Consider the following 57,671-nt stretch of genomic DNA (forward strand, 5'->3'; position numbering starts at 1 on the left):
GCACGGGACGACGCCGCGCAGCCTCCAGCGGCTCTTCGAGCGCTACCTCGGCGTCGGGCCGAAGTGGGTCCTCGCCCGGTACCGGATGCACGACGTCGTCTCGGCGCTCGACGCCGGGGACGACGGCTCGATCACGGACCTCGCGCACCGCTACGGCTGGTACGACCAGGCCCACTTCACGAGGGAGTTCACCGCGCTCGTGGGGGTTCCGCCGGCCCGCTACCGCGACCGTGGGCGAAGCCGCTCGGGCGGGCCGGAGCAGGCTCACACCCGCACCCCCGCGGGTATGGAGTAGGGGTGCCGTGTCGACGTCCGGCCGCTCAGGCCCTCGGGGCGAGCACGGGGGCGAGCCGGTCGAGGACCGAGGCGTCCTCGATGGTGCCGGGCACGGTGGGGGTCCTCCCGTCGGCCATCTCGCGCATCGTCTTGCGCAGGATCTTCCCGGAGCGCGTCTTGGGCAGGGCCGGCACGACGTCCACCTGCTTGAGGCTGGCCACCGCCCCGACCTCGTCACGGACCCGCTGGACGAGCTCGGCCCGGATGCGCTCGCCGTCCGCCTCCTCGTCGACCCCGCCCTTGAGGACGACGAGCCCGCGCGGGACCTGGCCCTTGACGTCGTCCGCGACTCCGATCACGGCGCACTCCGCGACCGCCGGATGCCCGGCGAGCGCCGCCTCGATCGAGCCGGTCGAGAGCCGGTGCCCGGCGACGTTGAGGACGTCGTCGGTGCGGCCCATGACGAACACGTAGCCGTCCTCGTCGACCATCCCGCCGTCCCCGGTGAGGTAGTAGCCGTCGTACACCGACAGGTACTCCGAGACGTAGCGGTCGTCGTCCCCCCACAGCGTGGGCAGGGTGCCCGGCGGCAGTGGCAGCTCGATGGCGATGGCTCCCTCGGTGCCGGGCGGTACCTGCCGTGCGTTCTCGTCGAGGACCTGGACGTCGTAGCCGGGGCACGGCACGGACGGCGACCCGGGCTTGATCGGCATCGGCTCCAGGCCGCGCAGGTTCGCCGCGACGGGCCACCCGGTCTCGGTCTGCCACCAGTTGTCGACGACGGGCACGCCGAGCATCCGCGTCGCCCACTCGTAGGTGTCGGGGTCGAGCCGCTCGCCCGCGAGGAAGACGGTCTCGAGCGAGGACAGGTCGTACCCGGCCATGAGCTCGCCGGCGGAGTCCTCGCGCTTGATGGCGCGGTAGGCGGTCGGTGCCGTGAACATCGCCTTGGCTCCATAGGCGGAGACCACCCGCCAGAACGCGCCCGCGTCCGGGGTGCCGACCGGCTTGCCCTCGTAGAGCACCGTCGTCGCGCCGGTGAGCAACGGGGCGTACACGATGTACGAGTGGCCGACGACCCATCCCACGTCGGACGCCGTGAACCAGACGTCGCCCGGGCCGACGCCGTAGACGTTCGTCATCGACCAGCGCAGCGCCACGGCATGCCCGCCGTTGTCGCGGACGATGCCCTTGGGGCGGCCGGTCGTGCCGGAGGTGTAGAGGACGTAGAGCGGGTCCGTGGCCTCGATGTCGACGCAGTCGGCCGGCTGGGCCCCCTCGACGCACTCGTCCCAGGTCATCTCCTCCCACGGGGTGGAGCGCTCGCCCACCTCGGCCGGCGACTGCTCGCGCTGGAGGACGACGACCGTCTCGGGTGTGTGCTCGCTGCGGTCGAGGGCTCCGTGCAGCATCGGCATGTAGTCGACGACCCGGGTCGGCTCGATGCCGCACGACGCCGCGAGCACGACCTTCGGCCGGGCGTCCTCGATCCGGGCCGCGAGCTCGGCGGGGGCGAACCCACCGAACACGACCGAGTGGATCGCCCCGAGCCGGGCGCAGGCGAGCATCGCGACGACGGCCTCCGGGACCATCGGCATGTAGACGACGACGCGGTCGCCCTTCTCGACGCCCAGATCCGCGAGCGCCCCCGCAAAGGTGGCGACCCGGTCGAGGAGCTGGGCGTAGGTGAACGTCTCGCGCGTGTCGGTGACGGGGGAGTCGTAGTGCAGCGCCGGCTGGTCGCCACGGCCGTCGCGCACGTGCCGGTCGAGGGCGTTGAAGCAGGTGTTGAGCCTGCCTCCGCGGAACCACCGGTAGAAGGGTGGGTCGCTGTCGTCGAGGACGGTGGCCGGCTCGGTCGTCCACTCGACCGCCCGTGCCGCCTCGCCCCAGAACGCCGTGGGGTCGGCGAGCGACTGCTCGTGTGCTGCTGCGTAGGCGCCGTTGCTCATGGGCCCATCGTGACGGGGCACGGCCGTCCGGACCAGGGAGCGGGCGGGGACGTCCGTCAGCGGGCGGACGACGCGGCGGCCGGACGTCACGGAGGACGACCGGCCGCCACGTCGTGGGGCCCGGGCTCTCAGCCGGCGCGGACCACCCCGTGCCGGCCCGGCGTCGGCGACGGCCGGTCGGAACCCTTCGGGGCGGAGTCGCCGGTCGGGGCGTCGCCCTCGCCGCCGGCTGCCGCGAGCCGGGCACCAGGGGTCGGGAACGACGGGTAGTACTCCATCGTGCCGGCGGCGTCCATCACGATCGGGGTCGTCCCGGACAGGTTGTGCACCCGGATGTCGTTCTGGCTCCAGACATCGGTCATCGTCATGTTCGAGACGACCTGGCCCGGGTACGGGTTGAGGTTGCTCACGTTCGGTCGTGCCGATCCGTCGTTCCGCCAGAGGGTGATGACGGTGCGGTTCTTGGGCTGCGCCACGGTCGTGTTCGACACGACGGCCGTCGTGTTGTACCCGGCGATCGGTGACGGCACCTTGACGGCGCGGGACTGGTTGTGCCCGAGGTCCGAGAACAGGCCCTGGCCGATGCGGGAGTCGACGAAGCGCGTCGGCGTCTCGAGGCTCCGGTAGCGCCAGCCGTAGTCCTCGTCCGAGTCACGGAAGTAGACGCCCACGACGTCGACGACGATGTGCGCGGTTCCGAGCGAGGCGTTGTAGATGCCGATCCGGGGGATGGGGACCTCCGGGTAGTCGCATTCGGCCCGGCAGCGACCGGCCTTGATGATCGACATGTTCGGCACCGTCTTGCCGGCGTCGAAGTTCAGGGTCGAGGTCTTCGACAGCTCGGACCTGTCGGAGCCGTCGAACGCCGTCAGGTGGCCGGACCGGCTGGGCTGGGTCACCGTGACGTTGACCGCGTAGGCCATGACGCGTGGGTCGAACTCGGGGCCGAAGCTCACGGTGGTCCAGAGCCAGGACTTCGGGCCGAGGGGCTCCTTGCCCCAGTCCGCCGTCCGGGTGTCGACGACGCGGGTGGGCTCGATCGAGTTGAACCCGGCCAGCTCGGTGGTCTCGGACCGTGCCGTGCTGGTCGGCGAGTGGTAGTACCCGACGACGTCGGCCGCGACGTGGGTGGAGCCCGCCCTGTTGTAGATGCGCACCTTGCCGGTCGAGGACACCGGGATGGTCACGAGGTTCGCGCCCACCCAGCCCGCGTTGAAGTTCACCGACGACGCGGTGGGGCGCGAGCGGTTCGTCGGGTAGACCGTGAGGTAGCCGCGCTTCGTCGGCTTGATCGCGGTGATGTTGAGAACGACGGCGGAGACCCCTGCCGACGGGACGCCGCCGCGGCCGACGACCTTGACGTCCTTGAACGCGCGCTGGCCGATGGGCGTCGTCGTCGAGACCCCGACCTTGCGGCGGGTGTCGAGCAGCCGCGCCGCGGGCAGCGGGGTGTAGGTGCCGCCGGCCCGCACGGTGGCGACGAGGGTGAGGCTGACGACGCGGTCGCCGCTGTCGCTCGGGAGCGTCAGCCAGGCGGTCGTCCCGCCGGCGGTCCGCGGGTGGGCGGCGATGTCTACCGTGCAGGACCCGCCGGCCGGGACGGTCTTCGACGAGCAGGTGTCGTTCCTGGTGACCCACACCCCGTCGCCCGGCACGGCGAGAGCGCCGAAGGTCGTCTCCTCCTCCGCCGACACGGTGACCGTGCGGTAGTCCGTGGTCTCGCCGAGGGCCACGTCACCGAACCGCTCGTAGTCCACCGTGGAGTCGTAGCGGAGCTCGCCGACGTTGGCGGGCTCACCCTCCTCGCAGCTCAGCGAGTAGGTGGCGGCGAGGGAGTCGATGACGCCCTCCCCGTCGCGGCTGACCTCGTGGATGGTCACGGTGCCTCCGCCTCCGCCACAGGTGCTGCCGTCCCCCTGGACGTCGAGGCCCACGGTGCCGGCCCCGGACGACCGGGCGACCGAGAACGTGCCGGGCGTGAGGTCGCCGTCGGCCGGGCCGCTGATGGTCGCGGTCCACGGGTCGAGGACCGCCGAGAACGTCACGGAGTCCTTCGCCGGGGTGACGGTGAGGTTCGAGCTCCCGACGGACGAGTAGCCCCCGGCGTCGAGCAGGGAAGAGCCCTCGACCCCTTCTGTGGTGAAGGCGGAGAAGGCCTCCCGGGGCGAGACGCCGGCCCCGGCGGCGGGAACGGTGAGCAGTGGTGCGACGAGCGCGGCGAGGGAGAGTGCTCCCGTGATGATGCGGCGTGACATCGGTGTGTCGAACCCCCAGATGAGCGGATGGTGGAGCCGGGCGAACGGAGCATACGGTGGTGCGGCCGCCGTGCTCACGGGCTTCGGGAATGTTGCGAGAACTCGCAACCCGGAGGGCGTCGAGGGGCCCGATGACGCGGTGCTCCGACGCCGCGCTGCCAGAATCCCGGCATGGAGGTTCCCCAGCACTGGGTCCGGGTCGACGGGCACAGCCCGCACCTGGGCCGTCGCGGCGGCCGGGTCTCGGTGTGGGGCTGGTCCTCGGAGTCCGACGCCGGGGCCGAGGAGGTGGGCCGTCGACGGCTCGCGGAGACCCTGGAGCGCATCGAGCGTGAGGGCGGGCTGCCCCCGGGGCATGGCTACTACCCGAGGACGCCGCTGCGGGAGCCGCTCCTCGAGGAGGTGGCCGGAGCGGACGGTCGTCGCCTCGGAGTCGTCACCCGGAACCGGATGGGATGCGAGGTGCTGTGCACCGACGTCCTCTTCGTCGCGGACGTCGACGTCCCCGAGCTCGCCGACGAGCCGCGGCCGGAACGTGGTGCCGAGCGGCGGTCGTCCGGTGGGGTGGGGCGGTTCATCCGCCGGGTCGTCCTCGGGCGGCCCGACCCGACGCCGATGGCGCCGGGTGCACAGGACGCCTCCGGCCTCGACGCACCGGCCGAGCCGGTCTCGTCGGTCGCGGCCGGGTACGCGGCGTACCCGTCGCTTCCGGGTGAGGGGGCGCGGGTCACCGCGACCGGCCCGTCGACGCCCTCGGTCGCCGAGAGCCTCGCGTGCGAGCCCGCGTGGGAGTTCGCCCGGCTACACCCCGACCTCGGGGTGCGGGTGTACCGCACGGCGGCGGGGCTGCGGGTGCTCGTCACGGGCGCGGACGCGGGGCCGGCGTCGGACACCGCCCGAGCGCTGCTCACCGAGCTGCGCTCGGACCCGCTGTACGTCGAGCTCTGCTCGACCCACGACAGCTACCGGGCGCGTCTGACCCCCAAGCCGTTCCGCGTCGGCGTGCCGGCCCTGGGCGTGCGGTGGCCGTGCCCGGACGACGCCGCCGAGCGCGGCTGGCTGCGGTGGGTCGACCGGTACGACGAGGCGTCGGCGGGGGCGTCGGTGTGCCGCCTGCTCAGCGCGTCCGGGCCGGTGCCCTCCGCCGACGAGCAGGCGCTCGTCGAGCTGCACGACGAGCGCACGGGGGTCGGCAGCCGGCTCCCGCTGGCCTGACGCGAGGCGCATCCGGACGAGGATGCGCGACACGCGGACCAGCGGCGCCGCGCATCCGCGTGTCGCGCACCCTCGTCCGGCGGCGCAGACGACGAAGGCCCCCTCGCACGCTCGGGGGCCTTGTCGGATGGCGGAGGATGCGGGATTTGAACCCGCGAGGGGTTTCATCCCCAACACGATTTCCAATCGTGCGCACTAGGCCACTATGCGAATCCTCCGCCGAGGAGGGTACCCGAGCCCGCGGGCCGCGCCGAAATCGTGGGGGCGGGGGCGAGGTGCTGCCGTGGTCCGCGATCGGCCGGGGGCGGGGTGATTTCCGCGCCCGGGCGCTCACCCGTACCATCGTCTGCGGCACCCCGCGTGGTGGTACCCCGCTGAACTCCCCCAGGGCAGGAATGCAGCAAGGGCAGGTGGGCTCTTCCAGGTACGCGGGGTGTCCTCGTGTCCGGGGTCAGGAGGTGACCGGAGCCTCCGCGCGCTCCTCCGGCGCGCACACGCCGCCGCAGCCGCCGGCTCCGCATCCGCAGCCGGATGGGGACGCCTCGGCCGCCGGCTGCTCGGCGGCTCCGGAGCCGCAGGCGTCGCCACAGCACCCACCGCCGCAGCCACCCCCGGTGGGGAGCTCCTCGTCGGTGCCCTGGAGGTCCCAGACCTGACGGATGACCTGGAGCAGCGTCTCGACCGGCTGGGCGCCGGTGACGCCGTACTTCTGGTCGAGAACGAACATCGGGACCGACGTGATGCCGATCTGCGAGGCCAGCGCCTCGTCGGTGCGGACGTCGATGCCGAAGTCGTCGGACGTCAGCAGCTCGTGGACGGCGCTCTCCTCGAGACCGGCCTCGACGGCGAGCCGGACGAGGGTGTCGTGGTCGCCGATCGCGGCGCCCTCGGAGTACCAGGCCCGCAGCACGCGGTCGGTGACGTCGGCCTCGCGGTCGAGCGAGCGCGCGTAGTGGAGCAGCCGGTGCGCGTCGTAGGAGTTGCCGCCGACGAGCTGCTCCCACTGGAAGTCGAGCCCGACGGCCGCGGCGTCGCGCGCCATCTGCTCGTGCTGGGCGCGCATGTTCTCCTCGGTCGTGCCGTACTTGGCGGCGAGACGTTCGAGGTGCGGGGTGTGGTCGACGGCCTCGGCTCCGCGGTCGAGCTGGAAGGAGCGCCAGACCACGCCGATCTCGTCGCGGTGCTCGAACTGCTCGAGGGCGAGCTCGAGGTGACGCCGCCCGAGGTGGCAGAACGGGCAGAGGATGTCGGACCACACGTCGATACGCATCCGTCGAGGGTACGTGAGCCCGGGGGCGCTCGGTCCGCGCGCCGCGAGCCCGTCGGGAACCGGGTCACGGAGTGGACGTCCACAGCGCCGGAACGGACGTTCCCGGGTGTCGTCCACGGCGGCTAGGTTGGACCGGTGAGCACCGCCCTGTACCGCCGCTACCGGCCCGAGACCTTCTCGGACGTCATCGGCCAGGAGCACGTGACCGAGCCGCTCATGCAGGCCCTGCGCACCGGACGGGTCGGCCACGCCTACCTCTTCTCCGGGCCGCGCGGCTGTGGCAAGACCACGAGCGCTCGCATCCTCGCCCGCTGCCTCAACTGCGAGCAGGGTCCGACCCCCGAGCCCTGCGGGGCGTGCGACTCGTGTGTGGCGCTGGCCCGCGGCGGGCCCGGGACGGTCGACGTCATCGAGATCGACGCCGCCAGCCACGGCGGTGTCGACGACGCCCGAGACCTGCGCGAACGCGCGTCCTACGGGCCGGCGCAGAGCCGCTACAAGATCTACATCATCGACGAGGCGCACATGGTGACGCCGCAGGGCTTCAACGCGCTGCTCAAGATCGTCGAGGAGCCGCCCGAGCACGTGAAGTTCGTCTTCGCCACGACCGAGCCCGAGAAGGTCATCGGCACCATCCGCTCGCGCACCCACCACTACCCCTTCCGGCTCGTGCCACCGGCCAGGCTGCAGACGTACATGGAGGAGCTCTGCGCCAAGGAGGCCGTCACGGTCGCCCCCGGCGTGCTCTCGTTCGTCGTCCGCTCCGGGGGTGGTTCGGTGCGCGACTCGCTGTCCGTCCTCGACCAGCTGATGGCGGGCTCGGGGGACGCCGGCCTGACGTACGAGTCCGCCGCTGCCCTGCTCGGGTTCACCGACGGCGAGCTCCTCGACGCCACGGTCGACGCCTTCGCCGCGGCGGACGCCGCCGCCGTGTTCCGCACCATCGACAAGGTCGTCGAGACCGGCCTCGACCCGCGGCGCTTCGTCGAGGACCTCCTCGAACGGCTGCGCGACCTCATCGTCGTCGAGGCGGTCCGGGAGGGCGCGGGTCAGGTGCTGCGGCACCTCCCCGAGGACCAGGTCGAGCGGATGCGCCGCCAGGCCGCGTCCTTCGGTGCCGGTGCGCTCTCGCGGGCGGCCGACATCGTCAACTCCGGGCTCACCGAGATGACCGGCGCCACCGCGCCACGGCTCCAGCTCGAGCTCATCGCCGCCCGTGTCCTCCTGCCGGGGGCCGCGGGGGAGGCCGGGTACGCCGCCCGGCTCGACCGCCTCGAACGGCGCCTCGAGGTCGGCGGTGTCCCGAGCCCGGCGACCGCGTCCTTCGTCCCCCCGCCGGCGGCGGCCGCCGCCCCGGCTGCGCCGTCTCCCGCGTCGGCCCCCCCGGCCGCCGGTTCGGACGCGCTGCCGACCGCGCCACGGCCGGAGCCGGAGCGCACCCCCGAGCCCGCCGTCGCCCCCGAGCCGGCCGTCGCCCCCGAGCCGGAGCGTCCGGCAGCGATGGACGCCGTGGTCGAGCCCGCGCCGTCCGCGCCGCCGGTTCCGGCCGAGCCGAACGCTCCGGCGGAGCCGGGGCCGGGTGCGCCCGTGGAGCCCGCCGCGGCCGAGCAGGCGGGTCCCGAGTCCCCGGTCGCCCCACCCGAGCCCGTCGCGTCGGCACCGGCTCCCGCGCCGGCGCCGGCGCCGCAGGCCAAGGGTCCCGGCGGTCTCGACACCGACGCCCTGCGGCGCTCGTGGCCCGACGTCCTCACCAAGCTCTTCGAGATGCGCCGCGGCACGTGGACCCTCGTGTCGCAGAACGCCCAGGTCGCCGAGTACGACGGCCAGCGCGTCCTCCTGGCGATCTCCACCACCGGGCTCGCCGACACCTTCCGGCGCGGCGCGCACGCCGAGTACGTGCGGCAGGCGCTCATCGACGTCCTCGGCGTCGACGCCCGGGTCGAGGGCGTCCCCGGAGAGCTGCCGGCCGAACCCGTCGGCGGCACGCGGCCCTCCCCGCAGCAGCCGGCCGACCCGCCCACGCAGTCCGCGCCACCCGGCGGCCCGGTGCCGTCCCCGGCCGAGCCGGACGCCCCCGAGCCTCCGGAGCCCTCGGCGCAGTCCCCGAGCTGGTCCGACGCCCCGCCCCCGCCCGAGTCCGGGCCCGCGTGGGCGAGCCCGCTCGAGCAGGCCCGGGCAGCGGTCGCGCAGGAGTCCGACACCCCCCCGCCACCGGCGCACGAGGTCGACGACACCGCGATCAGCGACGACGACGAGTCCATCGACGACCTCACCGATGTCGGCGTCCCGGTCGTCGAGCGCATCCTCGGCGGGACGGTCATCCACGAGGAACCCCGGTGAGCCGAGCGGCCTACCGGGCGAGCCACCTCGTCGTGGCGCCGCTGGCGAAGGCCGTCTGGCGGCCCACCGTCACCGGGACCGAGAAGGTCCCGCGCAGCGGCGGCGTCATCCTCGCGAGCAACCACCTCTCCTTCATCGACTCCTTCGCCATCCCGATCGTCGCCCCGCGGCCGGTCAGCTTCCTCGCGAAGTCCGACTACTTCACGGGCACCGGGCTCGGCGGCGCGGTGCGCCGTGGGTTCTTCGAGACGATCGAGGCCATCCCCGTCGACCGGCACTCCTCGCGGGCCGCCCAGGAGTCGCTGGACTCCGCGCTCGAGGTGCTGAAGCGGGGGCGCGCCTTCGGCATCTACCCCGAGGGCACCCGCTCCCGTGACGGTCGGCTCTACAAGGGCCGCACCGGGGTCGCCTGGCTCGCGCTGACCGCCGACGTCCCCGTGGTCCCGGTCGGGCTCGTCGGCACCGACCAGGTGCAGCCCGTCGGCAGCAGCTTCCCGCGGCCGGCGAAGGTCCGGGTGGCCTTCGGGGACCCCATCTCCCCGGAGCCGTACCGCGAGATGCCGGCCGGCAAGGCGCGCCGGCTGCTCACCGACGCCGTCATGGACGCCATCGCGGAGCTCACCGGGCAGGAGCGCGCCGACGGCCACAACGAGCTGCCGCCGGAGTCCACCGGCGCTGCCGTCGGCATCTGAGGAGCGGTGCCGTCCCTCGGGGCGCCGCACCTGCCGCGCCGCCTCCGAGGCCGTAGGCTCGGGGTGTGTACGAAGGCGCGGTGCAGGACCTCATCGACGAGCTCGGGCGACTGCCGGGCGTCGGCCCCAAGAGCGCTCAGCGCATCGCCTTCCACCTGCTGCAGGCCGACCCCGCCGACGTCGAACGGCTCACCCACGCGCTGAGCGAGGTCAAGGCCCGCGTCCGGTTCTGCGAGGTGTGCTTCAACGTCGCCGAGGCCGAGCGGTGCCGCATCTGCTCCGACCCGCGCCGGGACGAGACCTCCATCTGCGTCGTCGAGGAGCCCAAGGACGTCGTCGCCATCGAGCGCACTCGCGAGTTCCGCGGCCGCTACCACGTGCTCGGCGGCGCCATCAGCCCGATCGACGGCATCGGCCCACAGGACCTGCGCGTCCGCGAGCTCGTCGCCCGGCTCGGCGACACGAACGTCAGCGAGGTCATCATCGCCACCGACCCCAACCTCGAGGGCGAGGCGACGGCCAGCTACCTCTCCCGGATGCTCCGCGACATCGGCGTTCCCCGGATCAGCAGGCTCGCCTCGGGCCTGCCCGTCGGCGGCGACCTCGAGTACGCCGACGAGGTCACCCTCGGACGGGCCTTCGAGGGACGGAGGCTGCTCGATGCCTGAGACCACGATGCCGGAGACCGCCGAGCCGGTCGCCGCCGACTGGGCCGCCCTCGCCGACGAGACCGCGGACGACGCCCGCACTTACCTGGGGACCGTCCGCGACGTCGCGGCGGGTGCGGCTCCGGACGCCTCGCTGCCGATGCTGCTGCTCGCCCTCTCACAGGTGCTCGTGGCGGGGGCACGTCTCGGCGCGGTCGAGGACGTCGTCCCGGAGGAGCGGTTCGAGCCCGATACCCCGGACCACGAGCTCGCGCCGCTGCGCGAGAACCTCGCCCAGCTCTTCGAGGGCATCGACGAGTACGCCGACGTCGTCGACCCGCTGACCACCCCGGAGCTCGGCGTCGGCTCGGTGTCCAACGACATCGTCGACGTCGCCGCCGCACTCGCCCACGGGTTGGAGCACGCCGAGGCGGGCCGACCGCTCGAGGCACTGTGGTGGTGGCAGTTCAGCTACCTGTCGCACTGGGGCGAGCGGGCGGCATCCGCCCTCCGGGTGGTGCAGACGCTCCTCGCGCACGTCCGCCTGGACGCCGACGACGAGGCGGTCTCCGAGGCGGAGTTCGACGCCCTGCACCCCTGACGCCCGTCGGCGTCGACGGCCGTCCCCGCTACCCAGGTGCGCGGCACGGCGAGCGGGTCGAGTCGGCCGAACGCCCATGGCTGCGATGTCTCGGCACATCGGCACATCGGCACGGCCCGAACCCGACGAGCGCCGTGCCCCGGTGGCGCGCTGCGAGAATGGCGTCGTGACGATGTCCGAGCCCTGGGTCGACCTGCCGGGCCACATCCTCGGGCCGTCGCTGACCGCAGCCGGGCTGGCCGCGTGGGTGCTCAGCGCGAACGGTGAAGAGGAGGCGGCCGGGGCGACCGTCGAGCTCCAGGACGAGCTCGACGAGGCGCTTCGGGCCGGCATCACCGGGCCTGCGCGCGTGTCGCGCGAGACGGCCGAGAGGGCCGTCTCGCTCTGGGAGCGTGCGGCTGGCTTGTTGGAGGCCTGGTCGGCGACGGCGGGCGGCGACCCGCACGCGGACCGTGAAGCCGCCCGGCTCCGGACGAGGGTCGCCAGCCTGCGTCGGGCGCTCGGATCAGCCTGACGCGGCGAGCCTCCTGCACGCCGAGCATGCGACGGCGGTCAGTGGTCGGGCAGGTGACGTCGACCGGAGCGGTTCCTGGCGGCGTCGGTGGCACCGGAACGGGGGTGATCACCCCCGTTCCGGTGCCAGCACGCGCACCACGAACGGGCCGCCGACGATCGTCAGGGCTCCTCGGGCAGCTCGCCGGACTCGACGGCCTCCTTGATGACGTCGCTCGCGTCCCAGTCGTTGACGTGCATCGCGGCCACGACGTCGCCGTCGCGCATCCAGTAGGCCCGGAACTCGCGGTCCTCCAGGCTGCCGTGGACGACGACCTCGTCGTCGGCGCTCGCGTGCCCGACGTACTCCATCCCGAGGTCGTACTGGTCGGTGAAGAAGTACGGCATCTCCTCGTACTCCTCGTCGGCGCCGGCGAGGTTGTGCGCGGCGACCTTGGCCTGCTTGGCCGCGGTGTCCCAGTGCTCGACCCGGAGGCGGTGCCCGAGCCGTGGATGCGCGTGGTTGGCGATGTCCCCGACCGCGTACACGCTGGGCACGGAGGTCCGCAGCCGCGCGTCGACGAGCACGCCGTCGTCCACCGCGAGGCCCGCGGCGTGGGCGAGCTCGACCCGCGGCTTGACGCCCACTCCCGCGACGACGACGTCGGCGCCCTCGAGGTCGGCGGCGGTGACCTCGGCGCCGAGCCGGAGGTCGACGCCGTGCTCACGGTGCAGGTCGGCGAACGTCTCGGCGACGGTAGGCCCGAGGACGCGCTGCAGCGGCAGGTCGTCCATCTCGAAGAGGACGACGTCCGAGCCGGCCGACCGGGCGGCTGCCGCGGCCTCCAGCCCGATCCAGCCGCCGCCCACGACGACGACCTTCCGCCCTTTCCCGAACGCGGCCTTGAGCGCGTCGCTGTCCTCCTTGGTGCGCAGGTAGGACACCGGGACACCGACGTCCTCGGCGATGTCGAGCACGCGCGGCTCGGCCCCGGTGGCGAGGAGCAGCCGCTCGTAGGTGATGTCCCCGCCGGACGTCGTGAGGACGTGGGCGTCGGTGTCGAGCGCGGTGGCGGTGACACCGGTGCGGAGGTCGACCTCGTGATGGGCATACCACTGCGCGGGGTGCACGAGTGCCTTCTCGAAGGGGTCGTCGCCGAGGAGGTAGCCCTTGGAGAGCGGCGGACGCTCGTACGGCGGATGGTCCTCCGCGCCGACGAGGACGACCTGCCCCTCGTAGCCCTGCTCTCTCAGCTCGGTGGCGGCGGTGGCTCCGGCGAGCCCGGCTCCGACGATGACGATCGACATGTCACCAACGCTACGCGGCACCGTCGGCCGGTGGGAGGTCGGCGTCGGGCCCCGGCGGCGCGAGACACGGGTATGTCCACGAGACACGACCTCGGAACCGGTGTCTCGTGGACATTTCGGGGTCACCCCGAAATGTTGAGAGGGCGGGGATCGCGTTCGGGGGTGTGGGCACCCTTCCGGTCCGCGGGGCCCTCGATAGAGTGGTCGGGTCCTCGACGCCTCATCGACCCGGAGTGCCAGCGTGCCGATCGTCGTCCAGAAGTACGGCGGCTCCTCCCTCGCCGACGCCGAGAGCATCAAGCGCGTCGCGAAGCGCATCTCGGAGACCAAGAAGGCCGGCAACGACGTCGTCGTCGCGGTCTCGGCGATGGGTGACACCACCGACGAGCTGCTCGACCTCGCGCAGGAGGTCAGCCCCCTGCCGCCGCCGCGCGAGCTCGACATGCTGATGACCGCGGGCGAGCGCATCTCGATGGCCCTGGTCGCGATGGCCATCACGGACCTGGGGCACAGCGCGCGCAGCTTCACCGGTAGCCAGGCGGGGGTCATCACCGACTCCGTGCACGGCAAGGCGAAGATCATCGACGTCACACCCGGCCGGATCACCGAGGCCCTCGGCAAGGGGCACGTCGTCATCGTCGCGGGGTTCCAGGGCGTCAGCCAGGACACCAAGGAGATCACGACGCTCGGCCGCGGCGGCACCGACACCACCGCGGTCGCGCTCGCGGCCGCCCTCGGCGCCGAGGTCTGTGAGATCTACACCGACGTCGACGGCGTCTTCACGGCCGACCCCCGCATCGTGCCCGCGGCCCGCAAGATCGACCGCATCTCCGCCGAGGAGATGCTCGAGCTCGCGGCCTGCGGCTCCAAGGTGCTGCACCTGCGCAGCGTCGAGTACGCGCGCCGCTTCGACATCCCGATCCACGTCCGGTCCTCGTTCTCGCAGAAGACCGGGACGACCGTCACCGACCAGCCAGCCCCCGAAGGAGATCCCGTGGAAGCCCCGATCATCGCCGGTGTCGCCCACGACCGGAGCGAGGCGAAGATCACCGTCGTCGGCGTCCCGGACCGCACGGGCATGGCCGCCAAGATCTTCGAGACGGTCGCCGGCGCGGAGATCAACATCGACATGATCGTCCAGAACGTCTCCGGCACGGAGACGGGGCTGACCGACATCTCGTTCACCCTCCCCAAGAGCGACGGCCCCACCGCCGTGCAGGCGCTCCAGAAGATCCAGGCCGAGGTCGGGTTCATCCGGATCCAGTACGACGACCAGGTCGGCAAGCTGAGCCTCGTCGGGGCGGGCATGCGCTCCAACCCCGGGGTCAGCGCCACCTTCTTCAGCGCCCTCGCCGCGGCCGGGGTGAACATCGAGATGATCTCGACGTCCGAGATCCGGGTCTCCGTGGTCACCCGTGAGGAGCGCCTCGACGACGCGGTGCGGGCCGTGCACACCGCCTTCGGCCTCGACTCCACCGATGGTGAGGCGGTCGTCTACGGCGGAACCGGTCGCTGACGTGTCCGCCGAGCAGCCGCGTCGGTCCGACGGCCCCACCCTCGGGGTCGTCGGTGCAACGGGTGCCGTCGGCCGCGTCGTGCTCCAGGTCCTCCCGATGCGGCGCCAGCACTGGGGGACGGTGCGGGTCGCCGCGGGTGACGAGGACGTCGGCAGCACGGTCCGGCTCGGCGAGGAGGAGATCGTCGTCGAGGCCCTGACGGCGGAGTTCTTCGAAGGGCTCGACGTCGCGATCTTCGACATCCCGCCGACCATCGCCCGCGAGTGGGTCGAGCTCGCCGCGGCGCGGGGGGTCGTCTCGATCGACAACAGCACGATCTTCCGTACCGAGCCCGACGTCCCGCTCGTCGTGCCCGAGGTCAACAGCCACCAGGTGCGGGACCGTCCCCGCGGGATCATCGCGAACCCCGGCGCCACGGTGATGACGATGATCGACGCGCTGGCCGTGCTCCACGGCGGCTGGGAGCTGACCGACCTCGTGGTGACGACCTTCCAGGCGGCCTCCGGTCTCGGTCGCGCCGGGATGCAGCGGCTGCACGACGAGCTCGACGTCGTCCACGGCGACCGTGAGCTCGGGACCCGCCCCGGTGACGTGCGGCGGCTCGTCGAGCACGAGATCGGCACCGACTCGCCCTTCCCCGCGCCGCTCGTGCTCAACGTCGTGCCCTTCGTCGGGCACCACGTCGGCGACGGCTGGACGTCCGAGGAGCTCAAGGTGCGGGACGAGGTCCGCAAGATCCTCGACCTCCCCGAGCTGCCCGTCGCCGCGACGTGCGTCCGCGTCCCCGTCGTGTCGTCGCACTCGGTCACGGTGCACGCCACCTTCGCGGGCCGGATCAAGGTCGCCGAGGCCCGCCAGGCGCTCGTCGAGGCCCCGGCCGTGGTCGTGCTCGACGACCCGGACGAGCCGGAGTTCCCTACCCCCAACGACGTCGTCGGCGCCGACCCGCGCTTCGCCGGGCGCATCCGCCAGTGCGCCGACTCGCCGACGACCCTCGACCTCTTCATGTGCGGGGACAACTTGCGCAAGGGTGCCGCGCTCAACATGCTGCAGACCGCCGAGCTCGTCGCCGCCGACCTCTGACCCGGCCCACGGGTCTCTCGACTGCTGCCGGAACCTCCACCGGCCGGCGCCGTTTCCCATCGTGACCGGGGTCACGCGGACGGTCCGGACCTTGCCATGATGGGAGGGCCGTAGCGTCCGCCCACGAAGGAGCCCGCACCCATGACCGTTCGCACCGTCGCCATGCTCACCGCCGGTGGACTGGCCCCGTGCCTGTCGTCGGCCGTCGGAGGCCTCATCGAGCGGTACACCGAGGTCGCGCCGGACGTGCGGATCATCGCGTACGTGAACGGCTACTACGGGCTGCTCAAGGGCGACTACGTCGAGGTCACCCCGGAGGTGCGCGAGAACGCGCACCGCCTGCACCGCTTCGGCGGCAGCCCGATCGGCAACAGCCGGGTCAAGCTGACCAACGCGAATGACTGCGTGCAGCGCGGGCTCGTCCAGGAGGGCCAGGACCCGCTGCACGTCGCCGCCGAGCAGCTGACGGCCGACGGTGTCGACGTCCTCCACACCATCGGCGGGGACGACACGAACACCACCGCCGCCGACCTCGCCGCGTACCTCCACGAGAACGACTACGAGCTCACCGTCGTGGGCCTGCCGAAGACGATCGACAACGACGTCGTACCGATCCGGCAGAGCCTCGGGGCCTGGACCGCCGCCGAGCAGGGCAGCCGCTACGCGCAGAACATCGTCGCCGAGCACTCCTCGAACCCGCGGATGCTCATCGTCCACGAGGTCATGGGCCGACACTGCGGGTGGCTCACGGCCGCCACGGCCGCCGAGTACCACCGCTGGGTCGGCGAGCAGGAGTACGTCCCGGCCATCGGCAACGACCCGCGCCGCTGGGACGTCCACGCCGTCTTCGTCCCGGAGCGCCCGATCGACATCCAGGGTGAGGGGGCCCGGCTGCGCGCGGTGATGGACGAGATCGGCTGCGTCAACATCTTCCTCAGCGAGGGCGCCGGGGTCTCCGAGGTCGTCGCCGAGCTCGAGGCCGCCGGCCAGGAGGTCCCGCGCGACCCGTTCGGGCACGTCCAGCTCGACAAGGTGAACCCCGGTGCCTGGTTCGCCAAGCAGTTCGCCGAGGTCCTCGGCGCCGAGAAGACCATGGTGCAGAAGTCCGGCTACTACTCGCGCTCGGCCGCCGCCAACGACCGCGACCTCGCGCTCATCAAGGAGTGCACCGACCTCGCCGTGGACGCCGCCCTGCGCGGGGAGCCCGGTGTCGTCGGCCACGACGAGGAGCGCGGCGACGAGCTGCGGCCCATCGAGTTCCCGCGGATCGCCGGTGGGAAGGCGTTCGACGCCTCCGTGCCGTGGTTCACCGAGCTCCTGGGGTCCATCGGCCAGGCGTGACCCGGTGCGCGGATGAGGGAGACGACGGGGCTCGTCGACGGCTGGTGGGTGGCGGTCGTCGTCTACGCCGTGCTCCTCGTGGGGCAGCGGCTCCACCGGGCCCGGTCCTGGCGTCCCCCGGAGTGGCCCGACGCCGACTACGGCTGGAAGGTGACGCACCTGCACTGGGTGCCGTTCCACGTCCTGGACGTCGTCTTCGGGGTTCCGCTCGTGTTCGCGGTGCTCATCGCTCTGATCGCGATCTGAGCTTGCCCCTCGCCCAGCCGGTGTCCTCGGGGGGAACTCCCGAGGACACCGGCGCGGCGGGCGGCCGGTCGAGGATTCCGACGGCCCGCCGCTTGGGCGGCACGGGCAATTCCCATCGAGGCCCGTGGTGGGTGTGCACCGTCCCCTGCGACGGTCACCACTGATAATTCTGCTGGTACGGCGACCGAAAGTAAGTGGGGCAGCCTTGCCAGTCTGGTGTGGTGTCTGCACCACCCCCGGGCGCGGGGTCAGTTCCCGACGGCCGTCCCGAGCGGGAAACGCCCCGAGATCGTCGTCCCCTGACCCCGGGCGGAGGCGATGCTCAGCTCGCCGCCCGCGGACTGCACACGGTCGCGCATCCCGGTCAGTCCGTGGCTCGTCCCCTTGGCGTCGAGGTCGAAGCCCAGCCCGTCGTCGGCGACGCTGAACCGCAGGCCGCCGTCGATGTCGGAGTCGTCGTCGTGCACCAGGACGGTGATCCGCTTCCCGCCGCAGTGCTTGTCGGCGTTCTGCATCGCCTCGAGGCAGCAGAAGTAGACCGCCGCCTCGACCGCCTTGGTGTGCCGGGTGCCCAGCTGGACGTCGACCGTGCACGGCAGGGACGTCCGCCGTGCGGCGGCCGGCAGCGCTCCGGGCAGGCCGCGCTCCTCGAGGATCGGCGGGTAGATGCCGTGGGCCAGGACACGCAGCTCGCGGATCGCCTCGTTCAGCTGCTCCTGCAGGTCGACGGACAGCTCACGGGCCTTCTCGGGGTCGCTGTAGATCGACCGCCGGATGCGCCCGAGGTCGACGGCGAGCGTCGCGAGCCGCTGCTGGGCGCCGTCGTGGAGGTCGCGCTCCAGGGCGCGGCGGGCGTCGAGGGCGGCGTCGGCCAGGCGGGCCCGGGACTGCTGCAGCTCGAGGGTGTGCCGGGCCATCCGCACCATGTAGTCGCGCAGCGCGGCGACGAGGATCCCCGCGACGAGCATCGTGAAGACGCCGACGAGGAGCGGCACCCCGGGGATGTCGGGGTGGTCGGCGTTCCAGGCGTGCCGGCGCCACTCGCCGACGAGGACGAGCCCGCCCGTGAGCCCGATCGTCGCCGCGAGCACGACCGACCGGGTCCGCAGCCGGAACACGTCGGTGAGGACGAGGGAGGGCACGTGGAGCACCAGCAGCCCGACCGGCGTGATGATCGGCATGTACCAGACGAGGCTCGCCGCGATGACCCAGGTCGTGGGGATCGCCACGGTCGCGGCGGTCCGCAGGAACTTGATGAGGGCGAACCCGAGCGCCACCGCGAACGAGGCGCCGCCCGCGGCGAGGGTCACGACGATCGAGTGCAGCGTGGCGGACGGCCCGACCCGGAGGTCGAGCAGGGCCAGGCTGCCGGCTGCCATGAGCACGGCGATCATGCTGGCCGCGATGTAGGCGATGACGTGGTGCACCCCGGACCGGGTGGTGCGCAGGAGGCGGCTGCGCTCCGAGCGCCGGGTCGCCGGGGTCTCGTCGAGCGTGGAGCCCCACGGGATCAGGGCTCTGAGCCGGGCGGCACGACGCGCCTTGCGCGCCTCGATCCGGGCGGCCCTCCGGGCCTTCGACGCCTCGACACGGGAGGGTGGCTGTTCAGCCACCTCCGCCTCGTCCCCGCTCCGTCGGAGCGATGTCGGTGGTGTCGGCGAGGTAGAGCAGGACCGCGGCGACGCGGCGGTGGGTGTCGCCCTCGGGGAGGTCGAGCTTGGCGAAGATGGAGTTGATGTGCTTCTCGACGGCCCGGGAGGTGACGTGCATGGCGGCCGCCACGCCGGCGTTCGAGGCACCGGTCGCGATGAGGCCGAGCACCTCGCGCTCACGAGGGGTCAGCCGGGCCACGGGGCTCTCCGCGAAGCGCATCCGGTGGCTCATCAGGGCGTCGACGACCAGGGGGTCGATGACGCTCTCGCCGCGTCGCACGGTCACGAGGGCGTCGACGATCTGGTCGACGTCGGACACCCGCTCCTTGAGCAGGTAGCCGCGGCGCTGGCTGCCGGCGGCGACGAGGGCGAGGGCGTGCTCGGCGTCGGCGTGCTGGGACAGGACGACGACACCGAGACCCGGGTGCGTGGTCCGGAAGCGCTCGGCCGCGCGAATGCCCTCGTCGGTGTGGCCTGGGGGCATCCGGATGTCGGCGAGGACGACGTCGGGGCTGCTCTGCTCGACGGCCGAGACGAGCGAGTCGTGGTCGTCGGCCTCGACGACCTCGTCGATGTCGGGGTGTTCCGACAGCAAGGCGGCGAGACCGTGCCGCAACAACACACTGTCCTCGGCCAGAACGACACGCATGCCCATGCTGGCATCGTATTGAGCCCCCGTACCCTTCTCCGCGCCGACCTGCCAAGACGGCACGTTCGGCCGACCTGGGCCCAGGGCATGATGGGGCCCGATGCTCTCGCACCTGTTCCTCACACCCGACGAGCGCGCCAACCCGGACACGCGCGTCGACGCGGTCCATCCCGACGGGGTCGCGTGGAGCACGGGCAACCGGGTGCGGCCGATCGTCCACGGCGCTCCGTACTTCGCCGAGCTCGCCGAGCGGCTGGCCGGGACCGGCCCTGGTGACCTCGTCCTCTTCGCGGACTGGCGGGGCGACCCCGACCAGCAGCTGACGGACGACCCGGAGGTCACCCTCGGCGCCACGCTCGCCGCGGCCGCCCGTCGCGGCGCGGTCGTCCGGGGGCTCCTGTGGCGGTCGCACTGGCGCCGGCTCGGGTACCACGCCGACCGGGCCTGGGCCCTCGGGGCCCGGATCGACGCCGCCGGGGGCCAGTGCCTGCGCGACATGCGGGTGGCGCCGGGCGGCTCGCACCACCAGAAGCTCGTCGTCGTCCGGTACCGGGACGACCCGGTCCGGGACATCGCGTACGTCGGCGGGATCGACCTCTGCCACAGCCGCCGCGACACGGCCGCGCACGAGGGCGACCCCCAGCAGGTCGCGATGCCGCAGGTGTTCGGGCCGAGGCCGCCGTGGCACGACGTGCACTGCGCGATCCAGGGCCCGGCGGTCCACGACGTCGAGACGAGCTTCCGGGAGCGCTGGGAGGACGGCACGCCGCTCACCCTCAACCCCGGCCGGCTGGCCTCGAGCCTCGCGCAGGGTGAGGACCTCGAGCCCGAGCCGCTGCCCGAGCAGGCTCCGCCCCCGCCGGCGGTCGACGACGGGCACGAGGCGGTCCAGGTGCTGCGCACCTACCCGCGCCTGCGGCCCGTCGGCCACGACTTCGCGTCCGACGGCGAGCAGAGCATCGCCCGCGGGAACGGCAAGGCGCTCCGGGCCGCCCGGCGGCTCGTCTACCTGGAGGACCAGTTCCTGTGGTCCGAGGAGGTGGGCCGTCACTTCGGCGACGCGCTGCGCCGCAACCCGGAGCTGCGGCTCGTCGTCGTGCTCCCGATCGTGCCGGACGTCGACGGTGCGCTCTCGCTGCCGCCCCAGCTCCACGGCCGCTCGCTCGCGATGGACCTGCTGCTCGACGCCGGCGGCGACCGCGTGGCCCTTTACGGCCTGACCAGCCCGGCAGGGTTCCCGGTGTACGTCCACTCCAAGGTGTGCGTCGTCGACGACGTCTGGGTCAGCGTCGGGTCGGACAACTTCAACCGCCGCTCCTGGACGAACGACTCCGAGCTCTCGGTGGCCGTCCAGGACGAGCGGCAGGCCTTGGACGGCGGCCCCGCGCCCCGGGACTCCTTCGCGCTCCGCCTGCGCCGAGAGCTCGTCGCCGAGCACGTCGGGCTGGACCCGGCCGAGGTGCCGGACGACCCCGACGCGGTCTGGGACCTCATGGCGAGCACGGCCGACGCCCTCGACGCCTACTACGGCGACAGCGGACCGTCCCGCGGCCGGGTGCACGTCCCCCGTCCCAAGGCCCCCTTCAAGGGCACTGCCGTCCGATGGCGGCGGCGGGGAAGCGCGGCGGTCGTGGGGACGGACGCGGAGCGGCCACCGGGTCGCCTGCGCCGGCTCGGGCCGCCCGAGCTCTCCCGCCTCCAGCGGCTCTGGGCGCCACGGCTCTACGACGTCATCGACCCGAACGGCCCGCTCGGCCTCGACGCCGGTGTGCCGGAGGCCGCCGAGCGCTGACCCGTGGGGCCCGACGGCGATTCGGACGGCGCGCGCCGGTGTGGGAGTCTGGCGTGCGTGCCCGACGCCCCCGCCACCGACTTCCGTCCGGTCGTCCTCGGCGGTGACATCACCGCCTACACCCTCGTCCGGACGTTCCACGAGGCCTACGGCGTGCGCCCGCTCGTCGTCAACATGACCGACGGCGGGCCCGTCGCGCTCTCGACGGTCTGCGACCACGAGTACGTCGAGGGCCTCGAGAACGAGGAGGTCTTCGTCCGCACCCTCGAGCGGGTGGGCCGCGAGCACGGCGGCGAGGGTCGCCCGGCGCTCCTGCTCGTCGCGGCGGGCGACTGGTACGTGCGGATGATCATCGAGCACAAGGACACGCTCGCGGCCTGGTTCACCATCCCGTACATCGACCTCGACCTGCTCGACCGCATCGTCCGCAAGGACGTCTTCTACGGGATCCTCGACGAGGTCGGGGTGCCGCACCCGGACACCGTCGTCGTCGACATGGGCGCCGACGCCGGCGAGGAGCGCGACCTGCCGTTCACCTTCCCGGTCGTCGCCAAGCCGGCCGACAGCGCGCTGTACCACTACGCGTCCTTCGAGGGGAAGAAGAAGGTCTACGTCTGTGACACCCCGGAGGAGCTGGCCGACACCCTCCGCCGGGTCCGGGCCAGCAGCTACGACGGCAACTTCTTGCTCCAGGACTTCGTGCCCGGTGACGACACGAACATGCGGGTCCTCACGTGCTACTCCGACCGGGACGGGAAGGTCCGTTTCGGGTCGGTCGGGCACGTGCTGCTCGAGGAGCACCACCCGCTCGCCATCGGCAACCCGTGCGTCATCATCACCACCGAGATCGACGAGGTCGTCGAGCAGGCCAGGCGCTTCCTCGAGCACATCGGGTACGTCGGGTTCTCGAACTTCGACCTCAAGTACGACCGGCGCGACGGCACGTACAAGTTCTTCGAGATCAACGTGCGCCTCGGCCGCTCCAACTTCTACGTGACCGCCGGGGGTGACAACGTCTCGGAGTGGTACGTGCGCGACTGGGTGCGGCACGAGCCGATGGAGGGGCTGGAGATCGCGCGCGGGGAGCATCTCTTCGCGTTCGTGCCGCGGTACGTCGTGCGGCACTACGTGCTCGACAAGCCGCTGCGGGACAAGGCGCTCGGGCTGATGCGCGCGGGCCGCGCGAGCGACCCCAACCGCTACGCCCCCGACCTCACGCTCAAGCGGCGCGCGTACAACCTCGCCTACCACGTGAACCAGGTGCGCAAGTTCCGCCGCCACTTCACGGACCGCCGATGAGCCCCGAGGTGCCGGTGCACGGCGAGCCCGGCGGCGTGCTCGGCGGGCTGGGCCCGGCCGCGACCGTCCACTACCTGCGCCGCGTCATCGAGCTCACCGACGCCTCGCGCGACCAGGACCACGTCGACCTCCTCGTCTGGCAGCACGGGTCGGTCCCGGACCGCACCGGCTTCCTCCGCGGCGAGAACGAGAGTCCCGAGGCGATGCTCGTCGCCGACGCGCAGGCCCTCGAACGAGCGGGCGCGACGTTCGTCGCCATCCCGTGCAACACCGCCCTCGTCTGGGTGGAGCAGATGCGCGCCTCCGTCGGCATCGAGGTCCTCGACACCGTCGACGAGACCGTCCTCGCCGCGCAGCAGGCCGTACCCGGGCTGCGCCGGCTGGGCGTCCTCGCCACCGACGGCACCCTCTCCGCCGGCACCTACGCGGCGTCGGCGAAGCGGCTCGGCGTCGATCTCGTCCTGCCGGACGCCGAGGTGCAGCGCGAGGTCATGGCGGTCATCTACGACGGCGTGAAGGCCGGCCGGCCGGTGCCGCGCGAGCGTTTCGACGCCCTCGTCACGCACCTGCTCGAGCGAGGCGCGGAGGCCGTCGCCCTCGGCTGCACCGAGCTGTCCGTGCTGCGCGGCGAGCTGCGCGCCGAGCACCCGCTCGTCGTCGACTCGATCGACGCCGTCGCCGTCGCGACGATCCGCCGTGCCGGGCGGCCGCTGCGCGGCTGACGTACACGCGGGTCAGGTGGACTCGCGGACGACGAGCGTCGGCTCCAGCACGCTCGTGCGCTGGACCGGGGAGCGGTCGGCGATCTGGTCGAGGAGAAGCCGCGCCATCTCCGAGGCCATGTCCTCGACGGGCTGGCGGACCGTGGTCAGGGCCGGATGCGCGAGAGCCGCGGCCGGGGAGTCGTCGAAACCGACGACGGCGAGGTCCTCGGGGACGCCGAGGCCGCGCTCCCGGGCGGCGCGCACGGCACCGATGGCCATGAGGTCGTTGGCGGCGAAGAGGCCGTCGACACGGGGGTGGTCGTCGAGCACGCGCCGGGCGGCCGCGGCGCCCGACTCGACGGTGAACTCGCCGTCGGCGCGTCCGAGCACCTCGGCGCCGCGCTCCACGGCCGCCTCGACGAAGCCCTCGACGCGCTCGGCCGCCGCTGCCACCTGGAGACGCTCCGGGAGCCCCAGGACGGCAAGGCGTCGGCGGCCCCGGTCGACGAGGTGCCCGGCAGCCAGTGCCCCTCCGTCGGCGTTCGCGACATCCACCCAGCTGACCCGCGACCTGTGCCGGGGACGGGCGAACCGGACGAGCGGCCGTCCCGTGGCGAGGAGGGCCTCGGGCAGCGGGTCGTCGCCGCTCAGGGGAACCAGCAGGGTGCCGTCGACATGTCCTCGGCTCACGAAGGACACGACCTGCTGCCGGGTCCGGACGGCGTCGGCCAACATGAGGACCGGGTGGACGTCGCGGGGGCGCAGCTCACGGATCGCCCCGCCCACCACCCGCCCGAAGAAGGGGTCGGAGAGCATCGCGCCGAACTGGTCGGGTGCGTCCTTCGGGTCGGTCCCGGAGATGACCACGGCGACGGTGTCCGTGCGTCGCGTGACCAGGGAGCGAGCCGCGCGGTTCGGCACGTAGCCGACCTCCGCGACCGCGGCGAACACCTTGGCCTGGAGGTCGGCGGCCACCCGGCGCTCGTGGTTGACGACGCGCGACACCGTGGCCCGGGAGACGCCGGCGACGCGCGCCACGTCCTCGAGCGTCGGTGCCCTCTCGTCCATGCGTTCCACGGTATCAATGGGAGAGCGCTCTCCCAGGGAATGAGACGGTAGCCGGCAAGAGTTCACCTCCAGCGGTTGTCCTTCCGCACGAAGTGTGCGCATACTCGCCGACAAGGTGATGGAGCGCTCTCCCGAATGTTCCGCACCACCTGCGTAGCCAGATCAGGGACGCCACGCCTGCGGTACGGCTCGGTCACGAGCCGGTCGCGGCCGACGCGAGAGGCAGCCGCATGGTCCATCCGCTCAGACTCGGGACACTTCCCGCCGTCCTCACGACCCTGGGGGTCGCGGGGGCGGTCCTGTCCGCCCCGGCGGCCGCACTCGGCAGCGCCGCCGCCGGGTGCTCGGCCGAGAACGCCGCGCTCGGGCGCCCCGCCCAGGCGTCGTCGTCCGAGAACCCCGACTACTACCCCGCGTCGTCCGCGGTCGACGGCGACGCGAGCACCCGGTGGTCCAGCGCCGCGACCGACGACGAGTGGCTCCGGGTCGACCTCGGGGCCGTCACCGACATCTGCGGGGTCGAGATCGACTGGGAGAGGGCCTACGGCAGCGCCTACGAGGTCCAGGTCTCCGACGACGCGCAGGAGTGGGCCACGCTGGAGGCGGTGACCGACGGCGACGGCGGGACGGACACCCTCGCGGTCGACGGTCGCGGCCGCTACGTCCGGCTCCTCGGCACGACGCGAGCCACCGGCTACGGCTACTCGGTGTGGGAGCTCGCCGTCCACACCGACGAGGACGCCGCCGAGCCGCCCACCGACCCGGAGGACCCCGACGACCCCACGGACCCGTACCCGGACTACGTGAACCCCGGATGGCCGGGCACGACCGGCCCGCTGACCGAGCCGAGCCACGTCGAGGTGGTGCGTCACGGCCAGGGCTGGCGCCTGGAGGTCGACGGGCAGCCCTACACGGTGCGCGGGCTCACCTGGGGGCCGTCCCCCGACGAGGCCGACGAGTACATGCCCGGCCTGGCGGAGATGAACGCCAACACGACCCGGACCTGGGGCACCGGCCCGGACACGGCCGCGCTCCTCGACTCCGCTGCCGCCCACGGCATCCGCGTCGTCATGGGCTTCTGGCTCGTCCCCGGCGGCGGTCCGGGGTCCGGGGGCTGCGTCTCCTACCAGGGGGACACCGAGTACGAGGCCGACACCCGCGCGCACATCCTCGAGATGGTCGAGCGGTACCAGTCGCATCCCGGTGTCCTCATGTGGAGCGTCGGCAACGAGTCGATCCTCGGCCTGCAGAACTGCTACTCGGGTGCCGAGCTCGAGGCCGAGCGCACCGCGTACACACAGTTCGTCAACGACATGGCCGTCGCGATCCACGACATCGACCCCGACCACCCCGTCAGCTCGACCGACGCCTGGACCGGCGCCTGGGACTACTACGCGAAGAACTCCCCCGACCTCGACCTGCTCCAGGTCAACTCCTACGGCGGTGTCTGCGACGTCGCCGACACCTGGGAGGAGGGTGGCTACGACAAGCCGTACCTCGTCACCGAGGGCGGGGCTGCCGGCGAGTGGGAGGTCCCGGACGACGTCAACGGCGTCCCCGACGAGCCCACCGACGTCGAGAAGGCCGCCGCGTACGTCGACTCGTGGCGGTGCATCATGGAGCACGAGGACGTCGGACTGGGTGCGACCTTCTTCCACTACGGCACCGAGGGCGACTTCGGCGGGGTCTGGTTCAACGTCGTCCCCGGCGGCAACAAGCGGCTCGGCTACTACGCCCTCGCCAAGACGTGGGGCCGCGACATCGGCGCCATGAACACCCCGCCGCAGTTCCGTGACCTGACGGTCGAGGGCGACGTCACCGCCGTCGAGGCCGGGTCCACGGTGCGGCTCACGGCGGACGTCGTCGAGCCCGACGGCGACCCGCTCACCTACGTCGTCTCCCTCAACAGCAAGTACGTCGACGGTGCCGGCGGGCTGGCCCACCAGGACGCTGCGCAGCCGGAGCCGGGAGTGCTCGAGATCACCGCACCGGAGCGGCCGGGGGTCTGGAAGGTCTACGTCTGGGCCGAGGACGGCGAGGGAAACGTCGGTGTCGAGACCCGTTCGTTCCGGGTGACCCCGCCAGGGGTCGAGGGCACCAACGCAGCCCTCGGCAAGCCCGCCACGGCCTCGAGCTTCGATCCCTGGAACGGTGACTTCAGCCCGAAGCAGGCGGTCGACGGAGACCTCGCGACCCGCTGGGCGAGCGACTGGGACGACGACGAGTGGATCCAGGTCGACCTCGGCTCGACGACGTCGTTCGACCACGTCCAGCTGGTCTGGGAGGCCGCCTACGGCACGGCCTACGACGTTCAGGTGTCCGACGACGGCAGCACATGGAGCACGGTCCGGGCGGTCACCGACGGCGACGGCGGGGTGGACGACCTCGACGTCACCGCGTCCGGCCGTTACGTGCGTCTCGCGCTGCACGCACGCGGCACGCAGTACGGCTACTCGCTCTACGAGCTGGGGGTCTACACGTCCTGACCCATCGGCCGACGGGCCGCCACACGCCCCGGTCCCGGACGGCGCATCCCCGTCCGGGCCGGACCTCCCCCGCACCACCCGACGAAGGAGACACGCATGACCGCCACGCACCGCACCTCGTCCCCGGCGCGCGCGACAGGGTCGCCACCCGGGCTCCACCGACGGGGGCTGCGACCGCGGCCGCTCGCGGCCGTCGCGCTGGCCGGCGCACTCGTCACGGCCGGTGTCCTCGCGGCTCCTCCCGCGGGCGCGGCCGACAGCGAGCTCATCTCGCAAGGGCACCGCGCGTTCTCGTCCTCGACCGAGGGTGCGGGCACCGCAGCCCGCTTCGCGGTCGACGGCGACCCCTCGACCCGGTGGTCGAGCGAGTTCTCCGACGAGCAGTGGCTACGGGTCGACCTCGGCGCACCGGCGCACCTCGACGAGGTCGTCCTCCAGTGGGAGGCCGCCTACGGAGCGCAGTACGCCATCCAGGTCTCGGACGACGGCGCGTCGTGGTCGACGGTGGCCTCCGTGACCGACGGTGACGGCGGGACCGACACCCTCGACGTCGACGCCGAGGGGCGGTACGTGCAGATGCTCGGGCAGCGCCGCGGCACCGGCTACGGGTACTCGCTCTTCGAGCTCCAGGTGTTCGGCACCGGAGGCGCGCCGGTCGACGACGACGAGCCGCCGGTGTTCGACGACGAGGTGACACACCACGAGTTCCAGGCGAACTGCACGGCCGCCCACCTCGAGAGCGACGACCCGATCGTCTACCCCGGCCAGCCGGGGCGCTCGCACCTGCACACCTTCATCGGGAACACGAGCACCGACGCCGATACGACGATCGAGTCGCTCTTCGCCCACCCCGAGACGACGTGCACCAACCCCAAGGACCACTCCGCGTACTGGTTCCCGAGCATCTACGACGGAGACACCCCGGTCGAGCCCACCATCCACGAGACCGTCTACTACAAGGCCGGCATCGAGGACTACCGCAGCGTCCAGCCCTTCCCGGAGGGCCTGCGTTTCGTCGCGGGCGACATGATGGCCACCCCGGACTCCTTCCGCGACGCGCCCGGCGCGGTCGAGGGCTGGGAGTGCGGTGACCTCTCGAAGCAGTGGTCCATCCCCGACCACTGCACGCCGGGGACGCAGCTGAACATCCGCTACCAGGCCCCGAGCTGCTGGGACGGGGTCAACCTCGACTCGCCGGACCACCAGAGCCACATGGCGTACCCGGTGAGCGGTGAGTGCCCGCTCGACCACCCGGTGCCCGTGCCGATGCTCGAGTTCAAGATCGCCTGGCCGGTGAGCGGGGACATGACCCAGGTCCGGCTGGCGTCCGGCTCGGACCAGTCGTGGCACTACGACTTCATGAACGCCTGGGAGCCGGAGATCCTCGACGCCCTCGTCACGCACTGCATCAACGGCGGGCTCCAGTGCAACCCGCGCGGCTACGACCAGTACAAGCCGCACCGTGGTGCAGCGCTCACCGAGGACTACGAGCTCCCGTGACCACCACCTCGGCCCGGGGGGGGGGCCCCCCCGGGGGGCGGGGGGGGGGGGGGGGGGGGGGGGGCCCCGCCCGCCGCCGCGGAGCCCGCGCTGCTCTCCCGCGGGGCGCCGGTCTCGGCGTCCTCGGTGGAGACCCCCGACTACACCCCGGCCGCCGCGGGGGTCGACGGCGACCTCGCGACGCGATGGGCCAGCGAGCGGGACGACGACGAGTGGATCGAGGTGGACCTCGGCGAGGTCGCGACCCTCGAGCGGCTCGACCTCACGTGGGAGGCCGCGTACGGCAGCGCCTACGACGTCCTCGTCTCCGACGACGGCGAATCCTGGACGACCGCGGAGTCCGTGACGGGTGGCGACGGAGGCACCGACACGGTGGCCCTGGACGCCACCGGTCGGTACCTGCGCGTCCGAGGCGTCACCCGCGGCACCGGCTACGGGTACTCGCTCTGGGAGCTCGAGGTGTTCGGCACCGCGGGCACCGGCGGTCCCGGCGACCCGCCGCCCGGCGGGGAGGTCGAGACCGGTGGCGACCTCGGGCCCAACGTCCACGTGTACGACGCGTCGACTCCGGTGCAGACGATCCAGTCCGAGCTCGACGCCGCGTTCCAGCAGCAGGAGCGCGACCAGTTCGGGGAAGGGCGCCACCAGTTCCTCTTCAAGCCGGGGACCTACCCGGTGCACGCGCACGTCGGGTTCTACACCTCGGTGAGCGGCGCGGGGCGCGATCCCGACGACGTGGACGTCACCGGCGGCGTCTGGGCCGACGCCCAGTGGTTCGACGGCAACGCGACGCAGAACTTCTGGCGCTCGGTCGAGAACCTCAAGGTCACGCCGAGCACCGGCGACGACCGATGGGCGGTCTCGCAGGCCGCGCCGATGCGCCGGGTGCACGTGGACGGTGCGCTGTCGCTGCACTCCTCCGCCTACGGCTGGGCGTCCGGCGGCTACATCGCCGACTCGCGCGTCGAGGGCCAGGTCAACGGCTACACCCAGCAGCAGTGGTACACCCGCGACTCCACGCTCGCGGGCGGCTGGGACGGGGTGCTGTGGAACATGGTCTACTCCGGGGTCGAGCACGCCCCGGCGAGCACCTTCCCGGACCCCGCCGTGACGACGCTCGCGACGACCGGCGTCATCCGCGAGAAGCCGTACCTGTACTGGGACGAGGAGGCCGACGACTGGGCCGTCTTCGTGCCCGAGCTGCGTGACGGCACTCGCGGCACGACCTGGGCGACCGGCTCGACCCCGGGCACGTCGGTCCCGCTCGACCGCTTCTACGTCGCTCGTCCGGACGCCGAGGAGTGGAAGATCAACGCCGCGCTCGACCAGGGGCTGAACGTCCTGTTCACCCCGGGCGTCTACCGCCTCCAGGACACGGTCCGGGTCACCAGGCCGGACACCGTCGTCCTGGGTCTCGGGTACGCGACGATCGTCCCGGAGGCCGGGCAGACGGCCATGACCGTCGCCGACGTCGACGGCGTGACCGTCGCGGCGCTGCTCTTCGACGCCGGGGAGACCGAGTCACCCGCCATGCTCGAGGTCGGCCCGGACGGTGCCTCGGCGGACCACGCCGACGACCCGATCGCCCTGCACGACGTGTTCGTCCGGGTCGGTGGCGCCGTCGCCGGCAAGGTGATCGACGGGGTCGTCGTCAACGCCGACGACACGATCGTCGACCACGTCTGGTCCTGGCGCGGTGACCACGGCACCGGCATCGGGTGGGACGTCAACACCGCCGACCGCGGGTTCGTCGTGAACGGTGACGACGTCAGCGCGTACGGGCTGTTCGTCGAGCACTACCAGAAGTACAACACCCTGTGGACGGGCGAACGCGGACGAACGGTTTTCTACCAGAACGAGCTCCCGTACGACCCTCCGAGCGAGGCGGCGTGGACCCATGACGGCGTCCGCGGGTACGCCGCCTACAAGGTGGCCGACGGCGTGCGCGAGCACGAGGCCTGGGGCCTGGGGTCCTACTGCGTCTTCACGACCGACGACACGATCACCGTCGACAACGGGTTCGAGGTCCCGGACACCCCCGGCGTGCGGATGCACTCGCTGCTCACCGTGTCGCTCGGCGGCAAGGGGACCTACGCGCACGTGATCAACGGCGTCGGACCCGAGGCGTCCGGCACCGAGACGGTGCCGGCGAAGGTCACCGAGTACAGCGACCACCGCTGGTCCTGACCCAGTCGGGACACCCGCGCACGGGTGGAGGTCCTCGGGGCGGGAGCCGGCCCCGAGGACCGGCCTGCGTGTGGTGGCGGCCGGGACGGTGTCGTGCGGGTAGTGCCTGCTGTACCCCGAAGACTCCAGTGGGCGGGATGGGGCCCGGGCGGCCGAGCGAGCACCGTGGAGGTGTCACAGACCACCGACCTGGATCAGGAGTCCGGACCATGACACGCTCCCGTGCCGCCGCCGTCGCCACGACGCTCGCGGCCTCCCTCGTCGCCCCGCTGCTCGGCGTCGCGACGCCCGCCCTCGACACCGCAGCCGCACGCACGCCGGGTTCGCATCCCGGCGTCACCGGCCGTGACCACCGCGGGCCGTCGGACCGCTCGCACACCGCCGACGAGGTCCAGCAGGCGCTCGACCGGCTCGTCTCCGAGGACGGGTTCCCCGGCGCGGCCGCTGCCGTGCGGGACGCCGACGGGAAGGTCCGGACCTACACCGCGGGGGTGTCCGACCTCGAGACCCGCGCCCCGATGACGGCGGACGGCCGGGTGCGGATCGCGAGCAACACGAAGATGTTCACGGCGACGGTCGTCCTCCAGCTCGTCGGGGAGGGGAAGGTCGACCTCGACGAGCCCGTCGAGACCTACCTCCCGGGCATCGTCCGGGGCAACGGCAACGACGGCCGCGAGATCACCGTGCGCAACCTGCTCCGGCAGACGAGCGGCCTGCCCGACTACGACACGATCGTCTCGGACAACGGCGGCTCCCTGGCCGACATCGCGCACACGTACTTCGAGCCGCGGGAGCTCGTCGACGCAGCCCTCGCGGAGGACAGCCACTTCGCCCCCGGCAGCCAGTGGGAGTACAGCAACACCAACTACATCCTGCTCGGCCTCCTGGCCCAGCGGGTCACGGGCCGGCCGATCGGCGAACAGGTCACCCAGCGGATCATCGAGCCGCTGGGGATGGAGGACACCTACTGGCCCGAGGTCGGCGAGCAGGACATCCGGGGCGCTCATCCGCACGGCTACTACGCCGACGGTCCGGGTGAGCCCTGGCAGGACCTCACGCGGATGGACCCCTCTCTCGGGTGGGCCGCCGGGCAGCTCGTGGCCACCCAGCAGGACCTCGGGCGCTTCATGGAGGCGCTGCTCGGCGGCGAGCTCCTGGAACCCGCCCAGCTGGAGGAGATGCGCGACACGGTCCCCGCTCCGGAGTTCGACCCCGGCGACGACGCGTGGGAGTACGGCCTCGGCCTGGCGCGCACGCGGCTGGAGTGCGGTGTCGACGCCTGGGGGCACGGCGGAGACATCCAGGGCTTCGAGACCCGCAACCTCGTCACGGAGGACGGGCGCTGGGCGGTCGTCGTCGTCAATGCCCTGCCGACGAGCCTCGAGATGGTCGAGCACGTGTCCGAGAGCGTCGAGACGGCCATCTGCTCCAGCTGAGCACCGGCCACCCGTCGGGGGCTCGTCGTCGTGGGTCCCACGGCGGCGGGCCCATCGGTGTCCCGGCGTGGGGTCAGGCGGGAGGACGGCCCTCGAGGTGCCTGAGTACCGCGGCCACCCGACGGTCGAGCTGCTCGCCGGGCGGCAGGTCCAGCTTGGCGAAGATGCTGCGGATGTGCTTGTGCACCGCGCCCTCGGTGACGACGAGGCGGCCGGCGATCGCGGCGTTGCCCAGGCCCTCCGCCATGAGGCCGAGGACGTCCCGCTCGCGGGGGCTCAGGCGGTCGAGCGCCGAGGCGGGGTGCTGCCGGGTCAGCAGCTGCTCGACGACCAGCGGGTCGATGGCAGTGCCCCCGTCGGCCACCCGCTGGAGTGCCTCGAGGAAGGCCTCGACCCGGCCCACCCGTTCCTTGAGGAGGTAGCCCAGCCCCGCCGCGCCCCCAGCCATGAGCTCGGCGGCGAAGGCCGGCTCGACATGGGCGGACAGGACGAGGACGCGTAGGTCCGGGTGCCGGCGGCGGGCCTCGACGGCGGCCGCGATCCCCTCGGCGGTGTGCGTCGGGGGCATCCGGACGTCGACGACGGCGACGTCCGGGAGATGGGTGTCGACGTCCTCGAGCAGCCCCGTGGCGTCGGTCGAGGTCGCGACGACGTCGATCCCCTCGGACCCGAGCAGCAGGGCGAGCCCCTCCCGGAGCAGGGCGTCGTCCTCGGCGATCACGACCCGCACGGCAGCTCCACCCGCAGCACCGTCGGGCCACCGGGCGGGCTCGACAGGAAGAGCCGGCCGTCGTGCGCCTCGACCCGGCGACGGATGCCCTCGAGGCCCGACCCGGTGGTGTCCCGCGCACCGCCGAGGCCGTCGTCGGCGACCTCGACGACGAGGGCGTGACCGTGTCTCGCCGCGGTGACCCGAGCCCGCGTGGCCCCGCTGTGCCTGCTGACGTTCGTCAGCGCCTCCGACACGGCGAAGTACGCCGTCGCCTCGACGGCCCGGGCGCACCGCTCCGGCAGGTCGAGCTCGAGGGAGCACGGGACGGCACACCCGGCCGCGAGCCCGTCGAGCGCCCCGGCCAGGCCCTCGGTGTCCAGGATCGGAGGCAGGATGCCGCGGACGACCGAGCGCAGCTCGGCGAGCGCGGCCTCCGCCGCACTCTGCGCACGCTCCAGGGAACCGGCCGCGGTCGTGGGGTCGCGCAGGACGGCCCTCCTCGCCGAGCCGAGGAGGACCGAGACGGCGACGAGCCGGTTCTGGGTGCCGTCGTGCAGGGACCGCTCGATGCGGCGGAGCTCGGCGGCGTGCGCGTCGAGGGCCGCGGCCCGGGTCGCCCGGAGCTCGGCCACACGCAGTGCCAGCTCGCTCCCTGCCGGCCGGAGCAGGTGGCGGGCGGGCCACTCCTGGAGGCGCGCGAGCCCGGGCAGGACGAGCACGGAGAGGACGGCCCAGACCGGGCCGAGGGCGGCGACGACGAGAGCGTCGGCGAGGTCGCGTACGGGCCACACGAGCGGGCCCGGGCCGCCGGTCTCGGCATCCACCCACCGGAACCAGAGAGGGAACGTGAGCGACTGGAGCGCGTAGAGCGGCAGCACGAGACCGACGAGCCCACTGAGCCATCCGAGGGTGGCGTGGGCGGCGAGCCAACCGAGCTCGCGGCGGGTGGTGGGGTCCGCGAAGGTCGCCCGCGCGGTGGACGGGACCGGAGCATCGGCCGGCCCCAGACCGAGCCGGCGACGCTCGCGGTCGGCGACGCCCCGGAGGACCTGCGCGGTGGGGGCCACGGCCGGGAGGCCGACGCCGACGAGCGACAGGCCGGCCACGACGACGACGCCGATCAGGGTGCCGATCGCGACGACGGCGGACCCCAGACCGGCGACGAGCCGTTCGAGCGCGTCGGCGGTACGCCGCAGGCGCTGGGCCATCGCCGGGCGGCGGGGGCGAGGCACCGTCACGACCCGTCGTGCGCTGCCTCGGCGACGACGTCGACGACGCCGACCAGCCGGCGCAGCTTGGCGGCGACCCGCCGCTGCTGCCAGGCGTCCGCGGTCAGCCCCACGACGGCCTCGACCCTGCCGTCCGGGGCGGCGTCGTAGGTCAGGTGGTCCACCGGGTGCGGGCCGAGCGTGGCGGCGAGGCGGGTGAGCATCCCGTCCGAGGTGGCGCAGCGGACCCGGAGCGTGATGAGGCCCGCACGCGCTCCCTGAGCGGCCGCGGGCGTCGTCACGGGTCGACCGTAGGACCGCGCGCCCGCATGGTCATTGTGCAACCGGACAGTCGGACGGTCTCCACTTCGTGGAGGCGGACGAACGCGGGGTGTCGGGTCGCCCCTACGGTGACACGCCATGAGCGATCTCGACGCCGTCCGTGACTGGCTGGACCAGCAGGTCCCCGAGCTGATGCGGGCCCATCGCGTGCCGGGCGCGTCCTGGGCGGTCCTCCGGGCGGACGAGGTCGTCGAGGGCGCGGCCGGCGTGCTCAACCTGGCGACCGGCGTCGAGGCCACGACCGACTCGGTCTTCCAGATCGGCTCGGCGACCAAGCTGTGGACGGCCTCGCTCGTCCTGCAGCTCGCCGACGAGGGGCTGCTCGACCTCGACGCCCCGGTGCGCGAGGTGCTCCCCGAGTTCGCCGTGGGCGACCGCGAGGCCACCGAGCGGATCACCCCCCGGCAGCTGCTCGAGCACACCGCCGGTTTCGAGGGCGACATCTTCACCGACACCGGCGTCGGCGACGACGCCCTGGAGAAGTACGTCGCCGAGCTCCACGACGTCCCCCAGCTCTTCCCGCCCGGTGAGCGGTTCTCCTACAACAACGCCGGCTACTGCGTCCTCGGGCGGGTCGTCGAGGTCCTGCGCGGCACGACGTACGACGCCGCCCTGCACGAGCGTCTCGCCGCACCGCTCGGCCTGACCCACGTGGCCACCTCCGCCCTCGAGGCGATCCTGCACCGCGCCGCCGTCGGGCACGTCGAGGCCGAGCCCGGCGGCAGCCTGCAGCGGGCCCCGGTCTGGGCGATGCCCCGCTCGAACGCCCCGGCCGGAGCGATGCTGTCGATGACGGCACGCGACCTCGTGGCGTTCGCCCGGATGCACCTCGACGACGGGCATGCCCCCGACGGCACGCGAGTGCTCGCGGCGGGCACGCCGGAACGCATGTGGGCCCATGCCGTCGACCTGCCCGCTCTCGGTCTCATGGGGACGTCGTGGGGCCTCGGCTTCGAACGGTTCGACACCCCCACCGGGCTCCTGGTCGGGCACGACGGGACGACGATCGGGCAGCACGCGTTCCTGCGGATGGTGCCAGGGGCCGGCGTCGCGGTCGCGCTGCTGACCAACGGCGGGGACGTCGTCTCCTTCTACCGCGAGGTCGTCGGTCACGTGCTGGGGATGCTGACGGACGTCCGTCTGCCCGACCTCCCCGCCCCGCCGCAGGACCCCGAGACCGTCGACGCCTCGCGCTACCTCGGCACGTACTCGGCCAGCGTGTTCGACCTGACGGTCAGCCAGGACGACGACGGGCGGATCTGGCTCGACCTCGTCCCCAAGGGCGACTACGTCGAGCTGGGCGGGCAGGCCGAGCGCACCGAGCTCGTCCACTACGGCGACGACATGCTCATCCCGGTCGACGCGGACCGGGGCATGTACATGCCGCACGCCTTCGTCGGAGACGACGGTGCCGGTCACGCCCTCTACCTCCACCTCGGACGCGCCGTCCGCCGGGCCGGCGTCTGACCACCGACGACAGGACTCCCCGATGACGCTCCGCAGACCAGCCCTCGCCCTCTGCCTCTCCGCCACCCTCGTCGCCGGATGCAGCGGCGGCGGCGGCGAACCGGGTGCCTCGCCCGATGCCGAGCCCACGTTCGTCGAGGACGGCACCTTCACGATGGCGCTCCAGGCCGACCCGGGGAACCTCGACCCCCACTCCTCCGCGTCGAGCGCGTTGTTCACCGTCTCGCAGCTGGCCTACGACTCCCTCGTGAGCGTCGACGGCGAGTCCGGGGAGATCCTCCCGCAGCTGGCCGCGGAGTGGTCGGTCGACGGCACGACGGTCACCTTCACCCTCGTCGACGGCGTCACCTGCTCCGACGACAGTCCGTTCACCGCGCAGACGGTGGCCGACAACATCGCGTACGTGGGCGACCCGGAGAACGAGAGCCCGTTCCTCGGGACGTTCCTGCCCCCCGGTGCCACCGCGACCGCGGACGAGGGGGCCGGCACGGTGACCCTCACCCTGGCCCAGCCCGCACCGTTCGTCCTCAACGGCCTCGCGAGCCTGCCGATGGTCTGCGACGCGGGTCTGGAGGACCGCGGCTCCCTGACCGGCGGCTCGGCCGGGACCGGCCCCTTCCGGCTCACCGAGGCGGTTCCCGGGGACCACTACACGTACACGAGACGCGACGGGTACTCCTGGGGCAAGGACGGTGCCTCGACCGACGCGCCGGGTACTCCGGCGACCGTGACGATGCGGATCATCGAGAACGAGAGCACCGCCGCGAACCTGCTCCTCTCCGGGGAGGTCAACGCCTCGGAGATCATGGGGCCCGACGCCGAGCGGCTCGAGCAGTCCGGCCTCTTCGCCGCCAAGACCCCCGCCCTCATCGGCGAGCAGTGGTACAACCAGGGCTCGGGACACCCGACGAGCGAGGCCGACGTGCGGATGGCGCTCACCCAGGCCCTCGACCTCGCCGAGCTCCAGTCCGTCCTCACCGCGGGCAAGGGCGCCCCGGCCACCACGCTCGCGGCCCTGCCGCCCACCGCCTGCCCCGGTGACTCGGTGAGTGGCTCCCTGCCGGCGCAGGACGTCGAGGCCGCCGAGGCCACCCTGTCCGGCCTGCCGGCCATGACCTTCCTCTACGACAGCTCGGCCGGCAGCGCGGTGGCCGCCGCGGCCGAGCTCGCCGTCCAGCAGTGGAAGGCCGCGGGCGCGGACGTCACCGCCAAGGGCCAGGACGCGACGGCGCTCCAGCAGGCGATCTTCGGGACGGGGGACTGGGACATCGCCTGGGTGCCGCTCAACGTCAACAGCCCCGACCAGCTCGTGCCGTTCCTCTCCGGCCCCGGCGCCGCCGAGGGCGGCACCAACTTCGCCGGCATCGAGAACGCCGACTACGCGGCGGCGGCGGAGAAGGCGAGCGCCCTGTCCGGCGCGGAGAGCTGTGCGGCCTGGTTGGAGGGCGACTCCGCGGTGGTCGCCGCCGCAGACGTCGTGCCGTTCGCCAACAACGTCGTGCGGACCTACGGCAAGGGCGCGCGCTTCGAGATCCCGGGCGAGCTCGAACCCACGAGCATCCGCCTGGTGCAGGAGTAGCACGACGTGGCGTCGACCGGCCTGCTCGCCCGGGCCGGGTCGCGGGACATGCTCCCGGCGGCCCGGCCCTGGGCAGGGTTCGCGGTGCGCCGCCTCGGGCGGCTCCTCGTGTCACTGTGGGTGCTCGTCACCGCCTCGTTCCTCATGATCCATCTCATCCCGGGGGACCCCGTGCGCGCCGCCCTCGGCCCGACGGCCCCGACGGAGCTCGTCGAGGCCAAGCGCCGCGCCCTCGGGCTGGACGAGCCCCTCCCCGTGCAGTACGCCGACTTCCTCCGGGGGCTCGTCACCGGCGACCTCGGCACCTCGCTCGTCTCGCAGCTCCCGGTGTCGCAGGTCGTCGCCCAGCGGCTTCCGGCCACGTTGGTCCTGGCCGGGCTCGCCTTCGTCCTCGCCGTGACCGTCGCCGTCCCGCTCGGCGTCGCCGTCGGCGTGCTCACCCGGCGCGGCCACGGCCGCCGGACCGAGCTCGCGTTCACGACGACGAGCGTCGTCCTCGGCACCATCCCGGACTTCCTCTTCGGGGTGGCCCTCGTCTACGTCTTCGGCGTCGGTCTCGGGTGGCTGCCGGTCGCGGGGGCGAGCGGGGCGTCGGCCTACGTGCTCCCCGTGCTGGCGCTCGCGGTCGGGCCGGCGGCCGTGCTCTCGAGGATCATCCGCGTCGAGATGGTGGGGGTGGTCGAGGCCGACTACGTCCGCACGGCCCGCGCCAAGCGCCTGCCCGACCGGACCGTCTACCTCGGTCACGCCCTGCCGAACGCCCTGACGGCCTCGCTGACCCTCGCGGGCATCATCCTCAGCAGCATGGTCGCCGGCACGGTCCTGGTCGAGAACGTCTTCGCCTGGCCGGGGCTGGGGAGCACCATCGTGCAGTCCATCGTCAGCAAGGACTACCCCATGGTCCAGGCGGTCGTGCTCGTCTACGGTCTCGGGGTCCTCGTCGTCAACACCCTCGTCGACGTCGCTCTCGCCCTGCTCGACCCGCGCTCGCTGATCCGGGAGGCGTGAGATGGGCCGCTGGTCGACCGCGGCCCGGACACCGCTCGGGCTGACGGCCGCCGTGCTGGCGGGCAGCGTGCTCGGGCTCGCGGTGCTCGCGCCGGTCGTCTGGGGGACGAGCGCGGACGCCGTCGACACCGGGTCCATCCTCTCGCCGCCCTCGGGGGAGCACTGGGCGGGGACCGACAACCTCGGCCGGGACATCCTCGCGCGCACGCTCGTCGCGACCCGACTCTCCGTCCTGCTCGCCCTGGCGGCGACGGCCATCGCGGTCCTGGCCGGTCTCGTCCTCGGGACGGCGCCGTTCCTGCTGGGCCGCCGGCTGGGCCGGGTGGTCACGGCGGCGGTCAACATCGCGGTGGCCTTCCCCGGTCTGCTCCTCGCGTTGTTCTTCGCCACGATCTTCGGAGTCGGCGCGACGGGGGCGGTGTTCGCCATCGGCCTCGCCGGCGCCCCGGCCTTCGCCCGCCTGACCCAGACCCTCGTCGCCGGTGTCGCCGCCCGGGACTACGTGGCGGCGGCCCGGGTCGCCGGAGTCGGACGGCTGCGCGTCCTCCTGCGCCACGTCCTGCCCAACATCTCCGAACCGCTCGTCGTCAACGCCACCGTGGGCACCGGGGCGGCGCTGCTCTCCTTCGCCGGCCTGTCCTTCCTCGGCCTCGGGGTGCAGCAGCCCGGGTACGACTGGGGCCGCCTGCTCTACGACGGGATCGGAGCCATCTACGTCAACCCCGCTGCCGCGCTCACGCCGGGTGCGGCGGTGCTCGTCGCGGGTCTGGCGTTCAACCTCGTCGGCGAGACGGTCGCGAAGGCGCTCGGGGTCGGCGGCGTCGCACGCCGCCCCGGTCGCGCTCCGCGCGCGGTGCCCGGACTCGCGCCGGTGGCGGCCGACGAGGCGCCGCGCGCGGTCGGCGACGACCTGGTCCTCGACGTGCGCGACCTCGAGGTGACCGTGCCCGGGGCGAGAGGACCGGTGCGTCCGGTCCGGGGTGTCACGTTCTCCGTGCGTCGCGGCGAGGCGCTCGGCGTCGTCGGCGAGTCCGGCTCGGGGAAGTCGCTGACCGCCCTCGCGGTGAGCCGGCTCGCGGGCGACCTCGCGCGGGTCGAGGCGGGGCGGCTCACGCTCCTCGGCACCGACCTCACCGAGGCCGACGGACGGGCGCACCGCCGGCTGCTGGGCACCTCGCTGGCGATGGTGTTCCAGGACCCGACGACCTCGTTCAACCCGACTCGTCGGGTCGGTGCCCAGCTCGCCGAGGGTGCCCGCCACCACCAGGGTCTCGGCCGGGCCGAGGCGCTCGCGCGCGCCGTGGACCGGCTCGGCGCGGTGCGCATCCCGGAGCCCGAGCGGCGCGCCCGCCAGTACCCGCACGAGTTCTCCGGCGGTATGCGGCAGCGCGCGATGATCGGGATGGGGCTCATGGGCTCGCCGTCACTCGTCGTCGCCGACGAGCCGACGACCGCCCTCGACGTCACCGTCCAGCAACAGGTCCTCGACCTCCTCGCCGACGTCCGGGCGGCGGACGACGTCGCCCTCGTGCTCATCAGCCACGACGTCGCGGTCGTGCGCAGCGTCTGCGACCGCGTGGTCGTCATGTACGCCGGCCGCATCGTCGAGGACCTGCCGGCCGCGTCCCTCGACGACGACGCCCGGCACCCCTACACGCGGGCGCTCGTGGCGGCCGTCCCCGACATGGACACCGACCTCGAGGCGGCGCTCCCGGTCATCCCCGGGACGCCGGCCGACCCCGGGGCCCTCCCGCCGGGCTGTGCCTACGCGCCGCGGTGTCCCCTCGCCTCCGCTCGCTGCGTCGAGGAGGACCCGTCCCTCGTGAGCGACGACACCGGTCACCGGGTGGCCTGCTGGCACGCCGACGGGCCCGCGGAGGCCGCGACCACGGCCGCCCCGGGAGAGGTGGGTGTGCCGTGAACGGGCTGGTCTTCGAGGACGTCCGGGTGGGCTTCGGCGCCACGACGGCGGTCGACGGCGTGAGCCTGGCGGTGCCCCCGGGAGCGGTCGTCGGCCTCGTCGGGGGCTCCGGGTCGGGCAAGTCCACCCTGGCCCGCGCGGCCGTGGGGCTCACGCCGTTCACCGGGCGCATCACGCTCGACGGAGAGCCGGTCCCGACCCGGGGAACGTACCGCCCGGTCCAGATGGTCTTCCAGGACCCGTACTCCTCCCTCGACCCGCGGATGAGCATCGGCGACTCCGTGAGCGAGCCGATGCCCCGCTCGATGCCTCGGACGGGACGACACGCGGAGGTGGCCCGGCTGCTCGAGCTCGTCCACCTCGACCCCGCGCGGGCGGCGGCGCGTCCGGCCGACCTCTCCGGCGGCCAGCGGCAGCGCGTGGCGCTCGCCCGGGCGCTCGCGGCCCGTCCGCGGGTGGTCATCGCCGACGAGATCACCTCCGCGCTCGACGTCTCCATCCAGGGGGCAGTGCTCAACCTCGTGCGCGAGCTGCAGGCCGAGCTCGGCCTCTCGATGCTGTTCATCTCGCACAACCTCGCGCTGGTGCGCTATGTCGCGTCGCACGTGGCCGTCATGCACGCAGGCCGCCTCGTCGAGGAGGGCCCGACCCACCGTGTGCTCGCCGATCCCGAGCACGACTACACCCGTCAGCTGCTCGCCGCGGTACCCCGCGGTGACCGCCCGTCGAGGAGCCACCGATGACCCGCCGACCCCGCCTCGAGGACCTCTACCTCCTCGCCGTGCCCTCCCGGCCGGTGCTGTCCCCCGACGGCACCCGCGTGGTGTACGTCGTGCGCACCCTCGACGCCGAGACCGACAGGGCCGTCGACCGGCTGTGGACGGTGTCGGTCGCCGGCGGGGACGCCCGGCCGCTCAGCGACGGCCCGGCGGACACCTCGCCGGCATGGTCCCCGGACGGGTCGCGCGTCGCGTTCCTGCGCGAGGGCCGTGTGCAGGTCCTCACCCCGGGCGTCGACGGCGAGCAGGTCCGTCAGGTCGCCGACCTGCCGGGCGCGACGGCCCCGGTCTGGAGCCCGGACGGACGCCGCCTCGCCACGACCGCGCCGGTCGACCCGGGGGAGGGCGAGGACCCTCTCGTCACGCGCCGGCTCGACTACCAGACCGACGGGGACGGCCTCGTCGGGGCCGTGCGACACCAGGTGCACGTCGTCGACCTCGACACGGGTCGGGTCCGGCAGGTCACCGACGGCCCCGAGGACGCCGCGAGCCCCGCGTGGTCACCGGACGGAGGTCGGCTGGCCTTCGTCCGCGGGGTCGGCGACGCCCCGGACGTCACCCTCCGGTCGGCGGCGCACGTCGTCGCCGTCGACGAGCCGGGTGCGCCCCGGGTCGTGGGCTCCGTCGACGGGACCGTCTCCGCGGTGTCCTTCACCGCCGACGGCACCGGTCTGCTCGTCGTCGGCCGGCCCAGCGGCTCCGTCGGGCACGAGCACCTCGTCCGGGTCGCACTCCACGGCGACACCCGGGCCCGGCTCACGGCGTCCGTCGACCGCAACGTCATGCCCGGGGGCCCGGCCTATCCCGGTGGCCGGCCGCACGAGCTGGCCGACGGGCGGGTGCTCGTGTGCCTGCGGGACCGAGGCTGCACCCACCTGTGGGTGGTGGCCGAGGACGAGCCCGCCGTGCCCGTCCTGGCGGGCGAGGGCCGGGTGGTCTCGGGGCTGTCCGTCGTCGGCCGGACGGCGGTGGTCGTCCTCGGCACGCCGTCCTCCTACGGCGAGGTCGTCGCCCTCGACCTCGACTCCGGCACCGAGACGGTGCTCACCGACCACGGCGCACCCCTCGCCGACGTCGAGCTCGTCGAGCCCGAGCCGCGGACCTTCACGACCGGCGACGGCACCGAGGTCCAGGGCTGGCTGCTGCGCGACCCGGACCGCGAGGGACCGCTCCCGCTCCTGCTCGACGTGCACGGTGGCCCGCACAACGCGTGGAACGCCGCCGCGGACGAGATGCACTTCTACCACCAGGAGCTCGTCGCCCGCGGCTGGGCGGTGCTGCTCGTCAACCCGCGGGGCAGCGACGGCTACGGCGAGGAGTTCATGACCGGGGTGTGCGGTGGATGGGGGACCGCCGATGCTGCAGACCTCCTCGAGCCGCTCGACACCCTCGTCGCCGAGGGGGTCGCCGACCCCGGCCGCCTCGCGGTGACCGGCTACAGCTACGGCGGGTTCATGACCTGCTGGCTCACCGGCCACGACGACCGGTTCGTGGCGGCCGTCGGGGGCGGGGTGGTCAGCGACCTCGTGAGCATGGTGGGCACCTGTGCGACGGACCCCTGCTCCAGCGCCGAGGAGCTCGGCGGCACCCCGTGGGACCAGCCGGAGCGGTTCGCCGCCATGTCGCCGGTCACCGCGGTCGGACAGGTCCGGACGCCGACCCTGCTGCTGCACGGCGCGAACGACCGCACCTGCCCGGTGGGCCAGGCGCAGCAGTGGCAGACGGCCCTGCGCACGCGCGGCGTCCCCACCGAGCTCGTCCTGTACCCCGGTGCGGCGCACGCCTTCGTCCTCCTGGGGCGTCCGTCGCACCGGCTCGACTACTCCCGCCGCGTCGTCGACTGGGTGGAGCGCCACGCCCTGCACGGCGGGCGGCCGGCGCTGGACGGGGCCCACTGGGAGCGACGCCTCGCCGCTCTCGCCCGGCGTCACGGGGTTCCCGGCGCAGCACTGGGGGTGCTGCGTCTCACACCGGACGGGGACGACGAGGTCGTCGTCGCTGCCCACGGCGAGCTGAGCACCGCGACGGGCCATCCGGTCGTCGACGAGTCGGTGTTCCAGATCGGGTCGGTCTCGAAGGTGTGGACCGCCACCGTCGTCATGCAGCTCGTCGACGAGGGGCTGGTCACCCTCGACACGCCGGTCGCCGACGTCGTGCCGGGCTTCCGGCTCGCCGACCCCGAGGTCACCCGGACGGTCACCGTCCGGCACCTGCTGGACCACACGAGCGGGATCGACGGCGACGTCTTCACCGACACCGGCCGCGGCGACGACTGCCTCGAGAGGTACGTCGAGCTGCTCGCCGAGCAGAACCAGAACCATCCCCTCGGCGCGACGTGGTCCTACTGCAACGCCGGGTACTCGCTGCTCGGCCGGGTGGTCGAGTGCCTGACCGGGACGACGTGGGACGCGGCGATGCGCGAGCGGCTGTTCACCCCGCTCGGCATGGCACACACGCTGACCCTGCCCGAGGAGGCCCTGCTGCACTCCGCGGCAGTCGGCCACGTGACCCAGGACGGCACGACGACGACGGCACCGGTGTGGCAGCTGCCGCGCTCGCTCGGGCCGGCCGGGCTCGTCGTCTCCGACGCCGCCGGCGTGCTGGCCTTCGCCCGGCTGCACCTCACCGGCGGGCTCGCGCCGGACGGCGGACGCCTGCTCTCCGAGGAGTCGGCAGCGGCCATGGTCGCGCACCAGGCCGACCTGCCGGACACGCTCTCGCTCGGTGACTCGTGGGGGCTCGGGTGGATCCGCTTCGGCTGGGACGGGCAGCGGCTCTACGGCCACGACGGCAACACCATCGGTCAGACGGCCTTCCTGCGGGTCGTCCCGGACGCGGGTGTCGCGGTGACGCTCCTGACGAACAGCGACCACGGCCGTGACCTGTACGAGGACCTGTTCCGCGAGCTCCTCGCCGAGGTCGCGGGTGTGTCGATGCCGGCGCGGCTGTCGCCCCCCGACGTGCCGGGGACCGACGCCGCGGCGGCCGTCGCCCCCTACGTGGGACGCTACGAGCGGGCCGGGGTGCACATCGACGTCGAGCACGGCCCCGACGGTCCGCTCATGCGCACGACGGTCGTCGGGCCCATCGCCGAGATGGTGCCGGACCCCGTCGAGGAGCACGCCCTCGTCCCGTTCGCCGACGGCGTCTTCCTGACCCGTCCGCACGGCGCCGGGACGTGGTTCCCCGTGACGTTCTACTCCCTCCCGACCGGCGAGGAGTACCTGCACTTCGGCGTCCGCGCCACTCCCAGGGTCGCGTGATGGACCTCGGTGCGCTGATCTCCGACACCCGCGAGCTGGTCGCGTGCGAGTCGCCGTCGTCCGACCTCGCGGCCGTCGCCCGGTCGGCGGAGGTCACGGCGCAGGTAGGCGCGCGCAGGCTGGGCAGCGAGCCCGAGCGCGTCGTCGTCGGCGGCCGCACGCATCTGCGCTGGCGGCTCGGCTCCGCGCCGGGCAGTGTCCTCGTCCTCGGCCACCACGACACGGTGTGGCCGCTGGGGACCCTCGAGCGGTACCCGTGCGTCGTCGAGGACGGGATCCTGCGCGGACCGGGGTGCCTCGACATGAAGGCCGGGCTGGCGATGGCGTTCCACGCGCTCGCCGGGCTGGACGGCGTGACCCTGCTCGTCACCGGCGACGAGGAGCTCGGCTCGCCCAGCTCGCGCCCACTCGTCGAGGAGGAGGCCCGGGCGGCCGGCGCCGCGCTGGTCCTCGAAGCCGCCGACGACAGCGGCGCGCTCAAGGGCGAGCGCAAGGGGGTCTCGCTGTACGAGGTCCGGGTGCGCGGGCGGGCGTCACACGCCGGGCTCGCGCCGGAGCAGGGCGTCAACGCGAGCGTCGAGCTCGCGCACCAGGTGCTCGCGCTCGCGGCGCTCGCCCGCCCCGACCTCGGGACGACGGTGACGCCCACGCTCATGCGGGGCGGCACGACGACGAACACCGTGCCGGCGGACGCATCGGTCGCGGTCGACGTCCGGGTGCGGACCGTCGCCGAGCAGTCGCGGGTGGACCACGCGGTGAACGCCCTCCGCGCCGTCCTGCCCGAGGTGCTGCTCGAACCGACCGGTGGACCCAACCGCCCCCCGATGGAGGCCCGCTCGTCCGCGGCGCTCCTGGACCGCGCCGCGGCCGTGGCCGAGCGGTCAGGGCTCCCGGTGCCGTTCGGGACCGCCGTGGGCGGTGCGTCCGACGGCAACCTCACGGCCGGGGTGGGCACCCCGACCCTCGACGGCCTCGGCGCCGTGGGCGGAGGGGCCCACGCCGCCGACGAGCACGTCCGGGTCGACGAGCTGGCCCCGCGGACCCGTCTGCTCGCCGAGCTCGTCCGCGACCTGCTCTCCGACCCGTCCGCCACCATGGAGCCGGAGGAGGGCCGATGAGCACGCACGAGAGACCGACGACGACGCAGACCGGGCCCGACCCAGCGGAGGCGGCCGCGGCCGCAGCGCGCGCGGCCGGTGTCACGGTGCGCGACCTCGCCGACATCGGTGACCTCCAGCAGGCGGTCGTGCTGCTCTCCCGGATCTGGGGGCGACAGGCGAACCCGCCGGTGACCCTCGAGCTGCTGCGGGCGTTCGCGAAGGCGGGCAACCACGTCGCGGGGGCCTTCGACGGTGACCGGCTCCTCGGCGCGTGCGTCGGCTTCTTCCACGCCCCGCTCGAGGACGCGCTGCACAGCCACATCGCCGGCGTCGCCCCCGAGGCGCTGGGCCGCAGCGTGGGGTTCGCCCTCAAGGTGCACCAGCGCGAGTGGACGCTGGCCCGCGGTGTCACCGAGATCGCCTGGACCTTCGACCCGCTCGTCGGGCGCAACGCGTGGTTCAACATCTCCAAGCTCGCGGCCACGCCGGCCGAGTACCTGCCGAACTTCTACGGCGCGATGCTCGACGACATCAACGGCGACGGCGACTCGGACCGGCTGCTCGTGCGGTGGTCCCTCCGGGCCCCGTCCGTCGAGCAGGCGTGTGCCGGCTCTCCCCGCGTCCCGGTCGTGCCGCCGGACGCCACCGTCGCTCTCGCCGCGGACGCCGCCGGTGCGCCGGTCCCGGGCCCGGCCGACGCGGAGGTGTGCCTCGTCGCCGTCCCGCGCGACGTCACCCGGCTGCGCACCGGCGACCCCGGCCTGGCCGCCGACTGGCGCACCGCGGTGCGGGCCACGCTCACCGGGCTGTTCGCCGACGGCGCCCGCGTCGTCGGGTTCACGCGGTCCGGTTCGTACGTCCTGAGGAGGACCCCGTGAAGCTCGAGGGTGTCGAGATCCACCACGTCTCGCTACCGCTGGTCGGGCCGTTCCGGACCTCGTTCGGCACGCAGACGACGCGTGACCTGCTCGTCCTGCGTGTCGTCACCGACGTCGGGGAGGGCTGGGGCGAATGTGTGACGATGCCCAGCCCGCTGTACTCGGCGGAGTACACGGAGGGGGCCGCCGACGTGCTGCGACGCTTCCTCGTCCCGGCGCTCGCCGGACGCTCCGACCTCGACGGCGCCGCCGTGCTGCCGGCGCTCGCCGCGGTCAAGGGGCACCGGATGGCGAAGGCCGCGCTCGAGATGGGCGTCCTCGATGCCGAGCTGCGCGCGGCCGGGCGCTCCTTCGCCCGTGAGCTCGGCGCGGTGCACGACCGGGTCCCGTGCGGGGTGTCGGTCGGCATCATGGACAGCATCCCCGAGCTGCTCGACGCGGTGGGCGGCTACCTCGACGAGGGGTACCTCCGGATCAAGCTGAAGATCGAGCCCGGGTGGGACGTCGAGCCGGTGCGCGCCGTCCGCGAGCGCTTCGGGGACGGCGTGCTCCTCCAGGTCGACGCCAACACCGCCTACACGCTCGGGGACGCCGCGCAGCTCGCCCGGCTCGACCCGTTCGACCTCCTGCTCGTCGAGCAGCCGCTCGAGGAGGAGGACGTGCTCGGCCATGCCGACCTGGCGAAGCTGGTCCGCACCCCGATCTGCCTCGACGAGTCGATCACCTCGGCCCGGGACGCCGCGGCTGCCATCCGGCTCGGTGCCTGCTCGGTCGTCAACGTCAAGCCCGGCCGGGTCGGCGGCTATCTGGAGGCGCGCCGGATCCATGACGTCGCGGCCGCGCACGGCGTGCCGGTGTGGTGCGGGGGGATGCTCGAGACCGGGCTGGGCCGGGCGGCCAACGTCGCCCTCGCCGCGCTGCCCGGGTTCACCTTGCCCGGTGACACCTCGGCGTCCGGGCGCTACTACCGGGAGGACATCACCGAGCCGTTCGTCCTCGCCGACGGCCATCTCGCCGTGCCGCAGGGGCCGGGCCTCGGGGTCCTCCCGGTGCCGGAGCGTCTCGCGGTGGTGACGACGCGCACCGAGTGGGTCCCCGGATGAGCCGGACGGCCCCTCGGGTACGGACGACGACCCCGGGTCGCCCGTAGGCTCGGCGCGTCCCCGCCGGCCGACCTCGAGGGGTGACGATGAGCACCGTGCCCGACCCGCTGCTGCCCCGGCGCAGCGTCGGGCGAGTGCTGTCCGACCTCGGCGCCACCCTCCTCGAGCTGCTGCACGGCGACCCCGAGCCCTCCGCGCCGGTCGGTGCCGTCGTGATCCACGACCCGGTGGACCCGCCGTTCCTCCCGGCGCGCGCCGTCGTCCTCGGCGTCGGGGTCGACACTCCGGAGGACGTCGTCGCGCTCCTCGGGCGGATGGCCGGCCAGGGCGTCGTCGCGCTCGTCCTGCGCGAGCCGGCGGCGGTCGACGACACGGTGCGGGCCGCGGCGGACGCCGCCGGAGTGGCGGTGCTGGGGCTGCGCACGGGCGTGCCGTGGATCCACCTGACGGCGATGCTGCGCTCACTGCTCGCGGAGGGCGAGGTCGAGGGGGACGAGGCCGAGTCCCTCGGGGGTCTGCCGTCGGGGGACCTGTTCGCGGTCGCGAACGCCGTGGCCTCACTGCTCGACGCGCCGGTCACCATCGAGGACCGCGACGCCCGGGTGCTGGCCTTCTCCGGCCGTCAGGACGAGGCCGACGCCTCGCGGGTCGAGACCATCCTCGGTCGGCAGGTGCCGGAGCGGTACTTCCGCAACCTCACCGAGCGGGGCGTCTTCCGGGAGCTGTACCGGTCCGACGGGCCGGTGTACGTCGACCCGATCGAGGTTTCCGAGCACGGGCTGTCGATGCTCCGGGTGGCGATGGCGGTGCGCGCCGGCGACGAGGTGCTGGGCTCGATCTGGGCCGCTGTCCCCGAGCGGCTGGGCGAGGAGCGGACGGCCGCGCTCGTCGAGGCGGGGACCCTCGTCGCGTTGCACATGCTGCGGGTGCGGGCCGGTGCGGACGCCCAGCGCCGGGTGCGGGCCGACCTCGTGAGCTCGGTGCTCGAGGGTGGTCCGGGGGCGCGCGCCGCCGTGGAGCGGCTGGGGCTGGGGGACGGGCCGCTCGTCGTCCTGGGCTTCGCGCTGGGTGGGTCGGAGGCCGGCGGGGACGCCGGTCTCGCCCACGAGCGGCAGCGGCTCGGTGACGCGTTCGCGATGCACCTCGGTGCCGTGACGTCGCGCTCCGCCACGGCGTTGCTCGGCGGTGTGGCCTACGGGCTGGTCTCCGGGGCCGGGACGCCGGGCGAGATCGAGGAGCGGGGTGTGCGGCTGGCGGGGGACTTCCTCACCCGCGTCGGTGACCGCTTCCGGCCGTTCATCGCGGTGGGGCCCGTGGCGACCGCGGCGCAGGACGTCGCGCGCTCGCGTGCGGCCACCGACCGTATCCTGCGGGTCCTGCGCGAAGGGCGCGCCCCGGGTCCGGTGGCGCGGTTGGCCGACGTGCAGACCGAGTCGCTGGTCCTCGAGCTGCGCGACCTCGCGGCGGCGCGCCAGGAGCGTCCGCAGGGCGTCCTCGCCCGGCTGATCGAGTACGACCGGGACCACAACGGCCGGCTCGTCCCCACGCTGAGCGCCTGGCTCGACGCGTTCGGGGACGTCGGCGCGGCGTCCGAGGCGGTGTTCGTGCACCCGAACACCTTCCGTTACCGGCTGCGCCGGGTGGCCGAGGTCGGCGAGGTCGACCTCACCGACGCGCGGCAGCGCTTCGCCCTCATGGTCCAGCTGGCCGTCCTCGACTCCTGAGCCGGACGACGTCCCCGACGTGGTCGCCGGGCACCGACCGGTGGGGTCGTCGAGCGGCGCGGCCCCGGCTCCGTGCCGAGCCGGGGCCGTCGGTGCACCGGGCGGACGAGGCCCGCCCGATGCACCTCGCTAGGGTGGGACGCACGTGACACGGGGTGCCCCGCCCGGGGCTGAGATCACACCCGTCGAACCTGATCTAGCTCGTACTAGCGAAGGGATGTCGCGCATGACGCGCACGCCGGAGACCCTGCTCGACCACACCTGCTCGACCCTGGACGGAGTGCGCGCACAGGCGCCGCTCGTCCAGTGCATCACCAACAGCGTGGTGGTGAACTTCACCGCCAACGTCCTGCTCGCCATCGGTGCCTCGCCGGCCATGGTCGACATCCCGGGGGAGGCCGGCCCCTTCGCGCAGGCCGCGTCCGGCGTCCTCGTGAACCTCGGCACCCCGACCGGTGAGCAGCGGGAGGCGATGCTCGAGGCCACGGCCGCTGCACACGCCGGCGGGACGCCGTGGGTGCTCGACCCGGTCGCCGTCGGCGCGCTCCCGGTGCGCACCCCGCTCGCCCACACCCTGCGCGACCTGCGGCCCGACGTCGTACGCGGCAACGCCTCGGAGGTCATGGCCCTCGCAGGCTCCGGTGCGGGCGGCCGCGGGGTCGACGCCTCCGACGCGGTGGACGCCGCGGTGCCCCTCGCGTGCTCTCTTGCGGAGAGCACCGGCGGGGTCGTCGCGGTCTCGGGGCCGGTCGACGTCATCACCGACGGGCGGGACCTCGCTCGGGTCGGGAACGGTGACGTGCTGTTGACCCGGGTCACCGGTGGCGGCTGCGCGCTGGGCGCCGTGATGGCCGCGTTCGCCGCCGTCGACGACGACCGGCTCGTGGCGACCGTCGCGGCGACCACCGTGTACACGGTCGCGGCCGAGCTCGCCGCGGAGCGCGCGACCGGTCCCGGCTCCTTCGCCGCGGGGTTCCTCGACGCCCTCGCGACGGTCGACGCGGACACCGTCCGCCGCCGGGCGGCGATCTCGTGAAGGCCGACCTCTCCGTGTATCTCGTGACCGACTCCCGGCTCGCGGCGGAGGCCGGCCACGACCTCGTCGACGTCGTCCGCGACGGCGTCGGCAACGGGGTCACGGCGGTCCAGGTGCGCGAGAAGTACGCACCGGCCCGGGTCTTCCTCGACACGGTGCTGCGCATCGCCGACGTCCTGCCCGAGCCCGTGACGCTCGTCGTCAACGACCGCGTCGACGTCTTCCTCGCTGCCCGCGCCGCAGGCGCCCGGGTCGGCGGCGTCCACGTGGGCCAGCAGGACCTCCCGCCGGAGACCGTCCGCGAGCTGGTCGGCCCCGACGCCCTGCTCGGGCTGAGCGCGGCGACCGAGAACGAGCTGCGGGCCGCGGTCGAGAGCCCCGCCCTGGTCGACTACGTCGGGGTCGGCACACTACGGGGCACCGCGACGAAGACGGATGCCCCTCCGCCGCTAGGCCACGCGGGGATGGCCCGGGTCGCCGGCACGTGCGGGCTCCCGGTCGTCGCGATCGGCGGCGTGCGACAGGACGACCTGCCGGCGCTCCGCGCGGCCGGGGTGGCCGGTGCCGCCGTGGCCTCGGGTCTCTGCTCGGCGCCCGACGTCGCGGCCGCCGCCCGGGACCTGCGCACGGCGTGGGAGGCGGGAGCATGACCGGGCGGCGCGTCCCGCGCGTGCTGAGCGTCGCCGGCACCGACCCGACGGGCGGCGCGGGCATCCACGCCGACCTCAAGAGCATCGCGGCCAACGGCGGGTACGGCATGGCCGTGGTCACCGCGCTCGTGGCGCAGAACACCCACGGTGTCCGGTCGGTGCACGTGCCGCCGGTGGAGTTCCTCGCGGAGCAGCTGGACGCCGTGAGCGACGACGTCGAGGTCGACGCCGTGAAGATCGGGATGCTCGGGACCCCCGACGTGGTCCGCACCGTGCGGGAGTGGCTCGAGCGGGTCTCCCCTCCGGTCGTGGTGCTCGACCCGGTGATGGTCGCGACGAGCGGTGACCGCCTCCTGGACGAGGACGCCGAGCAGGCCCTCCGCGGGCTTGCGCGGCACGCCGACGTGCTGACCCCGAACGTCCCGGAGCTCGCGCTGCTCGCCGACGAGCCGGTCGCCGGCGACTGGGGCGGCGTGCTGGAGCAGGCCCGCCGCGTGTCGGCGCGCTACGGGGTGACGGTGCTCGCGAAGGGTGGCCATCTCGACGGTGACCTCCTCCCCGACGCGGTCGTCGACGCCGCCGGCGCGACCGAGGTCGTCGAGCTGCCCGGAGTGCGCATCGAGACCACGAGCACGCACGGCACCGGATGCTCGCTCTCCGCCGCGCTCGCCACCCGGTACGCGGCCTGCGGCGACTGGGTCGAGGCGGCGCGGGAGGCCAAGCACTGGCTCGCCGAGAGCATCCGGCACGGCGCCGCGCTCGAGGTCGGGTCGGGGCACGGGCCGGTCAGCCACTTCGCCGGCCTCTGGGAGCGGGGCGGAGTCGTCACGCGGCCCACCCCCGACGAGGTCGTCGCGCAGTGGTGGGAGGGCATCCGCGACATCCGGGAGGGCATCGACGCCCTCGCGTTCGTCCGTGGCCTCGGCGACGGCAGCCTCGAGGAGCCGCAGTTCCTCCGGTACCTCGCCCAGGACGCGCTCTACCTGCGCGACTACTCGCGGGTCCTCGCCGAGGCGAGCCGGCTCGCACCCACCGCCGAGGAGCAGGGCTTCTGGGCCGCGAGCGCGCAGGGGGCGGTCACGGCCGAGATGCAGCTGCACGAGAGCCGGGTGCCACCGGAGGTGATGGCCGCCGCGCGTCCCGGCCCCGCGACGACGGCCTACCTCGACCACCTGCTCGCCACCGCCGCACGCGGGGACTACGCCGTCCTCGTCGCCGCGGTGCTGCCGTGCTTCTGGGTCTACCAGGACGTGGGGGAGCGGCTGCACCCTGCGTCGCACCCGGAGCACCCCTACCGCTCCTGGCTGGACACCTATGCCGACGAGGCGTTCGCGACGGCCACCCGGACCGCGGTCGGCATCGTCGCCCGGACCGCGGCCCGCGCCGACGCGGCGACCCGGGACGTCATGTACGAGGCATTCCGGCGCTCGGCGGCCCACGAGCTCGCGTTCTTCGCGGCACCGGCGGAGGACGAGGGGCCGGTTCCTCCTAGTCGGTGAAGGTGACCGTCATGTCGAGTGCCTCGAACATGCCGACGAGCATCGTCCGGGTGTTCTCGTCCGCCTGCCGGGTGAGGGCCGACTGCTCGGCCGCGGTGCTGAGCTTCTGCTCGGCCAGCCGGTAGAGGTCCTGCTGGTCTCTCGTGGAGAGCGCGTCCGTCACCCGGTTCACGAGGCCGCGGTTCTGCGAGAAGAGGTACGTGCGGTCCTGGTCGAGGTTGGGCTTGCCGAGCTCGGCCTCCGGCAGCCGGAGCGTCACCGACTGCCCGTCGCCGGACACGGTGAGGTCGCCCTCGGCGAGGCCGGAGAGGTCGACGTAGGCGTCGACCGTCCCGGCCGCCACGAAGAGGGACCGCTCACCGGCGATGAAGTCGGGGAGCCACTTGGCGTCCCGCTCGACGTCGAGCACCACCTCGAAGTTCCCCACCGCCGCGTGGTACTCGCTGATGTCCTGGATCGAGGTGAGCAGTGCCGGCTGGCTGCGGTCGGCGACCTCGGCCCGGAACGGGTTGGTGACGCCGAACCACCAGGCGGTGCCGAACCCGGCGAACCCGACGGCGAGCACACCCGCCAGGACGAACGGCGCCAGCCGCACGACGTACCTCATGAGCAGGCTCTTCTCTCCGACGACAGGTCCACGGTCCAGTGTGCCCGTTCGGGTGGACGCGTGCCGGAAGCGAGTCCGGCGAGGTCGTCCAGCCGCTACGGGACATCCCCAGGGAGTGGGACGCGCGCCACATCGACAAGAGGACGGTCGTACGGGTCGGTTGAGCCGCCGACCCACGGGCGCGGCGTCGACGTGGTCATCCGGCGGTCACAGGGAGCCGAGGCGGTAGCCGAGGCCGTGCACGGTCTTCACCACGTTCCGGTCGAGCTTGCGGCGGAGGTAGTAGACGTAGGTGTCGATGATCGACGCCGCCGTGGCCTCGTCGAAGACTCGGGAACGGAGCTGGGTGCGGGAGTGCACCGTGTTCGGCTGGCTCGCCAGCAGCTTGAGGAGGGTGAACTCCCTCGTGGACAGCGTGACCCGGGTCCCGTCCGCCAGGACGGCGTCCCGGCGGACGAGGTCGAGGAACCCGCGTCCGATCGGCAGCGCGTCGGCGCCGTCGGAGGCTCGGCGGCGCAGTGCCCGGACCCGCGCGCTCAGCTCGCCGAGGTGGAACGGCTTGACGAGGTAGTCGTCCGCCCCGGCGTCGAGACCTTCGATCCGCTCCGTGACGGTTCCTCCCGGGGCGAGCATCAGGGTGCGGGCGGTGACCGCGCGTGACTGCAGGCGGGCCAGGAGGTCGAGCCCGTCGAGGGCCGGCAGCTTGCGGTCGATGAGCATCACGTCGTAGGGACGGGTCAGCCCGAGGTGCAGTCCACGCTGCCCGTCCACCGCCTCGTCGACCAGGTACCCCTCACCCCGCAGAGCCGTGGCGACGACCTCACGGAGCTCGCCGTCGTCCTCCACCAGCAGCACCCGCCCCTGCATCGAGCCACCCCCCGACAGACGTGTTGGCGCCACGTCGTCACGGTAGCGGGGGCTCCGGAGGTCAGCGACCTGAACGAGCGGCGGCCGGTTCGGGGGCCGCAGGCGTCCTGTCCTCCGTCGTGGCCGGTCGACCGCCGGAGCGGTCTCGCCCGGCGAAGTGCCGGGTGGAGAGCCGCTGACGTCGGGCATCGAGCACCATCCAGGTGCCGAACGCCAGCTGGGTCAGCGAACGGCCCGTGTCGGCCCAGCGGTCCGCGGCGCGCATGGCCTGCAGCCGTCCCGGGCTCGGCGGGCAGGCCCCGTCGGGGGTCAGGTAGGCCGGCCCGCCGCTCGGCAGCGACCGGGTGTGCGCGGCCGTCGACGTCACGGCGTGGGTCCGCAGGACCTCCCGGGTGGCGGCGCGGAGCATCACCGGTGCCACGCCGCGTGCGGGGCACGCCCGGTTGGCCTTGACGCCGTAGGGGATGAAGTGGGCCTCCGACCGCGGGAGGGTGCGCCACCGCTCGGGGTCGAAGGCATCGTCCGAGGCGGGGCCGGTCCGCTGGTAGGCCAGGTAGTTGAACAGCAGCACCGAGCCCGTGGGCAGCGTCGTGGACTCGTCCACCTCGATGGGGGCCGTCGTGATCCGGTGGGCGATGCCGAACAGGGGGAACACCCGCAGCGTCTCGTCGATCAACCGGTCGAGGGCGTCGTCGTCGGTCGCCCGGTCGCGGGAGTCCGGCGCGGCGGCGGCACACATGAGCACGTGCGCCATGGCCTCCGACATCTGGACCACCGCGGTGTTGAAGAAGGCTCCCTGGAGGTACCAGGCGGTCTCCTGGTCGGTGAACGGCTCCGGCAGCCGGACCGGGCACGTTCCGTCGCGCAGCCGCCCCAGCAGGTAGCGGGTGAGCCGGTGGCGGCGGTCCATGTGGCGCACGCTGGTGGCCTTCAGGGCGCGCACGACGTCGTCGGCGTTCCCCACGACGAGCGCCCGGGCACGGGGAGGGCACGGCTCGTCGAACACCAGCTCGTAGAACACCTCGGCCCACACCGGCATCATCAGGTCGCGCAGGTGGACTCGGCTGGAACGATCCGGTGACAGCCCGCGCAGGGCCCGCGCGGTCGCGGCGGTGGCGAGCTCGTCGGCGCGCCGGTGCGGGACGGCCAGCACCGAGCGGGTGGTCCGGGACACGGTGCGGTAGTCCTCGCCGGGCTCCAGGTGCTCCTGGTGCATGTGCGGCCCGGGGGAGAGCCAGTACCAGAAGAGGTCGGACAGCCCGGCGCCCGCACTGCGTCCCTCGGCCGCCGGATGGCCGTAGACGCGCTCGAAGTGCTCGGGGCCGACCAGCGGCCCGGGGACCGCGACGCCCTCCGTGCCGTTGACGGCGGTGAAGATCCACTCCCGGAGGCGGATGACTGCCGGCGGCAGCCAGCGCGGTGCGGTCGCCAGCGCCGCCGCCGCGACGGGTGCTGCCACGGCCGCGGACATCCGCCTGGCGGTGGGCGTCGTCGTCACCGGCCCTCCCGTTCCTCGCCCGGCTGCCGGGGTGTCCCGCGTCCGGTGGGCTCGGCGGCCACGACGAGGTCGGGAGTCAGCTCGGCCGGGCGTGCCGCACCGGTGAGCGCCATGGCGTGCTCGAGCTCGTCGGCGAGGGTCGTCAGCACCCGGCGCACGCCGGTGGCGCCCTCGACCGCCAGGCCCCACAGCACGGGACGGCCGACGAGCACGGCGCTCGCCCCCAGCGCCAGCGCCACCAGCACGTCCGTGCCGCGCCTGATGCCCCCGTCGAGGAGCACCGGCACGGCGCCGCCGACGGCGTCGACGACGGCGGGCAGGGCGTCGAGCGTCGCCGTCACGCGGTCCAGCTGGCGGCCCCCGTGGTTGGAGACCACCAGGCCGTCGATGCCGTGCTCCACCGCGAGGTGGGCGTCCGCCGGGTGCAGGACACCCTTGAGCAGGACGGGCAGCTCGGTGGCCTCGCGCAGCCGGTCGACGCGGTCCCAGTCGAGGTCGGCGTCCATCGCGATGTCGCGCACCCGGCCGTCCTCGTCCCGCATGTTCTCGCACGCCATCCCGGCAGGGAGGTCGAGGAAGCCGTTGGCCAGGTCCCGCGGTCGACGGCCGAACACGGGCGAGTCCACGGTGACCACCAGGGCTCGACACCCTGCGGCCTCGGCGCGTCGCACCACGGTCTCGGTGAACCCCCGGTCCGGCTGGAGGTAGAGCTGGAACCACAGAGGAGCCCCGGCGGCGGCGATCTTCTCGACCGGTTGGGTGGCCGCCATGCCCGCCACCATCAGGCTGCCGGCAGCGGCCACGCCGGCCGCGGTCTCGGCCTCGCCGCCGGGGTGGGCGAGCAGGTGGAAGGCGGTGGGCGCCACCAGGACGGGAGTGTCCAGCGTGGTGCCGAGCAGCGTGGTGCGCAGGTCGCGGCTGCCGACCGGACGCAGGACCCGGGGGCGCAGCCGCCACAGGTCGAATGCCTGCTCGTTCTCGCGCAGCGTGCGCTCGTCGCCGGCACCACCGGCGATGTAGTCCCAGTGGACCGGGTCGAGCTTCGAGCGTGCAGCGTCGGCGAGGCCGTCGAGCCCGGCCACGTCAGACCTCGGCTGGGGCGAGACAGGACCCGACGAACGCGGCCAGCGGAGCGATGTGCCCCTCGGGACGGTCCCACTGGTTCTCGAGGTTCTCGGCCATGTGATGGGTCGCGACCACCTCGCCGTCGCGGTGCAGACGCACGACCGGGTGGAGGTAGGCGGCGTCGTAGGCCTGGGTGGCGTCGTCCTGGGCGCTGCGGCCGATGCTGATGTCGAAGGGGTCGACCTTGTCGTGGTCCGGCCCGTACTCCAGGGTGACGACGAAGGCCCCGTCGGGGTGATGGCCGGGTTCGTCCAGGCCTTCCTCGGCGAAGTACCCGACCGGGAGCTCCTCGTGGTACCGGGCCTCCGAGCCGTGGATGGTGACGACATCGGCCAGCACGCCGAACTGCTGCCACAGGGCCGAGGTCCGGTTGATACGGGCGACGACGGCGTCGGTGATGGCCTCGGGGGTGGCGTCCAGGGTCCGGGACGGCCAGGGGCAGCCGTGGTGGCGCCGCCGCATGATGTGGTGCAGGGCGCGCACCGCGTAGCGGAACCCGTGGATGAACCCGTTGGTGGAGACCTTGTAGTCGCGTTGCTGGGTGAGGGTCCCGGCGAAGTACAGGCCGGGAACGTCGACCGACTCGAACGCCGACGTCTGTGCCGGGAAGCGGTCGTTGATCGCCAGCGCGGGGCGAGCCGACTCGTCGAAGATCCCCACGTCGAACCGGAACCCCGTGCAGGCCAGCACCCGGTCGTACTGCAGCTCCTTGACGACCTCGTCGGCCCGGGAGAAGCTGAAGGACACGCGGTAGCCGTCGCCGTCCCGCTCGATCTTGGTGACCGTGCCGTCGAGCACCGCGTTGGCGGACTTGAGCTGGTAGGTGTCCAGGAAGTTGTTGTTCACGGCCCGTAGGTGCCCGACGAAGTGGGACTGCCAGGCCAGCCGGATCGAGCGCGGACCGGCCACGTGGATCAGGGTGGTCGTCTCGATGAGGCTGTCGGCGGTCTCGAACGCAGAGTTCCCCTTGCCGATGATGAGCACCCGCTGGTCCAGGTAGTCGGCCGGGTCGGCCGACATCGTGGTGTAGGGCTCGGCCAGCTCGAGCCCGTCGATGTCCGGCAGGTAGGGCCGGGACACGCCGGTGGCGACCACCACGCGGCGAGCACGGTACGTCGTGGTGGGAACGCCGGCGGGCATGCCGGCCGCCTCGTCGCCTGGGCCGTCCGAGTGGCCGCTGTCGACGGTCCGCACCTCGAACACGCCGTCGGTGTCCCGGGAGACCCGGGTCACCCGCTCGCCGTACCGGACCTTCACGCCCGTCCGGTCGGCGAAGTCGCCCAGGTAGTCGACCATC

At 73.5% G+C, this 57,671-nt stretch carries 46 protein-coding genes, 1 tRNA gene, 1 other RNA gene and 1 riboswitch (2 of these 49 only partly in view); of the genes, 32 read left to right on the forward strand and 16 right to left on the reverse strand.

Annotated elements, in window-relative coordinates; genetic code table 11:
- Positions 1-295, forward strand: the final stretch of a protein-coding gene (locus tag JQN72_RS18885; protein ID WP_204134968.1) for an AraC family transcriptional regulator. 608 nt of this gene lie to the left of the window's left edge; 295 of the gene's 903 nt are visible here — the last part of the coding sequence; its start codon lies beyond the left edge, outside the window; the stop codon is at positions 293-295.
- A gap of 25 nt (positions 296-320) precedes the next feature.
- Here JQN72_RS18885 and JQN72_RS09655 read toward each other — a convergent pair whose 3' ends face one another.
- Both JQN72_RS09655 and JQN72_RS09660 read right to left on the reverse strand, forming a co-directional pair.
- Positions 321-2,228: a propionyl-CoA synthetase gene (locus JQN72_RS09655; RefSeq protein ID WP_204134969.1), complete on the reverse strand. Its 1,908-nt coding sequence runs from the start codon at positions 2,226-2,228 to the stop codon at positions 321-323.
- Positions 2,229-2,356: 128 nt separating this feature from the next.
- Positions 2,357-4,483, reverse strand: coding sequence for a hypothetical protein (locus JQN72_RS09660; RefSeq protein WP_204134970.1), 2,127 nt, complete (start codon positions 4,481-4,483; stop codon positions 2,357-2,359).
- A 171-nt stretch (positions 4,484-4,654) separates the two neighbouring features.
- Here JQN72_RS09660 and JQN72_RS09665 point away from each other — a divergent pair, with 171 nt between their 5' ends.
- A complete protein-coding gene (locus JQN72_RS09665; RefSeq protein ID WP_204134971.1) occupies positions 4,655-5,698 on the forward strand; it encodes a hypothetical protein in 1,044 nt (347 codons plus the stop codon).
- 128 nt (positions 5,699-5,826) lie between these two features.
- Here the strand turns inward: JQN72_RS09665 and JQN72_RS09670 are convergent.
- Positions 5,827-5,916: transfer RNA gene (locus JQN72_RS09670), tRNA-Ser, on the reverse strand.
- 129 nt (positions 5,917-6,045) lie between these two features.
- Between JQN72_RS09670 and ffs the strand changes: the two genes are divergently transcribed.
- An RNA gene (gene ffs / locus JQN72_RS09675) (signal recognition particle sRNA small type) lies at positions 6,046-6,142 on the forward strand.
- Positions 6,143-6,149: 7 nt separating this feature from the next.
- Here the strand turns inward: ffs and JQN72_RS09680 are convergent.
- The gene (locus JQN72_RS09680) at positions 6,150-6,968 is read right to left on the reverse strand and encodes a DsbA family oxidoreductase (protein ID WP_204134972.1); all 819 of its coding nucleotides are present in this window, start codon (positions 6,966-6,968) and stop codon (positions 6,150-6,152) included.
- A gap of 135 nt (positions 6,969-7,103) precedes the next feature.
- Between JQN72_RS09680 and JQN72_RS09685 the strand changes: the two genes are divergently transcribed.
- From JQN72_RS09685 to JQN72_RS09705, 5 genes are all read left to right on the forward strand, one after another.
- On the forward strand, positions 7,104-9,308 hold the full coding sequence (locus tag JQN72_RS09685) for a DNA polymerase III subunit gamma and tau (protein WP_204134973.1): 2,205 nt from the start codon (positions 7,104-7,106) through the stop codon (positions 9,306-9,308).
- Positions 9,305-10,000 (forward strand): 1-acyl-sn-glycerol-3-phosphate acyltransferase, encoded by a 696-nt coding sequence (locus tag JQN72_RS09690; protein WP_204134974.1) that lies wholly within the window; start codon positions 9,305-9,307, stop codon positions 9,998-10,000. Before JQN72_RS09685 ends, JQN72_RS09690 begins: the two co-directional genes overlap by 4 nt.
- Positions 10,001-10,065: 65 nt before the next feature.
- Entirely contained in the window at positions 10,066-10,668 is a 603-nt protein-coding gene (recR, locus tag JQN72_RS09695) for a recombination mediator RecR (RefSeq protein ID WP_204134975.1), read from the forward strand.
- Positions 10,661-11,248, forward strand: coding sequence for a DUF5063 domain-containing protein (locus JQN72_RS09700; protein ID WP_204134976.1), 588 nt, complete (start codon positions 10,661-10,663; stop codon positions 11,246-11,248). Before recR ends, JQN72_RS09700 begins: the two co-directional genes overlap by 8 nt.
- A gap of 166 nt (positions 11,249-11,414) precedes the next feature.
- Positions 11,415-11,762 carry a hypothetical protein gene (locus tag JQN72_RS09705; RefSeq protein ID WP_204134977.1) on the forward strand — a complete coding sequence of 116 codons (348 nt, stop codon included), beginning with the start codon at positions 11,415-11,417 and terminating at the stop codon, positions 11,760-11,762.
- Between the two features lie 161 nt (positions 11,763-11,923).
- Here the strand turns inward: JQN72_RS09705 and JQN72_RS09710 are convergent, their stop codons facing one another.
- Positions 11,924-13,048: an NAD(P)/FAD-dependent oxidoreductase gene (locus tag JQN72_RS09710; RefSeq protein ID WP_204134978.1), complete on the reverse strand. Its 1,125-nt coding sequence runs from the start codon at positions 13,046-13,048 to the stop codon at positions 11,924-11,926.
- A 241-nt stretch (positions 13,049-13,289) separates the two neighbouring features.
- Here JQN72_RS09710 and JQN72_RS09715 point away from each other — a divergent pair, with 241 nt between their 5' ends.
- The 4 genes from JQN72_RS09715 (at position 13,290) to JQN72_RS09730 (ending at position 17,235) form a co-directional block, all read left to right on the forward strand.
- The gene (locus JQN72_RS09715) at positions 13,290-14,564 is read left to right on the forward strand and encodes an aspartate kinase (protein WP_204134979.1); all 1,275 of its coding nucleotides are present in this window, start codon (positions 13,290-13,292) and stop codon (positions 14,562-14,564) included.
- A 1-nt stretch (position 14,565) separates the two neighbouring features.
- Positions 14,566-15,648: an aspartate-semialdehyde dehydrogenase gene (locus JQN72_RS09720; RefSeq protein WP_307812570.1), complete on the forward strand. Its 1,083-nt coding sequence runs from the start codon at positions 14,566-14,568 to the stop codon at positions 15,646-15,648.
- Between the two features lie 141 nt (positions 15,649-15,789).
- A complete protein-coding gene (locus tag JQN72_RS09725) occupies positions 15,790-16,989 on the forward strand; it encodes a pyrophosphate--fructose-6-phosphate 1-phosphotransferase (RefSeq protein ID WP_204134981.1) in 1,200 nt (399 codons plus the stop codon).
- 12 nt (positions 16,990-17,001) lie between these two features.
- Positions 17,002-17,235: a hypothetical protein gene (locus JQN72_RS09730; protein ID WP_204134982.1), complete on the forward strand. Its 234-nt coding sequence runs from the start codon at positions 17,002-17,004 to the stop codon at positions 17,233-17,235.
- Positions 17,236-17,483: 248 nt separating this feature from the next.
- Here the strand turns inward: JQN72_RS09730 and JQN72_RS18890 are convergent, their stop codons facing one another.
- Both JQN72_RS18890 and JQN72_RS09740 read right to left on the reverse strand, forming a co-directional pair.
- The gene (locus tag JQN72_RS18890; protein ID WP_204134983.1) at positions 17,484-18,848 is read right to left on the reverse strand and encodes a sensor histidine kinase; all 1,365 of its coding nucleotides are present in this window, start codon (positions 18,846-18,848) and stop codon (positions 17,484-17,486) included.
- On the reverse strand, positions 18,841-19,542 hold the full coding sequence (locus JQN72_RS09740) for a response regulator transcription factor (RefSeq protein WP_239100419.1): 702 nt from the start codon (positions 19,540-19,542) through the stop codon (positions 18,841-18,843). The genes JQN72_RS18890 and JQN72_RS09740 overlap by 8 nt, the downstream gene beginning before the upstream one ends.
- A gap of 94 nt (positions 19,543-19,636) precedes the next feature.
- Between JQN72_RS09740 and JQN72_RS09745 the strand changes: the two genes are divergently transcribed.
- Genes JQN72_RS09745 through JQN72_RS09755 form a run of 3 tightly spaced genes read left to right on the forward strand, consistent with a single transcriptional unit; the run spans position 19,637 to position 23,349 of the window.
- Positions 19,637-21,328: a phospholipase D family protein gene (locus JQN72_RS09745; RefSeq protein WP_204134984.1), complete on the forward strand. Its 1,692-nt coding sequence runs from the start codon at positions 19,637-19,639 to the stop codon at positions 21,326-21,328.
- A gap of 57 nt (positions 21,329-21,385) precedes the next feature.
- Positions 21,386-22,627, forward strand: a complete 1,242-nt coding sequence (locus JQN72_RS09750) for a carboxylate--amine ligase (RefSeq protein ID WP_204134985.1) — start codon at positions 21,386-21,388, stop codon at positions 22,625-22,627.
- The gene (locus JQN72_RS09755; RefSeq protein WP_239100420.1) at positions 22,624-23,349 is read left to right on the forward strand and encodes an aspartate/glutamate racemase family protein; all 726 of its coding nucleotides are present in this window, start codon (positions 22,624-22,626) and stop codon (positions 23,347-23,349) included. Before JQN72_RS09750 ends, JQN72_RS09755 begins: the two co-directional genes overlap by 4 nt.
- 12 nt (positions 23,350-23,361) lie before the next feature.
- Here JQN72_RS09755 and JQN72_RS09760 read toward each other — a convergent pair whose 3' ends face one another.
- The gene (locus JQN72_RS09760; RefSeq protein ID WP_204134986.1) at positions 23,362-24,399 is read right to left on the reverse strand and encodes a LacI family DNA-binding transcriptional regulator; all 1,038 of its coding nucleotides are present in this window, start codon (positions 24,397-24,399) and stop codon (positions 23,362-23,364) included.
- Between the two features lie 230 nt (positions 24,400-24,629).
- Here JQN72_RS09760 and JQN72_RS09765 point away from each other — a divergent pair, with 230 nt between their 5' ends.
- From JQN72_RS09765 to JQN72_RS09780, 4 genes are all read left to right on the forward strand, one after another.
- Positions 24,630-26,885 (forward strand): discoidin domain-containing protein, encoded by a 2,256-nt coding sequence (locus JQN72_RS09765; protein ID WP_204134987.1) that lies wholly within the window; start codon positions 24,630-24,632, stop codon positions 26,883-26,885.
- A gap of 96 nt (positions 26,886-26,981) precedes the next feature.
- A complete protein-coding gene (locus JQN72_RS09770; protein ID WP_204134988.1) occupies positions 26,982-28,385 on the forward strand; it encodes a DUF1996 domain-containing protein in 1,404 nt (467 codons plus the stop codon).
- Positions 28,386-28,475: 90 nt separating this feature from the next.
- Complete coding sequence (locus JQN72_RS09775; protein WP_204135060.1) at positions 28,476-30,572, forward strand: discoidin domain-containing protein; 2,097 nt, start codon at positions 28,476-28,478, stop codon at positions 30,570-30,572.
- 209 nt (positions 30,573-30,781) lie between these two features.
- Positions 30,782-32,008 (forward strand): serine hydrolase, encoded by a 1,227-nt coding sequence (locus JQN72_RS09780; RefSeq protein ID WP_204134989.1) that lies wholly within the window; start codon positions 30,782-30,784, stop codon positions 32,006-32,008.
- Between the two features lie 73 nt (positions 32,009-32,081).
- Here the strand turns inward: JQN72_RS09780 and JQN72_RS09785 are convergent, their stop codons facing one another.
- Genes JQN72_RS09785 through JQN72_RS09795 form a run of 3 tightly spaced genes read right to left on the reverse strand, consistent with a single transcriptional unit; the run spans position 32,082 to position 34,230 of the window.
- Positions 32,082-32,738 (reverse strand): response regulator transcription factor, encoded by a 657-nt coding sequence (locus tag JQN72_RS09785; protein ID WP_204134990.1) that lies wholly within the window; start codon positions 32,736-32,738, stop codon positions 32,082-32,084.
- Positions 32,726-33,958: a sensor domain-containing protein gene (locus JQN72_RS09790; protein ID WP_204134991.1), complete on the reverse strand. Its 1,233-nt coding sequence runs from the start codon at positions 33,956-33,958 to the stop codon at positions 32,726-32,728. The genes JQN72_RS09785 and JQN72_RS09790 overlap by 13 nt, the downstream gene beginning before the upstream one ends.
- On the reverse strand, positions 33,955-34,230 hold the full coding sequence (locus tag JQN72_RS09795) for a hypothetical protein (protein ID WP_204134992.1): 276 nt from the start codon (positions 34,228-34,230) through the stop codon (positions 33,955-33,957). Before JQN72_RS09795 ends, JQN72_RS09790 begins: the two co-directional genes overlap by 4 nt.
- Before the next feature lie 118 nt (positions 34,231-34,348).
- Here JQN72_RS09795 and JQN72_RS09800 point away from each other — a divergent pair, with 118 nt between their 5' ends.
- The 13 genes from JQN72_RS09800 (at position 34,349) to thiD (ending at position 52,277) form a co-directional block, all read left to right on the forward strand.
- Positions 34,349-35,737, forward strand: a complete 1,389-nt coding sequence (locus JQN72_RS09800; RefSeq protein WP_204134993.1) for a serine hydrolase — start codon at positions 34,349-34,351, stop codon at positions 35,735-35,737.
- A 22-nt stretch (positions 35,738-35,759) separates the two neighbouring features.
- Complete coding sequence (locus tag JQN72_RS09805; RefSeq protein WP_204134994.1) at positions 35,760-37,316, forward strand: ABC transporter substrate-binding protein; 1,557 nt, start codon at positions 35,760-35,762, stop codon at positions 37,314-37,316.
- A gap of 6 nt (positions 37,317-37,322) precedes the next feature.
- Positions 37,323-38,324 carry an ABC transporter permease gene (locus tag JQN72_RS09810; RefSeq protein WP_204134995.1) on the forward strand — a complete coding sequence of 334 codons (1,002 nt, stop codon included), beginning with the start codon at positions 37,323-37,325 and terminating at the stop codon, positions 38,322-38,324.
- Between the two features lies 1 nt (position 38,325).
- Positions 38,326-40,245 carry a dipeptide/oligopeptide/nickel ABC transporter permease/ATP-binding protein gene (locus tag JQN72_RS09815; RefSeq protein WP_204134996.1) on the forward strand — a complete coding sequence of 640 codons (1,920 nt, stop codon included), beginning with the start codon at positions 38,326-38,328 and terminating at the stop codon, positions 40,243-40,245.
- Entirely contained in the window at positions 40,242-40,988 is a 747-nt protein-coding gene (locus tag JQN72_RS09820; protein ID WP_204134997.1) for an ATP-binding cassette domain-containing protein, read from the forward strand. The genes JQN72_RS09815 and JQN72_RS09820 overlap by 4 nt, the downstream gene beginning before the upstream one ends.
- The gene (locus tag JQN72_RS09825) at positions 40,985-44,287 is read left to right on the forward strand and encodes a serine hydrolase (protein ID WP_204134998.1); all 3,303 of its coding nucleotides are present in this window, start codon (positions 40,985-40,987) and stop codon (positions 44,285-44,287) included. Before JQN72_RS09820 ends, JQN72_RS09825 begins: the two co-directional genes overlap by 4 nt.
- Complete coding sequence (locus JQN72_RS09830; RefSeq protein WP_204134999.1) at positions 44,287-45,405, forward strand: M20/M25/M40 family metallo-hydrolase; 1,119 nt, start codon at positions 44,287-44,289, stop codon at positions 45,403-45,405. Before JQN72_RS09825 ends, JQN72_RS09830 begins: the two co-directional genes overlap by 1 nt.
- Positions 45,402-46,265, forward strand: a complete 864-nt coding sequence (locus tag JQN72_RS09835) for a GNAT family N-acetyltransferase (protein WP_204135000.1) — start codon at positions 45,402-45,404, stop codon at positions 46,263-46,265. Before JQN72_RS09830 ends, JQN72_RS09835 begins: the two co-directional genes overlap by 4 nt.
- A complete protein-coding gene (menC, locus tag JQN72_RS09840; protein ID WP_204135001.1) occupies positions 46,262-47,368 on the forward strand; it encodes an o-succinylbenzoate synthase in 1,107 nt (368 codons plus the stop codon). The genes JQN72_RS09835 and menC overlap by 4 nt, the downstream gene beginning before the upstream one ends.
- An 86-nt stretch (positions 47,369-47,454) precedes the next feature.
- The gene (locus JQN72_RS09845) at positions 47,455-49,092 is read left to right on the forward strand and encodes a CdaR family transcriptional regulator (RefSeq protein WP_204135002.1); all 1,638 of its coding nucleotides are present in this window, start codon (positions 47,455-47,457) and stop codon (positions 49,090-49,092) included.
- 141 nt (positions 49,093-49,233) lie between these two features.
- Positions 49,234-49,327: riboswitch (TPP riboswitch) on the forward strand.
- The gene (thiM, locus tag JQN72_RS09850) at positions 49,319-50,128 is read left to right on the forward strand and encodes a hydroxyethylthiazole kinase (RefSeq protein ID WP_204135003.1); all 810 of its coding nucleotides are present in this window, start codon (positions 49,319-49,321) and stop codon (positions 50,126-50,128) included. Its footprint overlaps the riboswitch before it by 9 nt.
- A gap of 23 nt (positions 50,129-50,151) precedes the next feature.
- Positions 50,152-50,778 (forward strand): thiamine phosphate synthase, encoded by a 627-nt coding sequence (gene thiE, locus JQN72_RS09855; RefSeq protein WP_307812576.1) that lies wholly within the window; start codon positions 50,152-50,154, stop codon positions 50,776-50,778.
- The gene (thiD, locus tag JQN72_RS09860) at positions 50,775-52,277 is read left to right on the forward strand and encodes a bifunctional hydroxymethylpyrimidine kinase/phosphomethylpyrimidine kinase (RefSeq protein ID WP_204135005.1); all 1,503 of its coding nucleotides are present in this window, start codon (positions 50,775-50,777) and stop codon (positions 52,275-52,277) included. Before thiE ends, thiD begins: the two co-directional genes overlap by 4 nt.
- On the opposite strand, the gene JQN72_RS09865 is transcribed toward thiD, so the two are convergent.
- From JQN72_RS09865 to JQN72_RS09885, 5 genes are all read right to left on the reverse strand, one after another.
- Entirely contained in the window at positions 52,267-52,884 is a 618-nt protein-coding gene (locus JQN72_RS09865) for a DUF4230 domain-containing protein (protein ID WP_204135006.1), read from the reverse strand. The genes thiD and JQN72_RS09865 overlap by 11 nt on opposite strands.
- Positions 52,885-53,091: 207 nt before the next feature.
- Positions 53,092-53,784: a response regulator transcription factor gene (locus JQN72_RS09870; protein ID WP_307812577.1), complete on the reverse strand. Its 693-nt coding sequence runs from the start codon at positions 53,782-53,784 to the stop codon at positions 53,092-53,094.
- A gap of 28 nt (positions 53,785-53,812) precedes the next feature.
- Entirely contained in the window at positions 53,813-55,249 is a 1,437-nt protein-coding gene (locus JQN72_RS09875; RefSeq protein WP_204135007.1) for a cytochrome P450, read from the reverse strand.
- Positions 55,246-56,331, reverse strand: coding sequence for an alpha-hydroxy acid oxidase (locus JQN72_RS09880; protein ID WP_204135008.1), 1,086 nt, complete (start codon positions 56,329-56,331; stop codon positions 55,246-55,248). The genes JQN72_RS09875 and JQN72_RS09880 overlap by 4 nt, the downstream gene beginning before the upstream one ends.
- Position 56,332: 1 nt before the next feature.
- A protein-coding gene (locus JQN72_RS09885; RefSeq protein ID WP_239100421.1) for an NAD(P)-binding domain-containing protein crosses the window boundary here: on the reverse strand, positions 56,333-57,671 show its 3' portion. 317 nt of this gene lie beyond the right edge of the window; only the last 1,339 of its 1,656 coding nucleotides appear in the window; its start codon lies beyond the right edge, outside the window; it ends in the stop codon at positions 56,333-56,335.

Source organism: Phycicoccus sp. CSK15P-2, from assembly GCF_016888005.1.
In the GTDB taxonomy this organism is placed as follows: domain Bacteria; phylum Actinomycetota; class Actinomycetes; order Actinomycetales; family Dermatophilaceae; genus Phycicoccus.

What these genes read in the sequence shown, in the direction of transcription:
- JQN72_RS09655 (WP_204134969.1), bottom strand. Translation starts at nt 2,228, where the DNA reads ATGAGCAACGGCGCCTACGCAGCAGCACACGAGCAGTCGCTCGCCGAC.
- JQN72_RS09660 (WP_204134970.1), bottom strand. Translation starts at nt 4,483, where the DNA reads ATGTCACGCCGCATCATCACGGGAGCACTCTCCCTCGCCGCGCTCGTC.
- JQN72_RS09665 (WP_204134971.1), top strand. Translation starts at nt 4,655, where the DNA reads ATGGAGGTTCCCCAGCACTGGGTCCGGGTCGACGGGCACAGCCCGCAC.
- JQN72_RS09680 (WP_204134972.1), bottom strand. Translation starts at nt 6,968, where the DNA reads ATGCGTATCGACGTGTGGTCCGACATCCTCTGCCCGTTCTGCCACCTC.
- JQN72_RS09700 (WP_204134976.1), top strand. Translation starts at nt 10,661, where the DNA reads ATGCCTGAGACCACGATGCCGGAGACCGCCGAGCCGGTCGCCGCCGAC.
- JQN72_RS09710 (WP_204134978.1), bottom strand. Translation starts at nt 13,048, where the DNA reads ATGTCGATCGTCATCGTCGGAGCCGGGCTCGCCGGAGCCACCGCCGCC.
- JQN72_RS09725 (WP_204134981.1), top strand. Translation starts at nt 15,790, where the DNA reads ATGACCGTTCGCACCGTCGCCATGCTCACCGCCGGTGGACTGGCCCCG.
- JQN72_RS09730 (WP_204134982.1), top strand. Translation starts at nt 17,002, where the DNA reads ATGAGGGAGACGACGGGGCTCGTCGACGGCTGGTGGGTGGCGGTCGTC.
- JQN72_RS09740 (WP_239100419.1), bottom strand. Translation starts at nt 19,542, where the DNA reads ATGGGCATGCGTGTCGTTCTGGCCGAGGACAGTGTGTTGTTGCGGCAC.
- JQN72_RS09745 (WP_204134984.1), top strand. Translation starts at nt 19,637, where the DNA reads ATGCTCTCGCACCTGTTCCTCACACCCGACGAGCGCGCCAACCCGGAC.
- JQN72_RS09755 (WP_239100420.1), top strand. Translation starts at nt 22,624, where the DNA reads ATGAGCCCCGAGGTGCCGGTGCACGGCGAGCCCGGCGGCGTGCTCGGC.
- JQN72_RS09760 (WP_204134986.1), bottom strand. Translation starts at nt 24,399, where the DNA reads ATGGACGAGAGGGCACCGACGCTCGAGGACGTGGCGCGCGTCGCCGGC.
- JQN72_RS09765 (WP_204134987.1), top strand. Translation starts at nt 24,630, where the DNA reads ATGGTCCATCCGCTCAGACTCGGGACACTTCCCGCCGTCCTCACGACC.
- JQN72_RS09770 (WP_204134988.1), top strand. Translation starts at nt 26,982, where the DNA reads ATGACCGCCACGCACCGCACCTCGTCCCCGGCGCGCGCGACAGGGTCG.
- JQN72_RS09780 (WP_204134989.1), top strand. Translation starts at nt 30,782, where the DNA reads ATGACACGCTCCCGTGCCGCCGCCGTCGCCACGACGCTCGCGGCCTCC.
- JQN72_RS09800 (WP_204134993.1), top strand. Translation starts at nt 34,349, where the DNA reads ATGAGCGATCTCGACGCCGTCCGTGACTGGCTGGACCAGCAGGTCCCC.
- JQN72_RS09805 (WP_204134994.1), top strand. Translation starts at nt 35,760, where the DNA reads ATGACGCTCCGCAGACCAGCCCTCGCCCTCTGCCTCTCCGCCACCCTC.
- JQN72_RS09815 (WP_204134996.1), top strand. Translation starts at nt 38,326, where the DNA reads ATGGGCCGCTGGTCGACCGCGGCCCGGACACCGCTCGGGCTGACGGCC.
- JQN72_RS09825 (WP_204134998.1), top strand. Translation starts at nt 40,985, where the DNA reads ATGACCCGCCGACCCCGCCTCGAGGACCTCTACCTCCTCGCCGTGCCC.
- JQN72_RS09830 (WP_204134999.1), top strand. Translation starts at nt 44,287, where the DNA reads ATGGACCTCGGTGCGCTGATCTCCGACACCCGCGAGCTGGTCGCGTGC.
- JQN72_RS09835 (WP_204135000.1), top strand. Translation starts at nt 45,402, where the DNA reads ATGAGCACGCACGAGAGACCGACGACGACGCAGACCGGGCCCGACCCA.
- JQN72_RS09845 (WP_204135002.1), top strand. Translation starts at nt 47,455, where the DNA reads ATGAGCACCGTGCCCGACCCGCTGCTGCCCCGGCGCAGCGTCGGGCGA.
- thiM (WP_204135003.1), top strand. Translation starts at nt 49,319, where the DNA reads ATGACGCGCACGCCGGAGACCCTGCTCGACCACACCTGCTCGACCCTG.
- thiD (WP_204135005.1), top strand. Translation starts at nt 50,775, where the DNA reads ATGACCGGGCGGCGCGTCCCGCGCGTGCTGAGCGTCGCCGGCACCGAC.
- JQN72_RS09865 (WP_204135006.1), bottom strand. Translation starts at nt 52,884, where the DNA reads ATGAGGTACGTCGTGCGGCTGGCGCCGTTCGTCCTGGCGGGTGTGCTC.